The organism is Streptomyces sp. NPDC102283 (genome assembly GCF_044766265.1).
Classification (GTDB): domain Bacteria; phylum Actinomycetota; class Actinomycetes; order Streptomycetales; family Streptomycetaceae; genus Streptomyces.
Genome location: NZ_JBIWLQ010000001.1, coordinates 275,099 through 331,599, shown reverse-complemented (window position 1 = coordinate 331,599; position 56,501 = coordinate 275,099). Strand labels below are relative to the sequence as shown.

Here is a 56,501-nt window from a genome sequence, read left to right as displayed (position 1 = left end):
ACCCGAGCCGACTACGCCGCCGCCGCGGCCGCCGTGCTGACCGGCGACGGCCACCTGAACACCGCCTACGAGCTGAGCGGCGACACCGCCTGGTCGCTCGCCGAGTACGCCGCGCTGCTGTCCGAGCTGACCGGCGAGGAGATCACGTACAGGAACGTCCCGGCCGCCGCGCACCAGGAGGTCCTGGTCGGCGCGGGCCTGCCCGAGGGCTTCGCCGCGATCCTCGTGGACGTGGACGAGGCGATCGGCCGGGGACGGCTGGCGGGGACGAGCGGCGACCTCGCCCGGCTCATCGGCCGCCCGACGACGCCCCTCGCCGAGACCGTGCGCGCCGCCCTGCCCACCGCCTGAGCCTCGACACGCCCCCGCACCACCCGCCCCACCCCGTCACGCGGGAACCTGTCATGAGCGTTCCGCCCGCCATGAGCGTCCGCCTCTCATGAATGCTCCGCCTGCCGTGAGTGCTCCGCCTGTCATGAGTGTTTCCGTGAGACGGCTATGACACGCAGCCCATCCGGCGCTACCGTCATGCCGTCGGCGGATCCGCCGGCGCGGGCGGGCCGGGAGGGCACGTGGAGGGGAAGAACGAACAGCGGGCAGGCCTGCTGTACGGAATCGGCGCGTACGGGATGTGGGGCCTGGTCCCGCTGTTCTGGCCGCTGCTCAAGCCGTCCGGGGCGATCGAGATCCTCGCCCACCGGATGGTCTGGTCGCTCGGCGTCGTCGCCGTCGCCCTGCTGGTCGTACGCCGCTGGGCCTGGATCGGCGAACTGGTCCGCGACCGGCGCAAGCTGGGCCTGATATCGGTCGCGGCGGCGACCATCACGGTCAACTGGGGCCTGTACATCTGGGCCGTGAACAACGGCCAGGTCGTCGAGGCCTCGCTCGGCTACTTCATCAATCCGCTGGTCACCATCGCCATGGGCGTCCTGCTGCTGGGCGAACGGCTGCGGCCGGTCCAGTGGGCCGCGGTCGCCACCGGGCTGGTCGCCGTCCTCGTCCTGGCGATCGGGTACGGCAAGCCGCCCTGGGTCTCGCTGGTACTGGCGTTCTCCTTCGCCACGTACGGCTTGGCGAAGAAGAAGGTGAACATGGGCGGCCTGGAGTCCCTGGCCGCCGAGACCGCCGTGCTCTTCGTGCCCGCGCTCGGCTTCCTGCTCTGGCTCGCCGCCACCGGCGGGTCGACGTTCACGGCCGGGGGCGCGGGGCACGGGTTCCTGCTCGCCGCGACGGGCATCGTCACGGCGGTGCCGCTGATCTGCTTCGGCGCGGCGGCGGTCCGGGTGCCCCTGTCCACACTGGGGCTGCTCCAGTATCTGGCCCCGGTCTTCCAGTTCGGACTGGGTGTCCTGTACTTCAACGAGTCGATGCCGCCCGAGCGGTGGGCCGGGTTCGCCCTGGTCTGGCTGGCGCTGTCGCTGCTGACCTGGGACGCGCTGCGCACCGCCCGACGCAACCGGCTGCTGGCACTGAGGCTGCTGGCGACGGCGGCCGCCGCACCCGCATCCACGATCCCGGACTCCGCGGCCACGACCCCGGACCCGACGATCCCGAACCCGACGACCACGGACCCCACGACCACGACCCAGGACCCCGCACAGCAAAAGATTACCTAGTTGCTTTTCTTACTCGGTTACGTTTTCCTGATCCTGGATGGACGGGAAGCGTGACCGAAGGAGAGGCATGGGCATGACCGACGTACTCATCGTGGGCGCGGGACCCACCGGGCTGGTGCTGGCCTGCGATCTGGCCCGGCGAGGCTCGGCCGTACGGATCGTGGACCGGTCCCCCGTCCCGCCACGCACCTCGCGCGCCAAGGGGCCTAACCCCCGGTCCCTGGAGATCCTGGACGATCTCGGAGTGGCCGAGGAGGTGCTCGCCGCCGGTTCGGCCCCGCTGCCGATGCTCAAGTACCGCGACCGACGCCCGGTCGCGGAGGCCGATCCGTGGGCGGACCACGCACCGTCCCCGGATGCCCGCTACGACCGCGGATGGCTGATCGCCCAGTGGCGACTGGAGGGAATCCTCCGCGACCGGCTCGCCGGGTACGGCGTCCGCGTAGAGACGGGCCGCGAGGTCGTGGGCCTGACACAGGGCGGGGACGAGGGCGAGGGCGACAGAGGCCGCAGCGGGGAAGGCGGCGACGGGGGCCATGTCGACGTCACGTACGCCGATGGGCCGGGCGGACGGGCACGGTACGTCGTCGGTTGCGACGGAGCCCACAGCTCCGTACGGAAGCTGCTCGGGATCGGGTTCGAGGGGACCACCGACGAGGACCAGGTGATGGTCTGCGGCGACGTCGACCTGGCCGAGGACGCCCTGGACCGCACCCGCTGGCACCAGTGGTTCGACCAGGACGGCGCGGTGATGCTCTGCCCGATCCCCGGCACACGGACGGGCTGGTGGTTCCAGGCCGGGCCGGAGCGGGACGGGCGGGGGCGGCCGCTCGCGCCCACCGCCGACGGGTTCCGGCGGCTGCTCACCCGCCACACGGCTCTGCCCGGCCAGGATCTGACGCGGGCGGAGCTGCTGTCGACGTACCGGGTCAACGTACGGATGGCGGACCGCTTCCGCGCCGGGCGGGTCCTCCTCGCGGGCGACGCGGCGCACGTGCACGCCATCGCGGGCGGCCTCGGGATGAACACCGGTATCCAGGACGCGTTCAACCTGGGTTGGAAACTGGGGCTGGTGCTCGCCGGCCACGCGGACGCGGAGTTGCTGGACACCTATGAGGAGGAGCGGCTTCCGGTGGCGGCCCGGACCCTGGACCTCGCTTCGGAACGGCTGCGGGCCACCCTGGAGGCGATCCGCCGCCCCGGCGGCGGCCTGGACGCGGCGATCACCACCGACACGACCGGCCTGGGCGTCGGCTACCGCTGGAGCTCCCTGGCCACCCACCACGCGGGTGCTCCAGCGGCCTTGGCCGCCGGGGACCGCGCCCCGGACGCACCCTGCGCCGACGCCGCGACCGGGACACGGACCCGGCTGCACCGCGTCTTCGCGGGCCCCCGCACCACGGTCCTCGGCTTCGGCTCCGGGAGCGCGGCGGTCCTGCGCGAGGCGGCGGAGGCGTTCGGCGACGCCGGTGTGCGTGGCTGCCGGGTGTACGCGGCGCACGAAGACCGGGCCGGGGCGGTGGAGCCCGGAGCGGTGGTCGACCACGCGGGCCACGCGGCCGCAGCGTACGGAACCGGAGCCTCCGTTCGTACCGGCGGCGGCACCGTCGTGGTCGTCCGCCCCGACCACCACGTGGGCGTTGTCGCCCCGGCGGACGACGCCCGCTCCGTACGGGAGTATCTGCGTCGGCTCCACGGAACGGGCCGGTCCGCGGAACGGTCCCCCGGCATGGTGGACGCCGCGCGGTAAAGGCTGATTGAGTGCCCGGATGGGGACTGTCCTGGGGGCCATGAGAAACGTGCGGTGGCACGAGTTGCAGCACGCGTACGGCTCCGCGTCCCAGGTTCCCGGTGTGCTGTCGCGGATCGCCTGGGGTGACGCGCCGACCTCGGACGAGGCCCTGAGCGATCTGGAGCGCTGGATCGGCACTCCGCCCGTCTTCGACTCGACGGCGGCGACGGTGCCGTTCCTCTGGGAGCTGGCGGCGACGGACACGGTCAGGGACCGGACGGGCGTCCTGGACCTGCTCGCCACGATCCTGGCCGCCGGGAACGCCGAGCACCCGGCGTGGACCCGCGCCGCGCACGACGCGGTGGCGGCGGGCCGCGCCACGGCCGCCCGGCTGGCCGCCGCGCCCGAGGCCGGGGGCGCCGACCCGGCGCGGACCGTACGCGCGGCGGCCACGCGCCTGGTGGCCGCGATCGACCGGCACGCCTGCCCGGCCTGCGCCGGTCTCCGCCCGCGCGAGGCACGGGTGCACTGACCGGGCGTTGCCTGAACCCGTGACGGCACACCCCTCGAACCGGCCGGACGGCGGTGCATAGAGTTGGCCCCATGTCGAAACCTGACGAACTGCTTGTTGATATCGCTGCCCTGGTGGAGTCCGGGCACAGCAATCAGATGACGCTGACCGTGGTCGCCGGTGGTGCTGTCATCACCGGCCGGCTGGCTCCCGAAGCGGTCTGGAGGCAGCGGGTGTCGGAGGTCCTGGCCGACTCGGCCCGCCTGAGCGAATTCTCCGCCGTCTTCACCGCCTCCGCGCCTGTGGAGAAAGCGCCCACGCATCTGCACTTCCATGTGGCGCGAATCCTGCAGGGAACGGTGGGGATCCCGGACACGGGCGGGATGTACCGCGTGGCGATCGAGGACGTCAGCGCCTGGACCATGGGCGACTTCAGCTATTCCGACCACTGAGATACGTCACGGTGCTCTGACGGAACCCTGCCCGCGGCGGGCCCGACCCGCGCCCGCCGCTCGGGCCACACCGTTTCCTGCCGGCGGGCGCTGCCGCTCATCGACGAGCGGCACGGCGGCGAGCCGCCGGGCGGGGGTCGACGCCGCCTCAGCCTGCGGTCGTCGGGTTCTCCGGTGCGGCGGCTTTGCGGTATTCGGCGTTGATCCGCTGGGCTTCTTCGAGTTGGTCTTCGAGGATGACGATGCGGCAGGCGGCCTCGATGGGGGTGCCCTGGTCGACCAGCTCCCGAGCGCGTGCGGCGATGCGCAGCTGGTAGCGGGAGTAGCGGCGATGCCCGCCATCGGAACGCAGCGGGGTGATGAGGCGGGCTTCTCCGATAGCTCGGAGAAAACCCTGCGTGGTACCGAGCATCTCGGCGGCCCGGCCCATCGTGTAGGCGGGATAGTCGTCGTCGTCGAGACGCCCGAACGAGTCGCCTGCTGTCATTTGCACCTCTCTGTGGAGCGCGTAGAGGGGCCCGAGTGCCGTATGGCACTCGGGCCCCGAAGGAACTGCTGACACCATCCGCCGGCCCTGGTTACTGCGCCGGCCTTCTGTTTCCGCTGACCCGACCTGGAACTCGCCGGGGTCGCGGGGATCGCGGTTGCTTGACCGGAGACCACCTCACTATCGATGTCCTGCGGTACCCGGGCTCACCAATCCGCCCGGGCGATCCTGATGGCGCCTCGCTCCTCCGTTCTTCCCTCTGAAATGAATCACTTGCCTACTGCTGGATACCGCTGGGTACCGCTCCCGCGTGAAACGCGGCACTTGCCGACGGCGGCCCCTGATCACTGCGGGCCGCCCGGTGCGGCCGCCAGCCCCGTCGCCGTCCTGCAACAACCCTGGCTTCGGAACTCCGCCACCGCACCGCTCTTCGAACGGCATCTGCTTGCACTGCTGCCCGGCAGTTCATCTCTGCCGGGCCCTGCTGTCTCTTTGGGCTACGAGAAAAACAATAACCACAGCACCGCCTAATGTCTACTCTGACGAACACAGATTTTCGTGACCCCTGCACAGAGATAGTTCCCCGCCGGTCACAGGGAGCCCACAGTCCCTCTTCACTCGTCGTCGGCGACGAGACGGGCGCGGTGGGCCCGGACCTTGTGGCGGTTGCCGCAGCGCTCCATCGAGCACCAGCGGCGCCTGCCGGGGCGGGAGGTGTCGACGAACAGCAGGCGGCAGCCGTGCGCGCCGCACGCGCGGATCCGGTGGGCGTACGCCCCGGTGAACAGGTCGACCGCGTCGCGTGCGACGGTGGACAGCAGCCCGGTCCCGGTGCCCCCGGGAGCCCACTCCCGGCCCCCTCCCGGGGTCAGCCGGGCCGTCAGGGGCGGGTGCGCCGCCGCGTCGTTGAGAGTGGCGAGGTCGTCCGGACCGGGCGGCTCCCCCGCCACATGGCCCTCCGCCAGCCGCCAGAGCGCATCGCGCAACGCACGCGCGTCCGCCACCTCCGCCGCACTCACGACGAGCGCGGGGCCCGGACCTGATCCCGGACCTGATCCCGATCCGGACCCGGCCTTCGCCCCGAGCCCGTCCGGCAGCCGGCTCTCCTCCGCCCAGCGCACCAGGTCGACCGGCTCACGCAGCACCTCGAAGTACGCCAGCGGGCCCGGGCCTCCGGTCGGCAGCAACTCCAGAGACAGCGCGCCCGGATCGAACCGGAAGGAACTGCCGTCCGGATGCCGCAGCAGCAGCCCGGAAGGCCCCCGCCGTTCCGGCCGATCCGGCGTGTCCGTTGCCCTTGCACTCATGTAACCACTATAAACGGTTTCCATGACACAGACACTGTCCTGGAAGCTCGTGATCGACAGCGCCGACCCGCACGCGCAGGCTGGATTCTGGGCGGCCGTCCTGGGCTATCTCGTGGAGGACAACAGCCCGCTGGTCGAGCAGCTGCTCGCGGCCGGAGCCGTGCCGGAGGCCATCACGACCCACGCCCACGGCCGCCGCGCCTGGCTCGACCTCGCGGCGGCCCGGCATCCGGACGACCCGTACGACGAGGTCAGCGGTACGGGGCAGGGGCGGCGGCTGCTGTTCCAGCGGGTACCGGAGCCGAAGACGGTGAAGAACCGCCTCCACATCGATGTGCACTCCGCGCCGGGGCAGCGCGACGCGGAGGAGGAACGGCTGCTGGGGCTGGGCGCGCGGGCGGTCCGCACGTACGACGAGCAGGGCGGGAGCTGGATCCTCATGACGGACCCCGAGGACAACGAATTCTGCCTGAGCTGACCTGCGGTGAACGTTGCGGGCAGGCGGGCACCCGCCCGCGATGCCCGCCTGTCAGCCCCGTCAGCCCTGTCCTTCAGCCCCGTCCGTCAGCCCCGTCAGCCCCGTCAGCCCCGTCCGTCAGCCCCGTCAGCCCCGTCAGCCCCGCCCGTCAGCCCTGCCCGCAACTGCGGCAGACACCCCGGCGACGCAGGTAGTACAGGTAGGTGGCGGCGCCGAGGGCGACACCCCAGACCGCCCACAGGATCGCGGGACCCGTGATCCCCCACGAGGTCAGCTCGAAGCCCCGCACCGCCATCAGCCCGCCCGGAACGAGCGCGACCGCGACGACCCCGGCCGGAATGATGGCGGTCGCCGGATGGACCGTCCGCCCCTTCTTCCACCACACCCAGCGCGGCCACACCTCGCCCCACCTGGCGATCAGCCCGTGCATCAGCAGGCTGCCCAGCGTCGACACCACTCCCAGCGCGAGCCCCATCTCCAACATGCCGGGCGTGTCCTGCATCTCCTTCAGGAACTCGTCGGTGACGCCGAGCGGCCATCCGAAGTACCAGGCGATACGGGTGATGTCGTACGGGAGGGTCGAGAGCACGGCCAGCCAGACCGCCCGCCGCCCCCAGGTAAGCAGCCTGATGCCGTCGGTCCAGCGGCCGGGCCCGTGCGGGGACCGGCCGCAGTACACGCACTGCCCGTTGGTGCGCCGCTGGTACGCGAGCGTCGCGGCGACCCACACCAGCCCGCCGACGAAGAGGATCATCAGGTTCCCGCGGTGCCAGTACAGGATGTCGCCCATGTCCTGCGGGCCCGGCACCCCGGTAAAGACGAACACGAGCAGGGCCGGCGAGAACGCCAGCAGCCCGAGCAGCGAGTAGTCGTTGATCAGAAGGCTCAGGGCGATACCGGCCGCCCACCCGTAGACGAGGAGGGCCTTGCGGACCCGGCCGGTCCCGAGGTTCTTCAGCATTAGGACACCGGCGACCACCCCGAGGGCGCAGAACAGGGCCAGCACCGGGGCGACGACCTCGGCCCGGCTCGGCTCCAGGATCGATCCGGAGGACCGGTCCTCGTGGACCCGCTCGAAGGGGTAGCTGTCTCCGCCGAGCGCCCAGTACAGCGCCGCCGCCCCGTAGAGCGCCGACCATACGACCGCCAGGTAGCCGGACCAGACCGGCCACCCGGACCACCAGCGTCGGCGGCGGCGGTCCGCGGCGGCCTGCGGGAAGGTCCCCCCGCTGGGCGGCGTTTCGGTCACGGTGCTCGGCATGGTGGTGGGCCCCCTGGTCTCCGCCCGCACGCGGACCGGTGTCCGGTGTCGGAGGATCAAGGCTTCCGCGCGGGGCGCTTCCGCACATCTGCCGAACGGCAGATCTCCTCGCCGAACCCGGCCGGGGTGCTGGGTGGGCCGCCGCTCGGCCGTCGGCGGTTGATCGACGGGATCCGCCGACGGGTGCGGGCCGGGGCCCGTGGCGGGATCTGCCACCGAGTACGGTCCGTGGCGGACGGTTCAAGGGCTCTGGGCCTTCCGGGACGGAACACCTAGGCCCCCTCGGCCCGGGCTCCCGGCCCGCCGCCCCCGTCGCGGTCGCGCCGCACCTCTTCCCGGATCCGCTCCGCCATGAGATCGGCGAGCGGGTCCGTCACGTCCCAGGAGTGCGCGCCAGGGTGCCGGTCGTACAGCACACAGGCCTCCCCCTTCTTGACGGACAGCCGGTGGATGACGGCCGGGCACGGCAGCAGTTCCTTGAAGCGGAACTTCCGGCGCTCATCGGCGTCGGTCCAGAACATCCACAGATCCCGTCCGGCTCGGGCCGAGGCCGACCAGAGCTGGGCCGCGTGCTCGATCGCCTCCTCGTGCGCGCCGAGTTCGCAGAGCAGGAACTCGTCCAGGTCGGGCGCTTCCGGCGCCGCGCCGGGCCTGCCCTCCAGACCCATGAGCGCGACGCGCGCCCCCATCTCGGGCAGTTCGGAGAAGGCGGTGCACTGCAACATGGCGTTCATCCTTGCCGGTGAGGGGTGGCGGAAGCAGGGGAAGGGGAGAGGGGGCGCATGACGAGCCCGTACCAGGACGCGGCGTCCCGGGCGACGAACTCGTACGGCAACCCGTCCGCGAGCCGCCCCAGCGCGTAGTCGTGCTCGCGGAAACTGCCCGCCCAGGAACGGAGTTCGGCCGCTGCGTCGCGTCGGCCCCCGGCAGGGGCCGGGTTCAGCGCACCGGCCGGGACCCAGGAGGCGTACGGGTCCGGGTCGAGCGCGTCCGCGAAGCGCCGGGCCTGCCGCCGCAGCCAGCACAGGGCCAGTCGCCGCGTCGGGGCGAGGATCCCGCCGAGCCGGACGGACCGCGCCGCGTCACCACCGTGACTCTCGGCAACGTACCAAGTCGCTTGCTGGTGAAGGACGTTCACAGGACCTCGCCCCGGCTGCGGGCGTTGAGCCGTGCGGTCCTGGCCCTCAGTTGCTCTATGAGAAGCGCGGGCCGGACCCGGTGCGGCTCGGCCTCCCACTCGGCCCCGCCGCCCACGGGCCGCAGCGACCAGTAGGGGCCGGCGACCCCACGGAACTCGCCCACACGGTCACCGCGCCCGGTGTCCACCACGAGCGTGCCGAGGGCCGGGGGGTCGGGGGGTTCTGGCGGATTCGGGCAGACGTTCTCGCCGTACACCGATCGCTCCTCTCTGTAGCCGTACGACTACCGGGGCGATTCAGCGTGACCTAACGTGAGGAGCCATTCAACTTGCCTATTCGGCACGGAAGATCGGGGCTGGGGTCCGTGAACATCAAGGAGTTGAACCCGGAAAGCTCGGCGCAGGCGGCCTACGGTGCGCGTCTGCGCGGCTTACGGGAGAAGCGTGGCTGGACGCAGGAAGTTCTGGGGGACCACAACGGCTACTCCAGCACGCACATCTCGTCCGTGGAAACTGGTCGCAAACTCGCTACCTTGCGCTTTTCGCGCAGTACGGACCGGGTGCTGGGGCTCATCGGGACCGAGGCGTCGTTCGAGCGCGAGCTGGGCCAGATCAAGCACGGCAGCCTGCTGGAGGGCTTCCCGGAGTTCCTCGGTTACGAGCGCCGGGCAGCGGAGATCCGGCTGTACGAGGTCGGTGTCATGCCGGGCCTGCTCCAGACCCCGGAGTACGCCAGGGTCCTGGCCGACAGCGCCGTCAGGCGACAGGCGATCACGGCGGACCAGGCACAGGAGCGCGTCGCGCTGGTCGCGGAGCGTCAGGCGGCCCTGGTCCGGGAGAAGCCGCCGCTGGTCTTCGCGATGCTGGACGAGAGCTGCCTCCGCAGGCCGGTCGGCGGACCGGAGGTCATGAAGGCGCAGATGGACCGCCTGATCGAGTTCGCGGAACAGCCCAACACCGTGATCCAGGTGGCCTCTTTCGACATGGGCGAGCACCGCCCGTTCGACCTACCGGTCACCATCCTGACCATGCCGGACCGCTCGCTCATGTCGTACGCGGAGTCCGCGCAGCAGGGCTATCTGGAGCGTGAAAGTGGCTCGGTGGTGCCGCATCTGACGGCCTACCATCAGATGCAGGCGGTAGCGCCCTCCCAGGCGGCGTCCGTAGACATGTTCAGGCAGCTGCGAAAGGGCACCCCGTGACAACCGAGACCCCCCGCTGGTTCACGTCCTCGTACAGCAACAACGGTGGCCAGTGCGTCGAGGTCGCCACCAACCTCGCCACCCCGCACGGCATCGTCCCCGTCCGCGACTCCAAGAACACGAGCGGCCCGGTCCTCGACCTCCCCGCCACCGCGTTCACCGCCTTCGTCGCGGGCGTCCGGGCCGGCGGCTTCGGCACCGCCTGAGCCGTACCGCGAGACCGCACCGCGTCCGCACGCACCCACGCGGTGCGGCCCCGCGTCGCTCAGTCCGGCCAGGCCCACTCGATCCCGTACACGCCTGGTACGCACCGCGTCGGCACGTAGTGGGTCGTGTGGAAGTCGTCCAGGGCCGTGCGGTGGCGTTGGCTGGGGTCGGCGCCGATCCGCTCGCGGCGGTATCCCCAGCAGCGGGTGGGCACTGCACGGGGGTCGAAGCGTACGTTCAGCAGGTACGCGCGCAGCGGGACGGTGACGCGGCGCTCGTGCTGCCAGGAGACCTCCCCCTCGGCGCGCAGGGTGTAGGCGATGACCGCCGTCTCCGTACGGGCCAGTCGGCGGCCGAGCGGAATGTCGGCAGCCACGCAGCCCAGCTCCTCCAGGAAACGGATGCCCGGTGCGGGACGGCCGGGGACGGCGAGGGCGGCCGTTCCGGCCTTCGGTGAGTCGAGGAAGTGGACGACGCTGAGGTGGTCGACGCCGTCGCGCACGGCCTGGACGACGGTGGTCACCGAGGTCTCGCGGATGGCACGGCGCTCGTCCAGGCAGACCGTCTCCTGGACGGTGAGCGCACGCAGACCGGCGTTGAAGTGGGCGAACGCGTCACCGAGTGCCTGCTCCACATCGGAGTCCTCACCGAAGACTCCGCGGGCGGCGGCCGGGTCGGGCGGGCGGGCCCCGCCCCGGGGGCGGTGCGGCCCGAGCAGCGAGCGCAGAGCGCCGGTCGGCAGGTCGAGCAAGGGCTCCAGGGCATCGACGGCGCGCAGCGACTGGGCCTTCTCCGGCTGGCTGCGGCCACGTTGCCAATGGCTGAGGGTGGCGAGGCTGACGGATATCTGCTGGGCGCGCAGATGGTCGCGGACGCGTTCCAGCGGGAGCCCGCGTCTGCGCAGGGCCTGACGGAACACGGCCGCGAACGTCGCGTCGGCTCCTGGGAACTCTTCGAGTACGTCTACGTCTTCGGGGGATTCGGGGGATTCGGGGGATTCGGCGGCATCGAGAGCGTCGACGTCGGGGAAGGGATGCGGCATGGCGTCTCTCAACGGTCTGCGGGCACCGGCGGCTCGAGGGCCGCCCACCTTAGCCGGTGGACGGCCCCTGGTCAGCCCTTCTGTCCGCAGGTCAGTTGGTGTTGAGGGTCAGCCCGTAGTAGGCGAGGGTGTCATCGAGCGGCTGGAAGTAGGAGGAGCCGCGGGAGTTGACTCCGCCGGTGCAGCGCTGGTTGGTGGGGCCGCCGGAGGTCATGCCCTGGGCCTGGTTGCCGGAGATGTACGCGCCACCGCTGTCGCCGCCCTCCGTGCAGACGCTGGAGGTGGCGAGGCCGGTGACGACGGTGTCGGGCCCGCCGTTGAGGTCGACGTAGGTGACCGAGACGTTGTAGGAGCCGACCGTTCCGCAGGTCCAGCCCGTGGTGGCACCGGACTTGCAGAGCGATGCGCCGGATGCGGCCCGGCTGCTGCCCCGGACGGCGATGGGGTTGGTGTTGCCCCAGGTACCGACGCTGGTGGTGATGGAGTGGCCGGAGTTGATGGAGGCGATGCCCATGTCGACACTGCGGGTGCCGAGGGCGTAGCGGGTTTTGGTGCCCTTGGCGAAGGCGGCGCCGTCGTAGCGCAGGGTCGGGAGGTTGGCGACGCAGTGGCCGGCCGTGACCAGGTACTGGTTGCCGGACCGGTCGCGGGCGCCGTAACCGACGGAACACCAGCCGGTGGTGCTGTTGATCGTCATTTTGCTGCCGGGGTATATCGCGGCCTGGGGGGCGAGCTTCTCCTCGCCGCGCACGATGTGAACGGCGGAGCCGTGCTTCGCCGCCGCGGCGAGGAACGCCTTGGCGGGGGCCGAGCGGTCGCTGTTCACCTTGACGACGACCCGGTCGGAGGCGAGGTCCACGGACCAGGCCACCACTCCGGCGGGGGCGCTCTTCGCGGCGGCGACGTCGAGCTGGGCCTTGATCCGGTCGAGGGTTTCCTCGCCGCGAACGGGCAGCCGGGCTTCCAGCCCGGCCTGTTCGAACCGGGTGACGTCGGCGGGCTTCTCGGCGTTCACGGTCAGGTCACCGGAGGCGTCGAAGAACGCGCCGTCGTCGACCAGTCCGCTCTCGCGCAGGTCGGCGAGCCGCTTCTGCTGGGCATCCTGCCGGTCCAGCCGGTCGGTCGCCGCCTTCTCGTCCACGCCGAGCGACGCGGCGAGCGCCCGCACCATCCCGGGCTGGTAGAGCGGGGCGGACGAGTCCCCGGCGGGGGCGGCGTCCCGGGCCTGGGCGGCGGCCTGGGTTCCCATGACCACGGTGACCGAGAGCGCGGCCGCCACGAAGGCGAATCTGTACGTGCCGGAACGGCGGGAATTCTGGGGATTGCGAGAACTGCGGGAAATACGCACGCTGATTCCTTCCGGATGGCAGGCAGAACTCGCGAGGGGGGTTGTATTCGGCGATGCGTCAGCGCGCGTCGCCGGGAGTGAGTTCCGCCAGGCAGCGGGAGCAAGGCCCGTCGCGACATGAACTTTGGCCCAACGGATCAGTGCCAGCAAGGTGCCTGACGGGGGGAAGTTTTAACAGAACGCCGGGAAGACTGTAAAAGCCGCCGTTCGCAATTCACCTCCTGCCGAAGCGCGAATCCGCGCGTCCGCACCCACGCGAATCGTCATTCCGTCAGCCTTCTCAACATGGCCACGGTCGAGTGACGCCGGGGTCGCGACGGCTCATCCACGCCCGCGCGGCCGGCGTCTCCACACCGAACCGCTCGTGGAGGTGCTCCAGCGCCCGGGCGACGACCCCGGCGAGCGGGTCGGCGCCGATCTCCTCCGGTAGAGACCTGTCGAGGTAGCGCTCCCGACCGCCCGAGGGGCGGGTTGGGAGCCCGGGGGAGGCTTCGCACCGACAGCGGTGGGTACATCCGCAGACATGGACGCCGGCGCATGGATATCGCTGATAGCTACGGGGATCGTCTTGCTCATCCTGGCGGGGCTCATCTGCTACGAGCATGGGGGATCCGGCGCGAACCGGAGCCGGGAGCGTGACCTCGGTCCGGACCACACCAGCGGCGGAGGCGGAGGCGGCTGACGCCCGCGGTTTCGGCCGAACCGCCTCGGCCCGAACCTGCCGCCGATCCCAGGACCGCGCTGCGGCAGAGCCTCGAACAGCGGCCTGGATCCCGTCGGACTCCCATCGCGACAGATCGGCGCCTCGGGTTCAGCATTGCCGCTCCAGGGTGGGGACGGCTGGAGCGATTGACGACCTTCGATTCGGCATGCACCGGGCATTGCGGGCACGCGAACCGCCGCCTGCCCCCGACCCGCCCCCGACCCCGCCCATGAGGAGCCCGCGATGTCCCTTGACGACTTCGAGCGTTACCCCCTGCTGTTCGGGCCCAGCCCGGTGCACCCGCTGGACCGGCTCAGCGACCACCTCGGCGGCGCGCGCGTCTGGGCCAAGCGCGAGGACTGCAACTCCGGTCTCGCCTACGGCGGCAACAAGACCCGCAAGCTGGAGTACCTGCTCCCCGACGCCCTCCGGCAGGGTGCGGACACACTCGTCAGCATCGGAGGCGTGCAGTCGAACCACACGCGGCAGGTGGCGGCCGCCGCCGCCCGGGCCGGCCTGAAGGCGGTCCTGATCCAGGAGAGCTGGGTGGACTGGCCCGACGCGGTCAACGACAAGGTCGGCAACATCCTGCTGTCCCGCATCATGGGCGCCGAAGTGCGGCTGGTGCAGGCGGGCTTCGGCATCGGCGTCAAGGACAGCTGGAACCGGGCACTGGACGACGTACGGGCCGCGGGCGGCACACCGTACGCCATTCCGGCGGGAGGATCGGACCATCCGCTCGGCGGCCTCGGCTTCGCGAACTGGGCGCGTGAAGTGCGTCAGCAGGAAAAGGAGCTGGGTGTCTTCTTCGACACCGTCGTGGTGTGCAGCGTCACGGGCAGCACCCAGGCCGGCATGATCGCCGGGTTCGCGGGCCAGGACCGGCCGCGGCGGATCCTGGGCATCGACGCGTCGGCGAAGCTCACCGAGACCCGCGCCCAGGTGGCGAGGATCGCTCGCGACACCGCCGAACTCATTGGCCTGGGGCGGGAGTTGACGGACGACGAGATCACCGTCCTGGAAGGCTGGGCCGGAGACCTCTACGGCATACCTGTGGCGTCCACGGTGGACGCCATCAAGCTCACCGGCCGGCTCGAAGGCATGATCATCGACCCGGTGTACGAGGGCAAGTCCATGGCGGGGCTGATCGATCTGGTGCGCGGCGGCGAGATCCCCGAGGGGTCCAACGTCCTGTACGCGCACCTCGGCGGCCAGCCCGCACTCAACGCCTACAGCGGCATCTTCCGCTGACGTCACACCGTGCGGGCCCGGCACGGGGCGCTCACGCCGCCCCGTGCCGGGCCCGCATACCCGATCCGCCCCTGGCGGGCAAGCGGCCGTTCGAGCCCTTCTAGGCTGGGGTCCATGCCCACGCCACCCGCATACGCCCCCGGCACCACCCGCGCCTATGCCCTCGTCGCCACGGACCTGGACGGCACCCTTCTGCGTCCGGACGACACCGTGAGCGCCCGGTCCCGGGCCGCGCTCGCCCTCGCCGCCTCCGCCGGCGCCCGGCACCTGGTCGTCACCGGGCGGCCCGTGCCCGGGATACGGGCGTTGCTCGCGGACCTGGCGTACACCGGGCTCGTCGTCTGCGGGCAGGGCACCCAGCTGTACGAGGCCGTGGCGGGCGGCGGGCGGCTGCTGCGGTCCGCCGCCCTGGACCGGGAGGCCGCCGACACCGCGCTCGGGAAGATCGAGGCGGAGGTCGGGGCCGTGTTCGCCGCCGTGGACCAGGACGGCGTGGACGGGGTGACCCTGATCGAGGCCGGGTACCGGATGCCGAACCCGACGCTTCCCGCCCAACGTGTCAGCTCCCGGACCGCGTTGTGGGAGCGGCCCGTGATCAAGGTGCTGGTGCGCCATCCCGACCTGGGCGACGACGCGCTGGCCGCGGCGGCGCGCGGGGCCGTGGGTGATCTGGCGACGGTGACCATGGCGGGCCCCGGCACGGTGGAGCTGGCCCCGCGCGGGGTGGACAAGGGCACGGGGCTGACGGTGGCCGCGGAGCTGCTGGGAATAGGGGCGGAGCGGATCGTCGCGTTCGGGGACATGCCCAACGACCTGCCGATGTTCGCCGGTTCGGGCCACCGGGTGGCCATGGGCAACGCGCATCCGGAGCTGCGAGCGGCGGCCGACGAGGTGACCCTTTCGAACGCGCAGGACGGGGTCGCGGTGGTCCTGGAGCGCCTGTTCGGCACCACCGACGCCCGGTGGCGGGGCACAGAGATCGCACCCGGGCACTAGCTTGGTCTAGACCAAGCGGGGTACGCTTCCGTCGCTACCCGCGACAGCCCCACCGTCACGGCGTAGCTGCTTGACATGCGCATGCCTGACCCGTCTTCGCGCGGGCGGGCACGGACCCCCACAGAGGAGTTGTCATGAAAAGCAAGAGGCTCTTAGCCGTCGCCATCGGCGCGGGAATCGCCCCGCTCCTGGCCGTCACGCTGCCCGCGGGCAGCGCGAGCGCGCACGGCTACATCTCGTCACCCCCCAGCCGACAGGCCCAGTGCGCCGCCGGAACGGTCTCCTGCGGCGCCATCAAGTACGAGCCGCAGAGCGTCGAGGGCCCCAAGGGGCTGTCGAGTTGCAGCGGAGGGAACGCCGGCTTCGCCGAGCTCAACAATGACAGCAAGGGCTGGAAGGTCACCCCGGTCGGCCGGACGACCAGCTTCAACTGGCGGCTGACGGCACGGCACGCCACCAGCACCTGGCAGTACTACGCGGGCGGCCGCAAGATCGCGGAGTTCAACGACGGCGGGGCCCGGCCCGGCGAGACCGTCACCCACCAGGTCAGCTTCGGCGGCCTGTCCGGCAAGCAGAAGGTGCTGGCCGTGTGGAACATCGCCGACACGTCCAACGCCTTCTACGCCTGCGTGGACGTGAACGTGAGCTGAAGCGGCACCGCTTGAAGGTGAGTTGACGCGGCCGCCGCGTGAACGTGAGTTGACGTGGCGCCGCACCCGCCCGGCCCCGCCGGGACGAACAGAGCCTGTCCGGGGTACCGGAGCGCGCCGGTCGTGGTCGTGAGGAAGCCGCCCTCGCGACCGCGGTCGCCGGTACCCCGGGCAGGCCCGCCGCCTCGCCGTCACCCCCGGGCAGGCCCCTGCCAGCAGGCCGACCCACCGGCCGCCCCATCGAGATGAGGTCCCATGAACCGACACCGACTCACCGCCCGCGCGGCCGCCGTGGCCCTGCTCGCCACCGGCCTCGCCGCCTCCCCGGCGCTCGCCGCCCCCACCGGCACCGTGGCGAAGGCCCGCGTCGGCGCCGACTGGGCGAAGCAGTCGATCACCTTCACCGCGGGCGCGGGACAGGTGAACGACCTGCACGTGGTGCCCATGGACCGGGGCGACGGAGTCCGGCGGATCGGCTTCCGCGACGCGGTCCCGCTCGTACCGGGCGACCACTGCACCTACCTCACCCCCGGGGACGAGACCTACGTCGTCTGCGAACTGCCCACCGACAGCTCCCGGCCGGACCGGATCGACGTCTTCCTCGGCGACGGCGACGACGAGATCGCCACCAGCGACCCCGGGGTCGCGACCGTCAGCGGCGGCTCCGGCGACGACATGCTGCACGCCCACACCGCGCACACGGTGCGGGGCGACGCGGGGAACGACATGGTCATGGGGCGCGTGGTCCTGGACGGCGGCGACGGCATGGACCACCTGATGGCCGTCGACGGCGACCAGCGGCTGTGGGGCGGTCGGGGCGACGACATGATCGAGGCGTACGACGGCGACGACGTCGTGTACGCGGGCCCGGGCGACGACCACGTCATGGGCGGGGAGGGCGACGACATCCTGCTCGGCGGCTCCGGCGACGACATGATCCACGGCGAGGACGGCGACGACCTGATCGTCGGCGGCGCGGGCAAGGACAGCGTCGACGGCGGCCCGGGCCGGAACATCGTTCTCCGGTAGGCGGCGCCAGGGCTGAGGGACGTGGGGCGCCCGTGGCCCTCAGCCCTGGGGCGGGTTGAGCTTGCGGAAGTAGGTCCAGCTGGTCTCGTTCGGCTCGCTCCACTCCTCCGGGGCACGGGCGAACTCCGGATGGTGGGCGGCGATGTAGGCGCGGGTGCGCTCGGGCACCTCGGCGTACGCGCCGAGCTTGCGGCCCCGGCAGTGGAAGGTGAGGCCGCCGGGCCGCTGCCCCCGGGCCATCCACGGGAGCCACGGGGACATCCGGCTCCACGACATGGTGGCCGGGACGCTGGGCGACGGGCCCGCCAGGTCGGCGCGGCGGGCGAAGAACTGGAAGAGCTCCAGGGCCTTGTACGTGTCCCCCGCCGAGTGCGCCGGGTACTCGGCCACCGGCAGCGGCGACGGGTAGGCGAGCGGGATCTCCAGGCTGAAGCAGACCTGGTCCCCGAGGTCGGTCGTCGGGATCGGGAAAGGACGCCACTTCTGGTTCGCCGGGTCGTTCCAGACGTGCACCACCGGCAGGTCCTGCCAGGTCTCCAGGATCTCGCGGCTGACGGGGTCCAGATAGAACGCGGCCTCGCGGGTGAGCAGTTGGTAGGCGTCCGGCCCGGCCTCCGCTTCCTGGACCAGGCGGGAGACGTTGAGGCCCTCGAAACCGAAGATCCGCCGGTAGGGCTCGTCGGGAGCCCAGGAGTACACGTCTCCGGACCACCAGTACGTGACCTCCTCGCCGTCGAGGGAAGCACGGGTACGGGCGAAGGAGCGCAGCAGTTCCGCGGGATTCGTCATACGGACCACTCTGCGCGATACGGACCACTCCGCGCGATCGCCGTGCCCCGCCGGGCGGAGTCAGCTCGGCGCGGGCGAGGGAGAGGGCGGGGGCGAGGGAGAGGGCGGGACCGCTCCGGGATCGGAGTCGCCGCTCGGCAGATCCTGCTCGGTCCACAGCACCTTGCCGTCCGGCCCGAGGCGGGCTCCCCAGTGGGAGGCGAGCCGGGAGACGATGAACAGGCCCCGGCCGCCCTCGTCGACGGTCCGGGCGTGCCGCAGGTGCGGGGAGGCCGTGGAGCCGTCGTGGACCTCGCAGGTCAGCGTGGAGTCCAGCAGGAGGCGCAGCCGCAGCGGCGGGGTGCCGTAGCGGACGGCGTTGGTGACCAGCTCGCTGACGATCAGCTCCGTCGCCTCGGCGGTGTCCTCGTCCAGCCCCCAGCCCTGGAGCCGGTCGCGTACGAGCACCCGGGCCGTGGCGGGCGTCGTGCGGTCCTGGGCCAGGTCCCAGGTGGCGACCAGGTGGTCGGAGACCGTACCCGTACGCGCCAGGAGCAGGGCCGCACCGGCGGAGCGGATGTCGTCCGGCAGCGCGTACACGATGTCGTCGCCCAGTTGCTGGAGGCTTCGGCCCGGCCGGGCGAGGGTCTCGGTGATGCGTTCGGCGGCGTGGTCGCCGGAGAGCAGGTCGGCGGTGCAGAACGCGAGGAGGCTGCCCACCTCCAGGGTGACGGTGGCGGGGGCGAAGAGAGCGCTGTCGGTGGAGAAGAGTCCGGGCCCCTCCGGCACGTCGAGGGCCACCGCCCGTCCGTCGGGGCCGACGATCAGCGGCGCGGGGTGCCCGGCGCGCGCGACGGTGCAGGTGCGGGTGAACGGGTCGTAGACCCCGTACACGCAGCCCGCGCTGAGGGGTTCGCTCAGGAGGGCGTCGGCCGGCGGCAGGGAGGCGCGTTCGTGGGCGAGGCGGTCGGCGGTGTCCTTGAGCCGGGCGAGGACCTCCTCCGGCTCCAGGTCGAGACCCGCCAGCGCCTGGATGACCGTACGCAACTGGCCCATGGCGATGGCCGACTGGAGGCCCTCGCCCGCGACGCCGCCCACGACGAGCGCGGTGCGGGCGCCGGACAGGGCGATGGTGTCGAACCAGCAGCCGCTGTCCCGGCCGGGCAGCAGGACGTGCGCGGTGTCGACGGCGGCCTGCTGCCGTTCGGCCTGTGGCAGCAGCCTCCGCTGGACCGTCGAGGCGATGACGTGCTCGCGCTCGTAGCGGCGGGCGTTGTCGATGCCGAGGGCCGCCCGGGTGGCCGCCGCGACAGCGAGGGAGAGGTCGTCGTCGTCGAAGGGCTCGGCCGCTCCGCAGCGGTAGAGGCTGACCAGCCCGAGCACCGCGCCCCGCAGGGTCAGGGGCACCACGATCAGGGAGTGCGCGCCGGTCTCCGCGACGGCGCGCGCCCCGTCCGGGTCGGTGGCCGGCCACGGGGTGGTGCCGGGCCCGAGCGGGACGAGCCGGGCCCGCAGGTCGGTGGTGGCGAGCGCGTACGGCGTACGGGCGGGAAGGTGGCGGGTCACCCCCGCCGAACGCTTCCGGCCCCCGCCCTCCCCCTCGCCCTCCGCCGTGTCCCGGAGGGCGTCGCACCGGCCGCTCGCGGCGCGGCGCAGCGGGGTGCCGGGCGGCAGCGGGCCCACCGGCGGGTCGGCGCCGCGCAGGACGTCGTCCACCACCTCGACGACGGCGAGGTCGGCGAATCCGGGCACCAGGGCGTCGGCGAAGGCGCGGCAGGTCGTGGCGACGTCGAGGGAACCGCCGACCGCCTCCCGCACGGCGGCGAGCGCGGTGTCCCGGGCTCGGGCCCGTTGGCGCTCGGTGACGTCGACGACCGCGGTCAGCAGGCCGAGGGCGGGTGCGGCGGAGCCGCCGGGGCCGTCGAGGCGGTAGGAGGAGACCAGGAACTCCCGGTCGCCGGGGACCCCGCGCAGCCGGCCGCGCACGAGGCGGTCGCGCACCGGGCCTTCGCCGGCGAGCACCCGCTTCATGAGCTGCTCGGAGCCGTCCGGGTCGTCGAGCCGGAAGGCCTCGGTGAACCGGCGGCCGATGTATTTGCCCGTGTCCGCGCCGTCGACGAGCGAGTTGGCCCGTACGAGACGGAGCTGCGGGTCGAGCACGACCAGGCCGACGGCTGACTGGGTGAACAGGGTCGCCAGCAGTGCCGGGTCCAGCAGTGCCGCGGCCAGCTGGTCCGGAACGCCCCGGGGCGTTCCGGGCCCGGCCGGGGTCTCGGCGTCCGCCACGGCTCCACCCGCCCTCCGGCTCCGGCGCACCGATGCACCGGAGCCGGCACGCGCCGGACCAGCATCACCCGCCGGCCCGGGCCCGGCCACCGGTGACGAGCAGAGGCGTGAACGACGGGTCCGGCGGCAGGGACGGCGGACCGGTGGAGCCTCTTGCGTCTCGCCTCTTGCGCCTCGCCGACCGGCTCGGGTTCAGGCCGGCTCCCCCAGGCACGCCAGAGCTTGGCGGAAGTCGTCGAGGGCCGGGCCGAAAGCGTGGGTGACGGCGTGCAGGGTCGACCGGTCGATCAGTATTCCGGCCAGCGCTCGCGGGCCCCTTGCCGGGTCGTGCCGAGCCAGCCGACGGGCCAGGTCCACTCCCTCGTCGTACAGGGGACGCATGTCGTCCGCGATCAGACGCACGCGCGTCTCCTGGAAGACGGCGGTGCGGAGGGTGAGGCCCCGATGCAGGCGGACCAGATCGGCCAGGTGCCGGTCCGGGTCCTCGGCGGCGCGTGGAACGAGGGCGTCCACCTGGGCCCGCAGGGCCTGCCGGCTGTCGACGTCGTGCCACCGGGCTCGGGGCGACCCTCGCATCGGCTCCGTCCCCGAAGGCGGACGCGGTTCATCGGGCGCGGGCGACCGGTCGCTGTAGGCACCGGAGAGGGTCACCAGCGCCGCCCAGAAGCTCCGTTGGTAACCGCTCCAGGTCTTCCGCTCACCGGTGTCGGCCAACTCCGTCAGCACGGCGAGTGCTTCTTGCCGTGCCAGGGCCGCGCGCTCGTCCCGACCGTGGGTGTCGAGCAGCCGGGCGTACCCGATGAGCGCGTAGAGGTGACAGACCATCGGGCCGCGGTCCGCCGCTGCTTCGGCCGCCTCCATGGTGACGGCTGCCTCGAACGCGGCGAGCCCGTCGTCGATGCGGCCGGCGTCGAGGAGAGCGGCGATCCGGTCCAGGAGCGTCCAGGCGAGGGCACCGCTGCGGGGCCCCTGGGGCAGGAGCGCCGCGACCAACTCGTCCATGGCGTCGGCGGCCTCGGCGTACCGGCCTTCCTGGGCGAGTCCGGCAGCCCACTCGTCGAGCCCCTTGGCCACCGGAGCGCCGGCCGACGCGGCCTGGGCGCGGCTGATGTCGAGCATCTCGGCGCACAGGGCAAGGCCTTCCGTGCGCCGACCCAGGCGGTACAGCTCCCTGCGGTGGCTGTTGAGTGCCTGGTAGAGGACATCCGCGCGGCCGGGTTCGGCCGGATCGATGCGCCGTGCCACGGCCACCGCCTCCTCGCACAGCTCCGGGGCGGACGCGTGCCAGGTGCCGGACCCGGAGTCGTAGCAGAGACGTTGAAGCGCCCCGGCCAGGAGAGGGAGATACGAGGCGGGGCTGACCTGGGCGAGCACCCGGTAGGCGTCGACCTCCTCGCCCGGAGTGCGGCGTCCCGACGCGAGCAGCACGTTCCGCGCTCGGACGATGTCGTCCTGATCGACTTTCCGCGAGTGATTCATAGCGGGAATTGTGGGCGCCCCGGCGGGGCCCGACAAGGCTGTGCAGCTGTGCCGTTACTCCTACGGAAATGCCCTCTGACCTGTCATGATGGAGGTGACATCACACTTCCGGGGCGGGGCCGGTACGGGCCCGTACCGGGACTCGTACCGGCCCCGGTGTTCTTCCGGCCTCAGTACCCCGGCGCGCGCAGCGAGCGCAGTACGTGGTCGACCAGGGTGGCGATCATCTCCTCGTCCTGGACGGGCTTGCGCAGCACATGGCGGTAGTAGACGGGCCCGTACAGCATCTCCACGGCCAGCGGGAGGTCCGCGCCCGGCGGGATCTGGCCCTGCTCCTGGGCGCTGCGCAGCCGGCCGATCGCTTCCTCGACGCGCGGGTCGACCAGCTCCTCCCGCAGCTGTTGGGCCAGCAGGTCGTCGTGGTGCAGCTCGGAGAGGATGCCCGCGTAGGCGGGGCCGAACGGCGGGACCGAGAGCAGTCTCACCGCGCCGGCGACATGGGCGCGCAGGTCGGCGCCGATGTCGCCGGTGTCCACGAACGGCGTGGCGTCGATCAGGGCGTCCGTGAACGCCTCCAGCAGCACCGCGCCCTTCGACGGCCACCAGCGGTAGATCGTCTTCTTGCTGACCCCGGCATCCGCCGCGATGGCCTCTATCGTGACGTGCCCGTACCCCCGCTCCGTACAGAGATCGAGAGCGGACCGCAGGATCGCGCGGCGTGACCTTTCGCTGCGGCGCACACTGCTCGGCGATGTGATCATTCGGTGAGCATAGGGGGGTTCCAGCCAATCTCTTGTTGACATCTCGTCGCCAAAGACCGAACAATACCCAGGCGGAAACGGAACGTACCGTGTCGTGTCGTTCCTGTCTCCGCACCGTTCGTGCCGTTCGTGCCGCGACGAGCCGATCGGGGGACGGCTCGCCCGGCCGACGGCGCGGACGGCCTCCCGCCGATCCGATCCAGCCAGGAGACGCGCTCTCCCGGACCGTCTCTCAGGCCGTGATGTCCTTGGCCGTGAAGCGCGCCCAGGCCGCCGAGCCGAACACCGCGACGTACAGCCCCTGTAGTTGGAAGTTCTGGATCAGGTCGTCCCAGTGGACGGGTTCGCGCAGGACGTCCGCGAAGGACATCCAGTAGTGCGTGAACAGGTACGGGTGCACGCCGCTCAGCTGCGGAACACTGTCCAGGATCTGCACCGTGACCAGCAGCCCGACCGTGGCCGCCATCGCCCCGATCCCGCTGCCGGTGAGCGTCGAGACGAACAGCCCCAGTGCGGCGAACCCGATCAGGGAAACCGCGACGACCAGCGCCGTCAGTGCCGCCCGCACCAGCCCCTCGCCGAAGCTGATCCGGGTCCCGGAGATCGTGGTGACCTCGCCCACCGGAAACAGCAGCGCACCCACCGCCAGCGCCGACGCCGCCACGACCAGGGTCGCGACCAGGCAGAAGGCGAGGACGGAGGCGTACTTCACGAGCAGCAGCCGGGTACGGCCCGCCGGGGCGACCAGTAGATAGCGCAGGGTGCCGCTGCTCGCCTCGCCCGCGATCGCGTCGCCCGCGACGACGCCGACGGCCATCGGCAGGAAGACCGGCAGCGTCGCGGCGAGTGCGGCGAAGACGAGGAAGAGGCCGTTGTTGGTGACCTGGGCGAGGAACGCAGGGCCCGCCCCGCCGTCCGGGCCGCCCGACCCGCCACCGCCGCCGCCCGTCTCGATCCGGACCGCGATCCCGATGAGTACGGGTACGGCGGCGAGCACGCCGAGCAGGGCGAAGGTCCGGTGGCGGCGGAGCAGCGTGGTGATCTCGGACCGGAGGAGGCCCAGCGTCCACAACGGGCTGCGGGGACGCACCGGATCGCGGGGACGCACCGGATCACGACGGCCCGCCGGATCGCCGGATCCCGCCGGATCGCTGGGTTCCGCCGGCCCGGCCTGCGGTGCTGTCCCGGCCTGCGGCAGTGTCTCAGCCTGCGGCGGTGTCTCAGCCTGCGACATCGAATCCCTCTCCCGTGAGTGCGACGAAGGCGTCCTCCAATGAGCCCCGCTCGACGCCGAAGAACCGCACCCGCACCCCGCCGGACACCAGCGCCGCGTTGAGGTCGGCGAGGTCCACGGCGGCGGGCGGGGCGTCGGCGGTCAGCCGGTCGCCGTCGGCGCTCAGACCGGTGAGCCCGTGTTCCCGGAGGATGCGGGCGGCGTCCCCGGGGTCGGGGGTGGTGACGGCGAGCCGGCCGCGGGCGCCCGCGGCGAGGTCGGCGACCGGGCCCTGGACGATCAGCCGGCCCCGGGCCATCACCGCTGCGTGCGTGCAGACCTGCTCGATCTCGTCCAGCAGATGGGAGGAGAGGAACACCGTGGTGCCCTCGGCGGCCAGCTCCCGGACCAGGGAACGGATCTCGCGCATGCCCTGCGGGTCGAGGCCGTTGGTCGGCTCGTCCAGGACCAGCAGCCGACGCGGCCGGAGCAGGGCGGCGGCGAGCCCGAGGCGCTGCTTCATGCCGAGGGAGTACGCCTTGGCCTTCTTCCCGGAGGCGGCGGCGAGCCCGACCCGCTCCAGGGCCTCGTCGACGCGGGCCCGGCGGCTGCGCGGGTCTGCGGTGGGGTCGGCCCGGTCGTAGCGCAGGAGGTTGTCCCGGCCGTTCAGGAAGCCGTACAGCGCGGGTCCCTCGATCAGCGCGCCGACCTCCGGCAGCACCGTACGGGCGGCGCCCGGCATCGGGCGGCCGAGCACCTCGGCGGTGCCGGACGTCGGGTCGATGAGGCCCATCAGCATCCGGATCGTGGTGGTCTTCCCCGACCCGTTGGGCCCGAGGAAGCCGAAGACGCTGCCGCCGGGCACGGTCAGGTCGAGGCCGTCCACGGCGAGCTGGCCGCCCCGGTAGCGCTTGGTCAGGCCACGGGTGCGAATGACCGGACCGGCCTCCTCCGCATCCGGTGCCCCCGGACCGGCCGATGCGCGCGCCGCACCCGCGGCGCCAGACGTACCCGATGTGCCCGACGTGCCCGACGTACCCGGCGCGTCCGACACGGCTTCCGCGCCCGACCCGGCCGAACCGGTCGCTCCGCCGGTGCCCGTCCCCGTCCCCGCGCCCGTCCCCGTCATCCCGGTCGCGCCTCTCCCGTCCGCACGGCTGGCAGCGCCCCTGCGGCGCTGCCGCCCCGCCGCACGGTGTGCGACGGGGCGGGGTGTCCGGCGCCGGTCGTCCGGCACGGCGGGCGCCGGAAGTGTCCTACTTGGCGGCGTCGGCGGCGCGGACCAGCGCGTCCTTCGTCACCGCTCCGACGTACACCCTGCCGTCGTCCGTCAGCAGGGCGTTGACCAGGCGCGTCTTGAAGACCGTGCCCGAACCGAACTTCCCGGTGACCTTGTCGCCGACCGCGTCGAGGAAGCCCTGCGCCTCGGCCGGGAGGTCGCCCGAGCCGGCCGTCGGAAGTCCCGTGCCGCCGGGGGTCCGGATCTCGGCGATCGAGGTCCAGCCCTTGCCGATGACGTTGAGGCCCTCGAAGCCGTCCAGCTCGGCCAGCTGCCCGGGAAGGGCCTTCTGCGCCGCGCCGTGCTCGTCCTTGCCGGTCTCCAGCTCGTCGGCCTCCGTCACCTCGGCGCCCTTGGGCGGCGTGAAGTCGAAGGTGGACGCGGCGGGCTCGGAGAAGTCGACCTTGGTGAACCCGGCGTCGACCACGGCCTTGCCGCCGCTCGCCGCCGAGAGGGTGAACTTCAGCGGTACGCCGTTCTCGGCGTCCACGGCGATGCGGACGGAGCCGATCGTCGAACCGGACTGCTTCGGCTTGATCAGCAGCTGGTACGCGTCCCGCCCGGCGACCTGCGCCGTGCCGTCCACGGTGACCGAGGTGGTGTCCCCGGCCGCCGCGAGCGCCTGCTCGGCGAAGTCCTTCGGGGTGGCCGAGGCGCCCTTGCGGTCCTTCGGGGCCTTCTCCGCGAGCTTGCCGCCGTCCCGGCCCTCGGGAGCCTCGGCGTGGTAGACCTCGTTCGACGTGCTGTCGTACGCCCAGACCTCGCCCTGGTTGTGGATGACGCTGTACTCGGACGCGTCCCCGAGGATGGAGAGCTTCTGCCGCTCCGGGCCGTCGGCGGCCACCCGCAGCGTGTGCGTGCCGGACGTCAGCTCCATGAGCTTGTCCTGCGGGGCCGCCGCGCCACCGTCCTCGTCCCCGCCCGCGCCGCCCGGTGCGAACGAGCCCGCGAGGCCGTCGAGGGGCAGGCCCAGGTCGGTGCTGATCTTGAACGTGCCGGAGAGCTGCTCCTCGTCGGAAGCGGCGATCTTCTCGATGAGCTGCTGTGCGGTGATCTTCGGCAGATCCGGGTCGCCGGTGCTGGCGAGCGCCGGGACGAGCCCGATGGTCGCGGCCGCCACCCCCGCGACCGCGACGGGGACGATGTAGCGCGCCGCCTTTCGGCGGCCCACGACAGTGCTCGTGGCCTCGCCGGTGGTCTCTGCGCTGTCGTTCGGTGCCATGGTGTGCCCTACCTCCGTGGTCGGCGGCTTCCGTTGTCAACCATCTGACCAAATCAGGCGGCCCGAAGCGTCAGACCGGGGAATCAACTCGGCGTACTGCTCCGGTATGACAACCAGGAGGGGCGGGTGCGTCATCCAGTAGGGGTACGCCCCACCGGATGACGCGCCGTCAGCGGCCCCGCACACCGCGGCGATGACTCCTCGGCCGCCCCGGCGGGGGCCTCCGAGCGGGCCACCGGGGCAAGGCTGTCAGCCCGCGCGGTGCACCACGGCGTCGCACAGCTCTTCCAGCGCGGACTTCGCGTACCCCTCGGGCAGCGGTGCGAGCGTGGCCCGCGCCGCCTGGGCGTAGTGCACGGTGTCCTGGCGGGCCTGTTCCAGAGCCGGGTGGGCGCGCAGCCGGCGCAGCACCTCGTTCAGGGCGTCGTCGTCGCCGAGATCGCCGTCGAGCAGCTCGACGAGCTCCAGGTCGTCGGGCTTGCCGTCGGCCGCTGCCTGGGCTCGCAGCCGCAGGACCGGGAGCGTCGGGATGCCCTCGCGCAGGTCGGTGCCGGGGGTCTTGCCGGACTCGTGGGAGTCGGAGGCGATGTCGAGGACGTCGTCGGCGAGCTGGAAGGCGATGCCGAGCCGCTCCCCGTACTGGGTGAGGACGTCCACGGTGCGCTCGTCGGCGCCGGACATCATCGCGCCGAAGCGGCCGGACACGGCGACCAGCGAGCCGGTCTTGCCGCTGAGCACGTCCAGGTAGTGGTCGACCGGGTCGCGGCCGTCGCGCGGGCCCGCGGTCTCCAGGATCTGGCCGGTGACGAGCCGTTCGAAGGCCTCCGCCTGGATGCGGACCGCCTCGGGGCCGAGGTCGGCCAGGATGTGGGAGGCGCGGGCGAAGAGGAAGTCGCCGGTGAGGACGGCGACGGAGTTGCCCCAGCGGGTGTTGGCGCTGGGGACGCCGCGCCGCACGTCGGCCTCGTCCATCACGTCGTCGTGGTACAGCGTCGCCAGGTGGGTCAGTTCGACGACGACGGCGGCGGGGACGACGCCCGGCGCGTCCGGATCGCCGAATTGTGACGCGAGCATGACCAGCAAGGGGCGGAACCGCTTGCCCCCGGCCCGCACCAGATGCTGGGCGGCATCCGTGATGAAGGGGACATCGCTCTTGGTGGCTTCGAGCAGCCCCGCCTCGACAGCGGCCAGGCCCGACTGGACATCGGCCTCAAGAGCCTGGTCCCGCACGTGCAGTCCGAACGGCCCGACGACGGTCACGAGGGCATCTCCTGTCTGCTGACGATCACACGCAATGTCGATGTGTCGCTGTCTCTCCTAGCGACTTCAGCGTATCCGGTCCGCAATGGATCACCGTGGGCGGCTTCCCATGACCGCCGGTATGTTCGGGATCAGCTCATACGATCAGGAGTCCCCGTTTTGTCCCACAGCACCGCCGGCACCGAGCCGGCCAAGCACCCGCCCGAGGACGACCACGCCTTCTTCGGGCAGCCACGAGGTCTGATGACCCTGTCCGGCCTGGAGGTCTGGGAGCGGTTCTCGTTCCTGGGCATGCAGGCCATCCTGGTGCTGTTCTTCGCCGACACCGTGGCGAGCGGCGGCATGGACATGGACCCCGGAACCGCCGCCTCCGTCTCCGCCGCCTACGGGACGTTGGTCTATCTGGTCTCCGTGGCGGGCGGCTGGCTGGCCGACCGGATCCTCGGCTCGTACCGGGCCGTGCTCTACGGCGGCATCCTCATCGCCTGTGGCCACTACTGCATGGCCGTTCCCACCGACGCCATGACCTGGGTGGGCCTCGGCCTGATCAGCGCCGGAACGGGCCTGCTCAAGCCCAACGTGGCCTCCATGGTCGGCAAGCTCTACCGCACCGACGACGAGCGGCGCGACGCCGGCTTCGCCCTCTACTACATGGGCATCAACATCGGCGCCTTCGCCGGACCGCTGATCACCGGCTGGCTCGGCGACAACGTCAGCTGGCACTGGGGCTTCTCGGCCGCCGCGGTCGGCATGACCTTCGGTCTGATCCAGTACGTGGCGGGCCGCCGTCACCTGGCCGGGCGTAAGCACGCCGCCGAATTCGCGCTGGCCCCCGACGCGATGCGCCGCGCGATCCGGCTGATCATCGGCGGTGCCGTCGTGGTCGCCGCGGTGGCCACCGCGCTGGCCCTGGCGGGCTGGCTGACGATGGACCGGTTCGTCGACGTCCTCACCGTCATCTCGGTGATCGCGCCGATCGTCTACTTCGTGGTGATGTTCCGCTCCCCCCGGGTCACCGCCGAGGAGCGCGGCAGGCTCCGCCCGTACGTCGTCCTCTTCCTCGGGTCCGTCGTCTTCAACTTCATCCTCTTCCAGGCGTACTCGACGATGATGCTGCTCGCGTCGACGAACGCCCGGACCGAGATCCTCGGCTTCACCTTCCCGGCCAGCTGGTACGCCTCCGCGCTCGGCGCCTTCGAGGTCGCGCTCGCCCCGGTCGTCGCCGCGGTCTGGGCGAAGATGGGCCCCCGCCAGCCGCACGCCTCCAACAAGATCGCCTTCGGGGTGATCCTCGGCGGGCTCTCCTTCCTGCTGATGGTCCTGCCGACCTCCGGGCACGCCGACGACACGTACCGCATGGCGGCCTGGTGGATCGTCGGCTCGTACCTGCTGCTCGGGCTCGGCGACATCCTGCTGGAGACCTCCGGCATGTCCGCCACCACCAAGCTCGCCCCGAAGGCGTTCGCCAGCCAGACGATGGCCCTGTGGTTCCTCTCGCTCGCCCTGGCCAACGGCATCCAGGCCCAGATCGTGAAGCTGTACGGCGAGGTCTCCAACCCCGCCTACTTCGGCGTCAACGGCGCGATCGCCGTCGCGGCGGGTGTGGCGATGATCGCCGCCGCCCCGTGGCTGAAACGCACCATGCACCCCGTCCACTGAACGCGCCTTCGCGCCCCGTCGTCGTACATCGAGGTGACCCATGAACATCACGACCGAGTTCCCGTACGAGACCACCCGCGAGGACGTCTCCATCCCGCTGTCCGACGGCACCCGGCTCTACGCCCGGATCTGGCGGCCGCTGACCGACGAACCGGTCCCGGCCCTGCTGGAGTACCTGCCCTACCGGCTCAGCGACTGGACCGCGCCCCGCGACTGGCAGCGCCACCCCTGGTACGCGGGCCACGGCTACGCCTCCGTACGGGTCGACGTCCGCGGCCACGGCAACAGCGAGGGCCTGCCGGGCGACGAGTACGACGCGCAGGAGCTTCAGGACGGGGTCGCCGTCATCCACTGGCTGGCCCAGCAGGAGTGGTGCTCCGGCCGGGTGGGGATGTTCGGCATCTCCTGGGGCGGCTTCAACTCGCTCCAGATCGCCGCGCTCGCCCCCGAGCCGCTGAAGGCGATCGTCACCGTCTGCTCGGCCGACGACCGCTACGACAACGACGTCCACTACATGGGCGGCTCCGTCCTCGCCGTGGACATGCACGCCTGGGCCGCCACCATGCTCGCCTTCGTCTGCCGCCCGCCGGACCCGGCGCAGGTCGGCGAGGACTGGAAGGAGATGTGGCTGAAGCGGCTGGAGGCCGTCGACCCCTTCATCCACACCTGGCTGGCCCACCAGAGCCGCGACGACTACTGGAAGCACGGCAGCGTCTGCGAGGACTACGGCGCGATCAAGGCGAAGGTCCTCGCGGTCGGCGGCTGGCACGACCCGTACCGGGACACCGTGCTGCGGCTCGTGGAGCACCTGGACCCGGAGCAGGTGCGCGGGCTGATCGGCCCCTGGTCGCACCAGTACCCCGACCGGGGGCTGCCGCCGGGGCCCGCGATCGGCTTCCTCCAGGAGACGCTGCGCTGGTGGGACCAGCACCTCAAGGGCCAGGAGACGGGCGTGATGCGGGAGCCGCTGCTGCGGTCCTGGATCAGCGGCTCGCACCCTCCCGCCACGGTGTACGAGACGCTGCCGGGCCGCTGGGTCGGGGACGCGAGCTGGCCCTCGGAGAACGTCTCCCCGGTGGCGTACGCCCTCCAGGGCGGCGAGCGGATCGTCGCCTCGCCGCAGCAGACCGGCGTGGACGCGGGCCGCTTCTTCCCGTTCGGCAACGACGCGGACCTGCCTCCGGACCAGCGGGACGAGGACGCGAAGTCGGTGTCGTTCGAATTCCCCGTCGAGGACGCGCCGATCGAGATCCTCGGCCGCCCCCGGGTGAAACTCCGCATCCGGATGGACGTGCCGCGCGGCCAGGCCATCGCCCGCCTCTGCGACGTCGCGCCCGACGGCTCCTCCACCCTGGTCACCCGGGGCGTCCTCAACCTCGCGGCCCGGCACGGCCGCGACCGCACCGACGACTGGCCCCCGGGCGAGACCGAGGACGTGGTCTTCGACCTCAACGGCATCGGGCACACCTTCCCGCCCGGCCACCGCATCCGGCTCGCCGTCTCCTCCTCGTACTGGCCCTGGATCTGGCCGCAGGCCGGCTCGGCGGGCTTCACCCTGGACGCGGACGGCAGCTTCGTCGAGCTCCCGGTACGCCGCCACACCGAGGACCCGGCGATCACCTTCGGGGAGCCCGAGCAGTCCGAACCGCTCGGCGTGGTCTACCCGGTCACCCTGGAGGAGCCGCGCCCCGAACGCCTCGTCGTCCGCGATGTCGCCAAGGGCGAATGGCGCATGGAGGTCGACCCCCGCTACGGCGGTACGCGGGTCTACCCCGACGGCCTCGAATTCACCGAGGACGCCCTGGAGACGTACACGATCCAGCAGGACGACCCGCTCTCCGCGCGGACCCGCTCCGACTGGCGGATCCGGCTGCACCGCCCGGAGACGGCCTGGGACGTGGAGATCGAGACCCGCTCCGAGATCGCCGCCGACGACCAGGACTTCATCACCTCCAACGAGGTGATCTGCAAGGAGGGCGAGGAGATCGTCTTCCACCGCACCTGGGAGAAGCGCGTCCCGCGCACGGCGGGGTGAGCGGCCTCCCCATCCCGCCCTCGGGTCCCCCGGATTTCCGGGGGGCCCGACGAACTTTCCGGGCAATACGCACAGTTGGGAACAGTCAGGGCACTGCCGCTGGGTAGGAGCCCCGACGTAACGTGTCCTCAACGCGACCTGGAAAGCGAGGCAGCACCACATGCCCGAGCAGAGCAGTCCGCTCGATCTGGCCGAGGGCGACCCCTTCGGCCCGCACAACCTTCCGTACGGTGTGTTCTCCACCCCCGACCACCCCGACGACCGCCGGGTCGGCGTCCGCATCGGCAACCACGTCCTGGACGCCGGGGCCGCCGCCCACGCGCTGGGCTCCCCCTACGCGGGGCTGCTCGCGCAGCCGAGCCTGACGCCGCTGCTCGCGGCGGGCCGCACCGCCTGGCGGGACGTGCGCCGCGCGCTCACCGCCTGGCTGACGGTCCCCGCCCACCGCGCGGACATCGAGCCGCTGCTGCACCCGGTGGACGCGGTGACCCTGCACCTGCCGTACGAGGTCGCGGACTACGTCGACTTCTACGCCAGCGAGCACCACGCCACCAACGTCGGCCGGATCTTCCGGCCGGACGGCGACGCGCTCACCCCCAACTGGAAGCACCTGCCGATCGGCTACCACGGCCGCTCCGGCACCGTCGTGGTCTCCGGCACCGACGTGGTACGCCCCAGCGGCCAGCGCAAGGCCCCCGCCGACCCGGCCCCCGTCTTCGGACCCTCGGTGAAGCTCGACATCGAGGCCGAGGTCGGCTTCGTCGTCGGCGTCCCCTCCGCGCACGGCACGCCGGTGCCGCTGGCCGACTTCCGCGAGCACGTCTTCGGCCTCTCACTCCTCAACGACTGGTCCGCCCGCGACCTCCAGGCCTGGGAGTACGTGCCGCTCGGCCCGTTCCTCGGCAAGTCCTTCGCCACCTCCGTCTCCGCCTGGGTCACCCCGCTGGAGGCCCTGGACGCGGCCCGCACCGCACCCCCGGCCCGCGACTTCCCGCTCCTGCCCTATCTCGACGACGCCGAGGACGAGGAGCCGGGCGGCTTCGACATCCGCATCACCGTCGAGATCAACGGCCGGGTCGTCGCCGAACCGCCGTTCGCCTCGATGTACTGGACGGCCGCCCAGCAGCTCGCCCATATGACGGTGAACGGCGCGTCGCTGCGCACCGGCGACCTGTACGGCTCCGGTACTGTCAGCGGCCCCGAGCCCGCCCAGCGCGGCTCGCTCCTGGAGCTGACCTGGAACGGCCGCGACGCGCTCGAACTCCCCGAGGGCAAGCGGACGTTCCTGGAGGACGGCGACACGGTCACGCTGACCGCCTGGGCCCCCGGTCCGCACGGCACCCGCGTGGGCCTCGGCGACGTGACCGGAAGGATCGTCACCGCACGATGACGCATGACGCCCCCGCGCTGACGCTGCCCGAGGAGTTGATCCTGCTCGCCCTGGATCCGGACCGGGGGAAGCCGACGTGCAACGCCCGCGATCTGGCGTACGGGACCGCCGGGGCCGTTCTCGCGGAGCTGGAGATCCAGGGCCGGATTCGGGAGGAGGGCGGCCGGGTCCAGGTGGTGAACCCGCTGGACCCGGCCGACCCTCTCCTCGCCGCCATGCTCCGGACCCTGGACCCTCCGGCCAAGGGCCGCCGCCGCCCGGGGATCCGCGCCCGGCGCTGGGTGGGCGACTACGACCGGTACGTACAGGAGAAGTACCTGGACTCCCTGGTCGAGCGCTCCGTCCTGTCCCGGAGGACCCACCGCTTCCTCGGCGTCATCTCGTACCACCGCCACTTCCCGGGCGTGCCGGACCTCTCGCGGGGCGTCCTCGACCGCTTCGCGGCGGCCGAGGCGGCAGGGTACCCGGACCACCGCGACCGGGTGCTGGCCTCCCTGGCCTCCGCCATCGGCCTGGCCGGCGACCTGACCCGCCTCGGCCGCACGGGCCGGACGGTCATGAAGGTCATGCGGCGCTCCGAGTGGACCGCCGTGGCCGTCCGTTACAACGTGAAGCAGAACGAGACCGGCAACGGCTGGAGCGGCTACAGCGGAGGGGGCGGCGGGAGCGGCGGGGACGGGGACTAGGAGAGCGGGCCGGTCAGCGGTGCGCGAGGCGTTCACACGCTCGGGGGAGCCTCGTTCGGTTCCCGGCGGATACGCTGGTCGGGCCCGCGAGACTCCTCCCCATGGGAGCAATGATGAGCATCGAACCCGAGGCCTCCGAGCCGCGGTGGGCGGTCCCGCCCGAGGGCGGCTGGACCGCCGATGACCTGGACACACTCCCGAATCTGCCTCCGCACACGGAGCTGATCGACGGGAGCCTCGTTTTCGTGAGTCCGCAGACCCTTTTCCATTCGCGAGCGGTCAGCTTCTTCGAGTGGCAGCTGCAGTCCTTGGCTCCGCCCGAGCTGGAGGTCGTGCGCGAGTTCACCATCGACATCGACCGCTACAACCGGCCCGAGCCCGATGTGATCGTCATCGACGGTGACATCATCCAGGACCCGAACCAGACCCGGTTCCCCGCCGAGTCGGTGCGCCTGGCCATCGAGGTCGTCTCGCCCGAGTCCCGGTCGCGGGACCGGGAAACCAAGCCCGTGAAGTACGCCCGCGCGAGGATCCCCCATTACTGGCGGGTGGAGAACCACGACGGGCGTGCCGTGGTGTACGTCTTCGAGCGTGAGCCGGCCACCGGCGCGTACACCTCGACGGGGATCTTCCACGACCGGATGAAGGTGTCGGTGCCCTTCCCCGTCGACCTGGACCTCACGGCGATCACGCCCCGCCGCCGGGCGGCGGACCTGGGATAGGTCCCGCCGCCCTGCCTCACCGCCCGGTACGCCTCACTCGTACTCGGGCGGCTCCTCGTCCCAGCCGAACTCGGGGTCGCCGTGCTGCGGGGCGGGGGCTTGCGTACGGGCCGGGGGCGAGGCTTGCGTACGGGCCTGGGCCTTCGTGCGAGCCGGGGCCGCAGGCGCCGCCGCAGGGCGCGACGCGGGCACGGGAGCCGCGGGAGCGGCTGCGGGAGCCGGGTCCGCCGGGGCGGGAGTCTCCGCCGCCCCCGGGGACGTCTGCGCCAGGACCTCCAGCACACCCTCCCCGTAGGTCGCGAGCTTCTTCTCGCCCAGGCCGCTGACGCCGCCCAGCTCCGCGAGAGAGCTCGGGTGCAGCGTCGCGATCTCCCTCAGCGTGGCGTCGTGGAAGATGACGTACGCCGGGACGCCCTGCTCCTTCGCCGTCGCCCCGCGCCAGGCGCGCAGCGCCTCGAAGACCGGGACGGCGGACTCGGGGAGATCGGCGGCGGCCGCCTTGCCCTTGGCTCCCTTGGCTCCGCCGACCGAGGACGACGACCGGGTCGTCGGCTTCTTCGGCTCCTTGCGGAGCAGCACGTCCCGCTCCCGGCCGAGGACTGTCGCGCTCTCGTCGGTCAGGACCAGCGTGCCGTACTCCCCCTCGACCGCGAGCAGCCCCTGCGCCAGCAGCTGGCGCACCACCCCGCGCCACTCCGCCTCCGCCAGCTCCTCGCCGATGCCGAAGACGGAGAGCTGGTCGTGGTCGAACTGGATGACCTTGGCGGTCTTGCGGCCCAGCAGGATGTCGATGATCTGGCCCGCGCCGAACTTCTGGTTCCGTTCGCGCTTCAGCCGCACCACCGTGGAGAGCAGCTTCTGCGAGACGACCGTGCCGTCCCAGGTCTCCGGCGGGGTCAGGCAGGTGTCGCAGTTGCCGCAGGCGGGGGCCGTGGGTTCCTGGCCGAAGTAGGTCAGCAGCTGGGCCCGCCGGCACTGGACCGTCTCGCACAGGGCCAGCATCGAGTCCAGATGGGAGGCGGCCCGGCGGCGGAACGCCTCGTCGCCCTCGCCGCCCTGGATGAGCTTGCGCTGCTGGACGACGTCCTGGAGCCCGTACGCCATCCAGGCCGTCGACGGCTCCCCGTCACGGCCCGCGCGGCCGGTCTCCTGGTAGTACCCCTCGACGGACTTGGGGAGGTCGACATGGGCGACGAAGCGGACGTCCGGCTTGTCGATGCCCATGCCGAACGCGATCGTCGCGACGACGACGAGCCCCTCCTCGCGGAGGAAGCGCGCCTGGTGGGTGGCGCGCGTGGAGGCGTCCAGGCCCGCGTGGTAGGGCACGGCCTCCACGCCGTTGCGGCAGAGGTACTCCGCGATCTTCTCCGTGGAGTTGCGCGAGAGGCAGTAGACGATGCCCGCGTCCCCGGCGTGCTCCTCCTTGAGGAAGGAGAGCAGCTGCTTCTTGGGCTCGGACTTCGGCACGATCCGGTACTGGATGTTCGGCCGGTCGAAGCTCGCGACGAAGTGCTTCGCGTCCGGCATGCCGAGGCGGCGGGTGATCTCCTCGTGCGTGGCGTGGGTCGCGGTCGCCGTCAGGGCGATGCGCGGCACGTCCGGCCAGCGCTCGCCGAGCACGGACAGGGCCAGATAGTCGGGGCGGAAGTCGTGGCCCCACTGGGCGACGCAGTGCGCCTCGTCGATCGCGAAGACGGAGATCTCGCCCCGGGCCAGCAGGGAGAGGGTGGAGTCCAGGCGCAGCCGCTCCGGCGCCAGGTAGAGCACGTCCAGCTCGCCCGCGAGGAACTGCGCCTCCATCGAGCGGCGCTCGTCGAAGTCCTGCGTGGAGTTCATGAAGCCGGCCCGGACGCCGAGCGCCCGCAGGGCGTCGACCTGGTCCTGCATGAGGGCGATCAGCGGGGAGACGACGACGCCGGTGCCCCGCCTGACCAGGGACGGGATCTGGTAGCAGAGGGACTTTCCACCGCCGGTGGGCATGAGCACGACCGCGTCGCCGCCCGCCACCACATGCTCGATGACCGCGCCCTGCTCGCCGCGGAACGACTCGTACCCGAAGACGCGGTGCAGTGTCCGCCGCGCCTCGCTCTCGCCGCCCGCGTCGGTGTCGGTTCCGGTCACCGTCCCGGTGGTCTCATCCATGGTCACGCCCAATGCTCTGTCCCTCGCGGGTCCGCACGCCCGGCCCTGTCCGTCCTGCTCGTCCCCGTCCACGATAGGCGGAGGCAACGACAACGCCGGACGGTCTGTGGATAACCGACCGTCCGGCGCTGCTGACCCGCGTACTGCGCGGGCTACCGCACGAACACTCCCGCCTGGCTCGCCAGGTCCAGGAAGTACTGCGGGGCCAGGCCCAGCACCAGGGTGACGGCGACGCCGACCGCGATCGTCGTCATGGTCAGCGGGGACGGGACGGCGACCGTGGGGCCGTCCGCCTTCGGCTCGCTGAAGAACATCAGGACGATCACGCGGATGTAGAAGAACGCCGCGACGGCCGAGGAGAGCACACCGACGACGACCAGCGCGCCGGCCCCGCCCTCGGCGGCCGCCTTGAACACCGCGAACTTCCCGGAGAACCCGGAGGTCAGCGGGATGCCCGCGAAGGCCAGCAGGAACACCGCGAAGACCGCGGCGACCAGCGGCGAGCGGCGGCCGAGCCCGGCCCACTTCGACAGGTGGGTGGCCTCGCCGCCCGCGTCCCGCACCAGGGTGACGACGGCGAACGCGCCGACCGTCACGAAGGAGTAGGCCAGCAGGTAGAAGAGGACCGAGGAGATGCCCTCCGGGCTGGCCGCGATGACACCCGCGAGGATGAAGCCCGCGTGCGCGATCGAGGAGTAGGCCAGCAGCCGCTTGATGTCGGTCTGGGTGATCGCGACGATCGCGCCGCCCAGCATCGTGACGATGGCCACCGCCCACATGACCGGCCGCAGGTCCCAGGCGAGGCCCGGCAGCGCCACGTACAGCAGGCGCAGCAGAGCGCCGAACGCGGCGACCTTCGTCGCGGCGGCCATGAAGCCGGTCACCGGGGTCGGGGCGCCCTGGTAGACGTCCGGGGTCCACATGTGGAACGGGACCGCGCCGACCTTGAAGAGCAGGCCGGTCAGGATCATCGCGCCGCCGATGAGCAGCAGTGCGTCGTTGCCCATGGTGTCGGCGAGGGCCGGGTCGATCTCCAGGACCGAACCGTCGACGACGTTGGCGATCTCCGCGTACCCGAGGGAGCCGGAGTAGCCGTAGAGGAGGGCGATCCCGAAGAGCAGGAACGCCGAGGAGAACGCCCCGAGCAGGAAGTACTTCACGGCCGCCTCCTGCGACATCAGCCGCTTGCGGCGGGCGACGGCGCACAGGAGGTAGAGCGGGAGCGAGAAGACTTCCAGCGCGATGAAGAGGGTCAGCAGGTCGTTGGCGGCCGGGAAGACCAGCAGCCCCGCCACCGAGAAGAGCAGGAGCGGGAAGACCTCGGTGGTGGTGAACCCGGCCCGCACCGCGGCCTTCTCGCCCTCGCCGCCCGGTACGGAACCGGCCTGCGCGGCGAACGAGTCGACCCGGTTGCCGTTGCTGCCGGGGTCGAGCCGGCGTTCGGCGAAGGTGAACACCGCCACCATCGCGACCAGGAGAATGGTGCCCTGGAGGAACAGGGTGGGGCCGTCGATCGCGATGGCGCCCATGGCCACGATCCCGGCGTCCGTGGTGCCGTATCCGCCGGCCGCGAGGCCGACGATCGCGGCGAACGAGGCGGCGACCGCCACCACGGTGAGGAAGAGCTGGGCGTGGTAGCGGGCCCGGCGCGGCACGAAGGCCTCCACCAGGATGCCCAGGACGGCGGCGACCACGATGATCAGGACCGGCATCAGCTGGGTGTACTCGATCTTCGGCGCCGTGAACGAGTTGCCCGGTGCCGCCGATGTCACCCCGCTCGCCGTCGTCCACAGGCTGTGGACAGCTGTTGCGCTCACTTGGCGGCCTCCACCTCGGGCTGGGGGTCCTTCTTCTGTACGTCGGACATGGTGTGCTCCACCGCCGGGTTGACGACCTCGGTGAGCGGCTTCGGGAAGACGCCCAGGAAGATCAGCACGGCGATCAGCGGAAGCGCGACCGCCAGCTCCCGGGCCTTGAGGTCCGGCATGGACCGGACCGATTCCTTCACCGGGCCGGTCATCGTGCGCTGGTAGAGGACCAGGACGTAGAGCGCGGCGAGCACGATGCCGGAGGTGGCGATGATGCCGGCCACCGGATACGCGCTGAACGTGCCGACGAGGACCAGGAACTCACTGACGAACGGGGCGAGTCCGGGCAGCGACAGGGTGGCGAGCCCGCCGATGAGGAACGTCCCGGCCAGCACGGGGGCGACCTTCTGCACCCCGCCGTAGTCCGCGATGAGCCGTGATCCGCGCCGGGTGATGAGGAATCCGGCGACCAGCAGCAGCGCGGCCGTCGAGATCCCGTGGTTGACCATGTAGAGCGTGGCGCCCGACTGGCCCTGGCTGGTCATCGCGAAGATGCCCAGGATGATGAAGCCGAAGTGCGAGATCGAGGCGTAGGCGATGAGCCGCTTGATGTCGCGCTGGCCGACCGCGAGCAACGCCCCGTAGACGATGGAGACGAGCGCCAGGGTGATGACCACCGGCGTCGCCCACTTGCTGGCCTCCGGGAAGAGCCCGAGGCAGAAGCGGAGCATCGCGAAGGTGCCGACCTTGTCGACGATCGCGGTGATCAGCACGGCGACCGGGGCGGTGGCCTCGCCCATCGCGTTGGGCAGCCAGGTGTGCAGCGGCCACAGCGGGGCCTTCACCGCGAAGGCGAAGAAGAATCCGAGGAACAGCCACCGCTCGGTGCTGGTCGCCATCTCCAGGGAGCCGTTGGCACGGGCCTCGGCGATCTCGGAGAGCGAGAAGCTGCCCGCGACCACGTACAGCCCGATGACGGCGGCCAGCATGATCAGCCCGCCGGCCAGGTTGTAGAGGAGGAACTTGACCGCCGCGTACGAACGCTGGGTCGCGGCGTTCTCGTCGGTGCCCGCGTGCGCCCGGTCGCCGAAGCCTCCGATGAGGAAGTACATCGGGATGAGCATGGCTTCGAACAGGATGTAGAAGAGGAAGACGTCGGTCGCGGTGAACGACAGGATCACCATGGCCTCGACCATGAGGATCAGGGCGAAGAAGCCCTGCGTCGGACGCCAGCGCGAGGACTTCGTCTCCAGAGGATCGGCGTCGTTCCAGCCGGCCACGATGACGAACGGGATCAGCAGCGCGGTGAGGCCGAGGAGCGCCACCCCGATGCCGTCCACGCCCAGTTCGTAGCGGACGCCGAAGTCGGCGATCCAGGCCCGGGACTCGGTGAGCTGGTAGCGGTCGCCGCCCGGTTCGAAGCGGAGGAAGACGACGGCCGCCAGAACGAGCGTGCCGAGCGAGAAGAGCAGCGCGAGCCATTTGGCCGCGGTGCGCCGCGCGGCGGGGACGGCGGCGGTGGCGATGGCACCGATCGCCGGGAGCGCCGCCGTCGCGGTCAGGAGGGGAAAGGACATGTGATCAGACCGCCCTCATCAGCAGGGTCGCGGCGATGACGACCGCCGTACCGCCGAACATCGAGACCGCGTAGGTGCGGGCGTAGCCGTTCTGCAGCTTGCGCAGCCGGCCGGAGAGTCCGCCGACCGAGGCGGCTGTGCCGTTGACGACGCCGTCGACCAGGGAGTGGTCCACGTAGACCAGCGAGCGGGTGAGGTGCTCGCCGCCGCGGACCAGGACCACGTGGTTGAAGTCGTCCTGGAGGAGATCGCGGCGGGCGGCCCGGGTGAGGACCGAGCCGCGCGGGGCGACCAGCGGAACCGGCTTGCGGCCGTACATCGCCCAGGCGATGCCGACGCCGACGACCAGGGCCACCACGGTGGCTCCGGTGACCGTCGCCGCGCTCAGCGGGGAGTGCCCGTGGTCGTAACCGGTGACGGGCTCCAGCCAGTTGACGAACCGGTCGCCGATCGCGAAGAACCCGCCGGCGAAGACCGAGCCGAAGGCCAGCACGATCATCGGGATCGTCATCGACTTCGGGGACTCGTGCGGGTGCGGCTCATGGCCTTCCGCGTCCGGCTGCCAGCGCTTCTCGCCGAAGAAGGTCATCAGCATCACGCGCGTCATGTAGAACGCGGTGATCGCGGCGCCCAGCAGGGCAACGGAGCCGAGGATCCATCCCTCGGTGCCGCCCTTGGCGAAGGCCGCCTCGATGATCTTGTCCTTGGAGAAGAAGCCGGACAGGCCGGGGAAACCGATGATCGCCAGATAGCCGAGGCCGAAGGTGACGAAGGTGACCGGCATGTACTTCCGCAGGCCGCCGTACTTGCGCATGTCGACCTCGTCGTTCATGCCGTGCATGACGGAGCCCGCGCCGAGGAAGAGCCCGGCCTTGAAGAAGCCGTGCGTCACCAGGTGCATGATCGCGAAGATGTAGCCGATGGGGCCGAGGCCCGCGGCCAGGATCATGTAGCCGATCTGCGACATCGTCGAGCCGGCGAGGGCCTTCTTGATGTCGTCCTTCGCGCAACCGACGATCGCACCGAAGATCAGCGTGACCGCGCCGACGATGACGACGACCATCTGCGCGTCCGGGGCGGCGTTGAAGATCGCGCCGGAGCGGACGATCAGATAGACGCCCGCGGTGACCATGGTCGCGGCGTGGATGAGGGCGGAGACCGGGGTCGGGCCCTCCATCGCGTCGCCGAGCCAGGACTGCAGCGGCACCTGGGCCGACTTGCCGCAGGCGGCCAGCAGCAGCATCAGCCCGATGGCGGTCAGCTTGCCCTGGCTCGTCTCGCCCGCCGACTCCAGCACCGGCCCGAAGGCGAAGGTGCCGAAGGTGGTGAACATCAGCATGATGGCGATCGACAGGCCCATGTCACCGACCCGGTTGACCAGGAAGGCCTTCTTCGCGGCGGTGGCCGCGGTGGGCTTGTGCTGCCAGAAGCCGATGAGCAGGAACGACGCCAGACCGACGCCCTCCCACCCGACGTACAGCAGGAGGTAGTTGTCGGCGATGACCAGGATGAGCATCGCCGCGAGGAACAGGTTGAGATAGCCGAAGAAGCGGCGCCTGCGCTCGTCGTGCTCCATGTAACCGATGGAGTAGATGTGGATCAGCGTGCCCACACCGGTGATGAGCAGGACGAACGTCATCGACAACTGGTCGAGCTGGAAGGCGATGTCGGCCTGGAAGCCTTCCACCGGAATCCAGCTGAACAGGTGCTGGTGCAGGGCCCGGTCCTCGGCGTCCTTCCCCAGCATGTCGGTGAACAGGATCAGTCCGACGACGAACGAGGCTCCGGCGAGGACGGTGCCGAGCCAGTGGCCGGTCTTGTCCAGCCGGCGTCCGCCGCAGAGCAGGACCGCCGCTCCGAGCAGGGGCGCCGCGACGAGCAGCGCAATCAGGTTCTCCACGTTTCCGACCCCTTACAGCTTCATCAGGCTGGCGTCGTCGACCGAGGCCGAGTGGCGGGAGCGGAACAACGACACGATGATCGCGAGTCCGACGACGACTTCCGCGGCGGCGACGACCATCGTGAAGAACGCGACGATCTGCCCGTCGAGGTTGCCGTGCATCCGGGAGAATGTGACGAGCGCCAGATTGCAGGCGTTGAGCATCAGCTCGACGCACATGAACACCACGATCGCGTTCCGCCGGACCAGCACCCCGGAGGCGCCGATCGCGAACAGCAGGGCCGCGAGGTAGAGGTAGTTGACCGGGTTCACTTGGCGGCCTCCGAATTCTCCGCCGCGGACGAGGGGTTGGCTTCGCGTGCCGCGGCGTCCGCGTCCTCGCGTCCGAGCCGCTCCCCGGAGCGCTGTTCCAGTGCCTTGAGATCGGCGAGGGACTGCTGTGAGACGTCACGGATCTGGCCGCGTCGGCGCAGCGTCTGCATGACGGTCAGCTCGGACGGCGTGCCGTCGGGGAGCAGGCCGGGGATGTCCACCGCGTTGTGCCGGGCGTAGACGCCGGGTGCGGGGAGCGGCGGGAGGTGCTTGCCGCGCACGCGCTCCTCGGACATCTCCCGCTGGGTCTTGGCCCGTTCGGTGCGCTCGCGGTGCGTGAGCACCATCGCGCCGACCGTCGCGGTGATCAGCAGGGCGCCGGTGATCTCGAAGGCGAAGACGTACTTGGTGAAGATGAGGTTGGCGAGCCCCTCGATGTTGCCGCCGTGCGCGGCGTTGGCGGCGCCGAGCCCGTTGAACGTGGACAGCGAGGCGTTGCCGATGCCCGCGATCAGCAGGATGCCGAATCCGAGGGAGCACCCGAGGGCCAGCCAGCGCTGGCCCTTGAGGGTCTCCTTGAGGGAGTCGGCGGCGGTGACGCCGACGAGCATGACGACGAAGAGGAACAGCATCATGATCGCGCCGGTGTAGACGACGATCTGGACGATGCCGAGGAAATACGCCCCGTTGGCGAGGTAGAACACCGCCAGGACGATCATGGTGCCGGCGAGCGAGAGCGCACTGTGCACGGCCCGCTTCAGCAGGACCGTGGAGAGCGCGCCGATCACGGCGACGGTGCCGAGGATCCAGAACTGGATGGCCTCGCCGGTCGAGGTGGTGGTGGCTGCGGCCAGCGCGTTCACGCCCCCACCCCCTTGTCCTGCCGGGCGTCGGCGGCGTGCGTGGACTCGATGGGGTCCTCGTCGGGCTTGTCGCCCTCGCCCTTGGACACGGCCGTCTGACGGACCGTGCCGGGCGCCGCCTCGGTGACTACTCCCCGGTAGTAGTCCTGCTCGTCCGTGCCGGGGAAGATCGAGTGCGGGCTGTCGACCATGCCTTCCTCCAGGCCCGCGAGCAGCTCGTCCTTGGTGTAGATGAGGCTCTCGCGGGTGGTGTTGGCCAGCTCGAACTCGTTCGTCATCGTCAGCGCCCGGGTGGGGCAGGCCTCGATGCAGAGTCCGCACAGGATGCAGCGCGCGTAGTTGATCTGGTAGACGCGGCCGTAGCGCTCTCCCGGGGAGTAGCGCTCCTCCTCGGTGTTGTCCGCGCCCTCCACGTAGATCGCGTCGGCCGGACAGGCCCAGGCGCACAGCTCGCAGCCGACGCACTTCTCCAGGCCGTCCGGGTGGCGGTTGAGCTGGTGGCGGCCGTGGAAGCGGGGCGCCGTCACCTTCGGCGTCTCGGGATACTGCTCGGTGAGCCGCTTCTTGAACATGGCCTTGAAGGTCACGCCGAAGCCGGCCACGGGGTTCTGGAACTTGTCCCCCGACTCCCCCGCCCGGCCCGAGGACCCAGCGGATCCCGATGAGCCCGTGAGCTCTGGTTTCTCAGACACCGCCGGCCTCCTTTCCGTCACTCGCGTTTCCGTCACTCTGAGTATCCGGTCCACCACTGACAACGAGCTCGCGCTCCCGTCGTGGTGTGCGCCTGGGCACCGGCGGCAGGGTCTGTCCGGGCAGCGGTGGCACCGGGAACCCGCCCGCCATCGGGTCGAAGGCGGGCTCCGGTCCGGCCGCTTCCTCCTCGGTCCGGTTCCTGCGATCGCGGAACATGTCGACGACGAACGAGATCAGCAGGATCGCGATCACCGCCGCACCGACGTACAGCACGATCCGGGAGAAGTCGTAGCCCTCGTTGCGCAGGGCGCGGACGGTGGCGACGAGCATCAGCCAGACCACGGAGACCGGGATGAGGACCTTCCAGCCGAGCTTCATCAGCTGGTCGTAGCGGACCCGGGGCAGGGTGCCGCGCAGCCAGATGAAGAAGAACAGCAGCAGTTGGACCTTGAGGACGAACCAGAGCATCGGCCACCAGCCCTGGTTCGCGCCCTCCCAGAAGGTGCTGATCGGGTAAGGAGCCCGCCAGCCGCCCAGGAAGAGGGTCACGGAGACCGCGGAGACGGTGACCATGTTGACGTACTCGGCGAGCATGAACATCGCGAACTTGATCGAGGAGTACTCGGTGTTGAACCCTCCGACGAGGTCGCCCTCGGACTCCGGCATGTCGAACGGCGCCCGGTTCGTCTCCCCGACCATCGTGATGATGTAGATGATGAAGGAGACCGGCAACAGGATGACGAACCACCGGTCCGCCTGCGCCTCCACGATCGCCGAGGTCGACATCGACCCGGAGTAGAGGAACACCGAGGCGAACGCGGCGCCCATCGCGATCTCGTAGCTGATCATCTGGGCGCAGGAGCGCAGACCGCCGAGCAGCGGGTAGGTCGATCCGGAGGACCAGCCCGCCAGCACGAGGCCGTAGATGCCGACCGAGGCGACCGCGAGGATGTAGAGCATCGCGATCGGGAGGTCGGTCAGCTGCATCGTCGTGCGGTGCCCGAAGATCGACACCTGGTTGTCGGCGGGGCCGAACGGGATGACCGCGATCGCCATGAACGCCGGGATCGCGGCGATGATCGGAGCCAGGATGTAGACGACCTTGTCGGCCCGCTTGACGATGACGTCTTCCTTCAGCATGAGCTTCATGCCGTCGGCGAGCGACTGGAGCATGCCCCAGGGGCCGTTGCGGTTGGGGCCGATGCGCAGCTGCATCCAGGCGACGACCTTGCGCTCCCACACGATGGAGAACAGCACGGTCAGCATCAGGAACGCGAAGCAGAAGACCGCCTTGATGACGACGAGCCACCAGGGGTCGGTGCCGAACATCGAGAGATCCTCGGCGGCGAGGACGACGCCCTCGGGCGCCGTCGTGAGTGCGGCGAGGCCAGTCACGCTCGTACCTCCGATGGTTCGACGGGAGCACCCGGAGCGGCGGCGGGGCCGATCCGCACCAGGCCGCCGGGGTTCGCGCCGGTGTCGGCGGGGATGCCGCGCCCCACCGAGTTCAGCGGCACCCAGACCACCCGGTCCGGCATGTCGGTGACCGCGAGGGGCAGTTCGACGGTGCCCGCGGGGCCGGTGACGGCGAGCAGGTCGCCGTCCTTGACGCCGGATTCGGCGGCGGTGACCGCCGAGAGCCGGGCGACGGCCGCGTGCCGGGTCCCGGCGAGCGCGGTGTCGCCGTCCTGGAGCCGACCGAGGTCGAGCAGCATCCGGTGGCCCGCGAGGACCGCCTCGCCGTCGCCGGGCCGGGGCAGCGGCTGCGCGCTCTCGCGCGGGTCCTGGGCGTGGCCGCCCTCCCAGCCGCCGAGCCGGTCCAGCTCGCGGCGGGCGGCGGTCAGGTCCGGCAGGGCGAAGTGCACGTCCATGGCGTCGGCCAGCATGTGCAGCACCCGGGAGTCCGTCGGCGCCAGCGTCCGGGGCATCTGCTCCGGCTTCAGCGCCGCCTGGAACATCCGGGCCCGGCCCTCCCAGTTGAGGAAGGTGCCGGACTTCTCCGCGACGGCGGCGACCGGGAAGACCACGTCCGCCCGGGCGGAGACCGCGCTCGGCCGCAGCTCCAGGGAGACCAGGAAGCCGACCTCGTTCAGCGCCTGGATGGCGCGGTTCGGGTCGGGCAGGTCCTCGACGCCGACCCCGGCGACGAGCAGCGCGCCCAGTTCGCCGGTGGCCGCGGCCTCGACGATCTGGCCGGTGTCGCGGCCGTGGCGGGTGGGCAGTTCGGCCACGCGCCACAGCTCCGCGACCTCCTCGCGGGCCCGCGGGTCGGTGGCCGGGCGGCCGCCGGGCAGCAGGGTGGGGAGCGCGCCCGCCTCCACCGCGCCCCGGTCGCCCGCCCGGCGCGGGATCCACACCAGGCGTGCGCCGGTGGCGGTGGCGGTACGGACGGCCGCGGACAGCGCACCGGGCACCCCGGCGAGCCGTTCGCCGACGATGATCAGGGAGTGCTCACCGCGGAGCGCCTCGGCCGCGGCGGCCCCTTCGGCTTCCAGGCCGACGCCGCCCGCGAGCGCGTCCAGCCACTCGGTCTCGGTGCCGGGCGCGGCGGGCAGCAGCGTGCCGCCCGCCTTCACCAGGCCCCGGGTGGCGTGCGAGGCGAGGGCGAAGGTCTTCTGGCCGCTCTTGCGGTGGGCCTTGCGCAGCCGCAGGAAGACGCCGGGCGCCTCCTCCTCGGACTCGAACCCGACGAGCAGGACCGACGGGGCCTTCTCCAGCGCGGTGTACGTGACCCCCTCGCCGTCCAGGTCCCGGCCGCGTCCGGCGACCCGGGCGGCCAGGAAGTCGGCCTCCTCGGCGCTGTGGACCCGGGAGCGGAAGTCGACGTCGTTGGTGTCGAGGGCGACCCGGGCGAACTTGCTGTACGCGTAGGCGTCCTCGACGGTCAGCCGTCCGCCGGTCAGGACGCCGGTACGGCCGCGGGCGGCGAGGAGTCCGGCCGCCGCGGCTTCCAGGGCCTCGGGCCAGCTCGCCGGTTCCAGGACGCCCTCGGCGTTGCGGACCAGCGGGGTGGTGAGCCGGTCGCGCTGCTGGGCGTAACGGAAGCCGAACCGCCCCTTGTCGCAGATCCACTCCTCGTTGACCTCGGGCTCGTTGGCCGCGAGGCGACGCATGACCTTGCCGCGCCGGTGGTCGGTGCGGGTCGAGCAGCCGCCCGAGCACTGCTCGCACACCGAGGGCGTGGAGACGAGGTCGAAGGGGCGGGAGCGGAATCGGTACGCCGCCGAGGTCAGCGCGCCGACCGGGCAGATCTGGATGGTGTTGCCGGAGAAGTACGACTCGAAGGGGTCGCCCACGCCGGTGCCGACCTGCTGGAGGGCGCCACGCTCGATCAGCTCGATCATCGGGTCGCCCGCCACCTGGTTGGAGAACCGGGTGCAGCGCGCGCAGAGCACGCACCGCTCACGGTCCAGCAGCACCTGGGTGGAGATCGGGACGGGCTTCTCGAAGGTCCGCTTCTTGCCCTCGAAGCGGGAGTCGGCGCCGCCGTGCGACATCGCCTGGTTCTGGAGCGGGCACTCGCCGCCCTTGTCGCAGACGGGGCAGTCCAGCGGGTGGTTGATCAGCAGCAGCTCCATCACGCCCTTCTGCGCCTTCTCGGCGACAGGAGAGGTGATCTGCGACTTGACGACCATGCCGTCGGTGCAGGTGATGGTGCAGGAGGCCATCGGCTTGCGCTGGCCCTCGACCTCGACGATGCACTGGCGGCAGGCGCCGGCGGGGTCGAGGAGCGGGTGGTCGCAGAAGCGCGGGATCTCGATGCCGAGGAGCTCGGCGGCCCGGATGACCAGGGTCCCCTTGGGGACGCTGATCTCGATGCCGTCGATGGTCAGCGTGACCAGGTCCTCGGGCGGGATCGCCGCCTCGCCGCCCCCGGAGGGCGCACTCGTGGTGACTGTCATGCGTTCACCCCCCGGTGAGCGTTCTTGCCGTCGGTGTTCTTGTCGTCGGCCCAGGCCGTGGACCGGGCGGGATCGAAGGGGCAGCCCTTGCCCGTGATGTGCTGCTCGTACTCCTCGCGGAAGTACTTGAGCGAGGAGAAGATCGGCGAGGCCGCGCCGTCGCCGAGCGCGCAGAACGACTTGCCGTTGATGTTGTCGGCGATGTCGTTGAGCTTGTCGAGGTCGGCCATCTCGCCCTTGCCGGCCTCGATGTCGCGGAGCAACTGGACGAGCCAGTAGGTGCCTTCGCGGCAGGGTGTGCACTTGCCGCAGGACTCGTGGGCGTAGAACTCGGTCCAGCGGGTGACGGCCCGCACGACGCAGGTCGTCTCGTCGAAGCACTGGAGCGCCTTGGTGCCGAGCATGGACCCGGCGGCGCCGACGCCCTCGTAGTCGAGGGGGACGTCGAGGTGCTCCTCGGTGAACATCGGGGTGGAGGAGCCGCCCGGTGTCCAGAACTTCAGGCGGTGACCGGCCCGGATGCCGCCGCTCATGTCGAGGAGCTGGCGCAGCGTGATGCCGAGCGGGGCCTCGTACTGGCCGGGGCTGGTGACGTGGCCGCTGAGCGAGTAGAGCGTGAAGCCCGGGGACTTCTCGCTGCCCATCGACTTGAACCAGTCCTTGCCCTTGTTCAGGATCGCGGGAACCGAGGCGATGGACTCGACGTTGTTCACCACAGTGGGGCAGGCGTACAGACCGGCGACCGCGGGGAAGGGGGGCCGCAGCCGGGGCTGGCCACGCCGTCCTTCGAGAGAGTCGAGCAGCGCGGTTTCCTCACCACAGATGTACGCACCGGCGCCCGCGTGCACCGTGAGTTCCAGATCGAGTCCTGAACCCAGGATGTTCGTCCCCAGATAACCCGCCTCGTACGCCTCTCGCACGGCCTCGTGCAGTCGTCGCAGCACGGGGACGACCTCACCGCGCAGATAGATGAACGCGTGCGACGAACGGATCGCGTAACAGGCGATCACCATGCCCTCGATGAGGCTGTGCGGGTTGGCGAAGAGGAGAGGGATGTCCTTGCAGGTCCCCGGCTCCGACTCGTCGGCGTTGACCACCAGATAGTGCGGTTTGCCGTCGCCCTGTGGGATGAACTGCCACTTCATCCCGGTGGGGAAGCCCGCGCCGCCGCGTCCGCGCAGACCGGAGTCCTTGACGTACGCGATGAGGTCGTCGGGCGTCATGGCGAGTGCCTTGCGCAGCCCTTCGTAGCCCTCGTGGCGGCGGTAGGTGTCCAGGGTCCAGGATTCGGGCTGGTCCCAGAAGGCGGAGAGGACCGGTGCGAGCAGCTTCTCGGGGCTCGTCCCGTTGTGGTCGATCTCGGCGGCCAAGGTCATCACTCCCCCTCCTCGGCTGCGGGCCCGGCCGGGTGCTCCGGGTCGGAGGCCGAGGTCTGCTGCGGTGCGTCGTGCGAGCTGAGGTGCTCGGTCGGCGAAGGGTCGTGCGGCTGTGCGTCCTGCGGCTGTGCGTCCTGGGGCTTCGCGTCCTGCGGCTTCGCGTCCTCGGGCTGTCCGACGCGCGGGGAGACCACGCGCGCCTGCGGGAGCGCCTCGCCCTTCGCGAGCTTCAGCCCGACGAGGGAGGCGGGGCCCGCGCCGCCGGTCGCCTCGACGGCGCCGGGCCGCTCGTCGGGGAAGCCGGCCAGGATGCGGGCCGTCTCCTTGTACGAGCAGATCGGCGCGCCGCGGGTGGGCTCGACGGTCCGGCCGGCGATCAGGTCGTCGACGAGCTGCGTGGCGCTCTGGGGCGTCTGGTTGTCGAAGAACTCCCAGTTGACCATCACGACGGGCGCGAAGTCGCAGGCGGCGTTGCACTCGATGTGTTCGAGGGTGACCTTGCCGTCCTCGGTGGTCTCGTTGTTGCCGAGGTCGAGGTGCTCCTTGAGCGTGTCGAAGATGGCGTCGCCGCCCATGACCGCGCACAGGGTGTTGGTGCAGACGCCGACCTGGTAGTCGCCGCTGGGCCTGCGCCGGTACATGGAGTAGAAGGTCGCGACGGCGGTGACCTCGGCGGTGGTGAGGTCCAGCGTCTCGGCGCAGAAGGCCATGCCCGTACGGGAGACGTATCCCTCCTCCGACTGCACGAGGTGCAGCAGCGGCAGCAGGGCGGAGCGGCTGCCGGGGTAGCGGGCGAGCACCTCCTTCGCGTCCGCGTCGAGCCGGGCGCGCACCTCGGCCGGGTAGGGGGTGGCGGGGAGCTGCGGCATCCCCAGACTGACGTCTTGGCGTGATGTGGTCACCGGTCGACGCCTCCCATCACGGGGTCGATGGACGCGACGGCGACGATGACGTCGGCGACCTGGCCGCCTTCGCACATCGCCGCCATGGCCTGGAGGTTGGTGAAGGACGGGTCGCGGAAGTGGACCCGGTAGGGGCGGGTGCCGCCGTCGGAGACGACGTGCACGCCGAGTTCGCCCTTGGGGGACTCGACGGCGGTGTACACCTGACCGGCCGGGACCCGGAAGCCCTCGGTCACCAGCTTGAAGTGGTGGATCAGGGCTTCCATCGAGGTGCCCATGATGTTCCGGATGTGGTCGAGCGAGTTGCCGAGTCCGTCCGGGCCGAGGGCGAGCTGGGCGGGCCAGGCGATCTTCTTGTCGGCGACCATGACCGGCCCGGGCTCCAGGCGGTCGATGCACTGCTCGATGATGCGCAGCGACTGGCGCATCTCCTCCAGGCGGATGAGGAAGCGCCCGTAGGAGTCGCAGGTGTCGGCGGTCGGGACCTCGAAGTCGTAGGTCTCGTAGCCGCAGTACGGGTCGCTCTTGCGCAGGTCGTGCGGGAGTCCGGCGGAGCGCAGCACCGGGCCGGTGGCGCCGAGCGCCATGCAGCCGGTCAGGTCGAGATAACCGACGTCCTGCATACGGGCCTTGAAGATCGGGTTGCCGGTGGCGAGCTTGTCGTACTCCGGCAGATTCTTCTTCATGGTCTTGATGAACTCGCGCAGCCGGTCGACCGCGCCCGGGGGCAGGTCCTGGGCGAGGCCGCCGGGGCGGACGAACGCGTGGTTCATCCGCAGGCCGGTGAACAGCTCGAAGAGGTCGAGAACCAGTTCACGATCGCGGAAGCCGTAGATCATGATCGTGGTCGCGCCGAGCTCCATGCCGCCGGTGGCGATGCACACCAGGTGCGAGGAGAGCCTGTTGAGCTCCATCAGCAGCACGCGCAGGACGGTGGCCCGGTCGGGGATCTGGTCCTCGATGCCGAGGAGTTTCTCGACGCCCAGGCAGTACGCCGTCTCGTTGAAGAACGGCGTCAGGTAGTCCATCCGCGTGACGAAGGTGGTGCCCTGCGTCCAGTTGCGGAATTCGAGGTTCTTCTCGATGCCGGTGTGGAGGTAGCCGATGCCGCAGCGGGCCTCGGTGACGGTCTCGCCGTCGATCTCCAGGATGAGGCGCAGCACACCGTGCGTGGACGGGTGCTGGGGGCCCATGTTGACGATGATGCGCTCGTCGTCGGACTTCACCGCGGATTCGACGACCTCGTCCCAGTCGCCGCCGGTGACCGTATATACAGTCCCCTCGGTGGTCGCTCGGGGTGTCGCGTGGGGAGTGGTCATCAGGAGTACGACCTCCGCTGGTCCGGAGCCGGGATCTGGGCGCCCTTGTACTCGACGGCGATGCCGCCGAGGGGGTAGTCCTTGCGCTGCGGGAAGCCCTGCCAGTCGTCCGGCATCATGATCCGGGTCAGGGCCGGGTGCCCGTCGAAGACGAGCCCGAAGAAGTCGTACGCCTCGCGCTCGTGCCAGTCGTTGGTCGGGTAGATCTCGACGAGCGACGGGATGTGCGGGTCGCTGTCCGGGGCGGACACCTCCAGCCGGATCAGCCGGCCGTGGGTGAGGGACCGCAGGTGGTAGACGGCGTGCAGCTCGCGGCCCTTGTCGCCCAGGAAGTGGACGCCGCTCACGCCCGTACAGAGTTCGAAGCGCAGGGCGGGGTCGTCGCGCAGGGTGCGGGCGACCTGGACCAGGTGTTCGCGGGCGATGTGGAAGGTCAGCTCGTCGCGGTCGACGACCGTCTTCTCGATGGCGTTGGAGGGGAGCAGGTCCTGTTCCTCCAGGGCCCCTTCCAGCTCGTCGGCCACCTCGTCGAACCAGCCGCCGTACGGCCGGGAGGCGGCTCCCGGCAGGGTGACGGTGCGGACGAGGCCGCCGTAGCCGGAGGTGTCGCCGCCGTTGTTCGCGCCGAACATGCCCTTGCGGACGCGGATGACCTCGCCGCCGGTGTCGCGCGGGGCGGGTACGGCGTTGCCGTTCCGCTCGCCGTTCGCGTCGGAGTTCTCGGTCACCGCAGCAGCCCCTTCATCTCGATCAGGGGCAGTGCCTTGAGGGCCGCTTCCTCCGCCTCGCGGGCGGCCTCCTCCGCGTTGACCCCGAGCTTGGAGGTCTGGATCTTCTCGTGGAGCTTGAGGATGGCGTCCAGCAGCATCTCGGGGCGTGGCGGACAACCCGGCAAATAGATATCGACCGGGACAATGTGATCAACACCCTGCACAATGGCGTAATTGTTGAACATTCCCCCTGATGACGCACAAACCCCCATGGAAATGACCCACTTGGGATTCGGCATCTGGTCGTAGACCTGCCGCAGGACGGGCGCCATCTTCTGGCTCACCCGTCCCGCGACGATCATCAGGTCCGCCTGCCGCGGCGATCCGCGGAAGACCTCCATCCCGAACCGGGCCAGGTCGTAGCGGCCCGCACCGGTCGTCATCATCTCGATGGCGCAGCAGGCCAGTCCGAACGTGGCCGGGAAGACGGACGACTTCCGCACCCAGCCCGCGGCCTGCTCGACCGTGGTCAGAACGAAGCCGCTCGGCAGTTTCTCTTCGAGTCCCATGGTGTGCCCCTCAGCCCCTCAGTCCCATTCCAGGCCGCCGCGACGCCACACATACGCATAGGCGACGAAGACGGTGAGCACGAAGAGCAGCATCTCCACGAGCCCGAAGATCCCCAGGGCGTCGAAGGAGACCGCCCAGGGATAGAGGAAGACGATCTCGATGTCGAAGACGATGAAAAGCATCGCCGTCAGGTAGTACTTGATCGGAAAGCGGCCGCCTCCGGCGGGAGTCGGGGTGGGTTCGATGCCGCACTCGTACGCTTCGAGCTTTGCCCGGTTGTACCGCTTGGGGCCGATAAGCGTGGCCATGACCACGGAGAAGATCGCAAACCCTGCCCCGAGGGCGCCGAGCACGAGGATGGGCGCGTAGGCATTCACGCTCCTCGCTCCTTCCAGTCGTCCTTGACCTGTGGACCGCATCGGGCGACCGGCTCACTGCCTCACCAAGATCGTGTACATGTGAGGCAGTTCACAAGCCCGACTGCCCCGCATCCTATGCCCGCCCCCCTGTGATCTGCGACACGGGGTACGACAACGGCTTTGTGATCTCCACCACCTGACGAACGATCATGAAGTCGTATGAGCGGTGATCTTCGTACGCGAAGCGGCCGAGTGATCACGAGACGTGACATTCGATGGTGTTACCGCTGGTCAAAGGCGTGCCGCGCTATCAATCGACGGCCTGTACAAGCAAATTGGCGATGGAATGCCCTGGGGTGATAAAGGCCTCGACCGAGATCGACGACCGCCCGCACGAGGGGCGGCGAGGACCGATGCGGACATGTGCACGCATTCACGAACTTCCGGATCACGCATCCGGAGAGCGCCCGTCCGCCGGTCCGCTCGTCCGGTCATCGGCTCGCCGGCCGCGGACGCCCACGCGGATGACGGGCGCGAGGGTTGCCCGTCCCGGTGGAGCCGCTCTGTGACCTGCACCACTCGCCCCCGCCCCCCGGAAAGCCGGGCTTGGCCATCGGTGTGAACGGATGGTAAGCGACGGGCAATTCGGGCGTATTACCGAAAGGCAGTGATCACGGGCCTAACGACGGGCGCCCGATTTGCCCGTTACGGCGTCAATAAGGGTGCCCAGAAAGCGGATTCACAGATTCCGAACGTAACTGTGTCGCAACACACGTTTCTTGATGGGACCCCTACAGCCCTGATAGCGCTAGTACCCATGTCCCACACCGCTCACATACCCAGCCACCGGAAGCCCCGTCAGCGCGCCTCGAAGTCGGCACTGCGAGCCGGAGTTGCCGGTGGCGTCCTCAGCACCATCGCGGTCGCGGGTGCCGCCGGTCCGGCCCAGGCCGAGCCGGTGACCCAGACGATCGAGATGCCCACGATCACGTCCGGCTTCTCCACCGCTGTGGCCGCCTCCGCCCAGGCCACACAGCAGGTCGCCCTCGACCTGGAGACGCAGGCCGACGAGGACGCCGCGGCCGAGAAGGCCGCGAAGACGGCCAAGAAGGCCCACGCCGAGGCCGTCCGCAAGGCCGAGGCCGAGAAGAAGGCCGAAGCCGCCGCCAAGGCGAAGGCCGAGGCAGAGGCCAAGGAGCGCGCCGAGCGCGCCTCCCGGACCTCCGAGCGCACGACGCTCAGCGCCTCCTCGGGCTCCTCGGACTCCTCGGACTCGGGCAGCTCCGCCTCCGCGCCCTCCTCCTCCTCGAACTCCTCCTCCTCGAACGTGAGCGGCTCCGCCGCCTCCATCGTGGCGTTCGCCAAGGCGCAGGTCGGCGACGCCTACGTGTCCGGCGGCACCGGCCCCAACGCGTGGGACTGCTCCGGTCTGGTCCAGGCCGCCTACCGCACGGCGGGCATCGACCTGCCGCGCGTCTCGCAGTCCCAGTCGACCGCCGGCACCCAGGTCTCCCTGGACAGCCTCCAGCCCGGCGACATCCTTTACTGGGGTGGCGCGGGCAGCGCGTACCACGTCGCGATCTACATCGGTGGCGGCGAGTTCGTCGGTGCGCAGAACTCCAGCACCGGTACGGTGCAGCGCTCCATGGACTACGACCGGCCGACCGGCGCGGTCCGCGTTCTCTGATTCACAAGCGCCCGTCGGCGCTCAGGTCGACAGCCTCCAAGGGCCGCCGCTCCCCCGCTCGGGGGCGGCGGCCCTTCGCCGTCGTCGCGGCGACGAGCAGGGCCAGGACCATCAGCAGAGCGCTCACCCAGACCGGAGCCCGGTAGCCGAAACCGGCGTCCAGGGCCAGGCCGCCCGCCCACGGGCCCACCGTCGCCCCCAGGTTGAACGCGGTCGTCGAGCCCGCGCCGGCCAGCGTCGGGGCCCCTGACGCGAGGCCCAGGACCCGGGTGATCAGGGCGGTGCCCGTGCCGAAGGCGAGCATGCCGAGCAGCGGGATCAGTGCCAGGGCGAGCACCGGGCTGCCCGCCGCGAGGGCGAGTGCCGCCCAGCCGAGAGGGAGGGCGGCCATGCCCGTGGCGACGACGGCGACCGGGCGGGCGTCGGCGAAGCGGCCCGCCACCGTGACCCCGGCGAACGAGCCCGCCCCGAAGAGCGCGAGGGACACCGGCACCCAGCCCGCGCCCAGGCCGGTCTCCCTGGTGAGGAGCGGCTCCAGGTAGGAGAACGTGCAGAAGGTCGCGCCCTGCACCAGGGCCATCGTGAGCAGGACCGGCCGCAGCCGGGGGCCGGTCAGCGCGCGCAGTTCGTCCCGTACGGGTACGGGAGCGCCGGTGTCCGTGGCCCGGCCGCCCGGGATGGAGCGCAGGACCGCGAGGACGGCGGGCAGCGAGACGATCGCGACCGCCCAGAAGGCCGACCGCCACCCCCAGTGCTCCCCGAGCAACGCGCCGGCCGGTACGCCCACCACGCAGGCGACCGTCACGCCGCCGACCACCACGGCGGTGGCCCGGCCCTTCAGCCGGTCGGGGACCATCGAGACGGCCGTGGTCAGCGCGACCGCCCAGAAGCCCGCGTTGGCGAGGGCGCCGACGAAGCGGGTCGCGAGGAGCACTCCGTAGCTCGGGGTGAGAGCACCGACGACATGGACGGCGACGAACACCGCGAGGAAGAGGAGCAGGGCGCGACGACGGGGCCAGGCGCGGCTGGAGAGCGCCATCAGGGGCGCGCCGACCACCATCCCGACGGCGAAGGCGGAGGTGAGGAGGCCGGCGGCGGCGAGGGAGACGTCGAGGTCGGCGGCGATGCCCGAGACGAGCCCGGACAGCATGAACTCGGAGGTGCCCTGGGCGAAGACCGCGAGCCCGAGGACGTAGACAGCGATTGGCATGGGTGGAAAGCCCCTTGGACGGAACCGTCGGGTGGACAGACAGACCGGGATGCGGGGATACGGGCGCGCGGACGCCCGCCGGTGGTCCGGCGGGGCGGCGCGGAGGAGTGCCCGGCGGTGATCGCCCGGCGGCACGAACTCCGCGTACGGCGCTGCTTCGGCGCGTACGCGAGAGGGAACGGCCCGTACCCGCGGTGAGCCGGGGGGGGCGTGGAACCGTGACGAAGGGGCCGGTGACCCGTGGGTCAGCCGGCGACGCTCAGCACGAACACGGCCACCGGCGCACCGGTGGCCGGAGTCTGTCGGACTCGGGGCTGGTCATGACGAGGAGGCTACCTGCCGGACGGCGGGGCCTCCAGCGGATTTCCGGGCCGGAGGGCCGCCGTCCGGAGGGCCTCCGGCCGGAGGGCCGCCGCCCGGATCAGCGGCGGCGGGGGCGGCGGTTGGTCCGCTCCGGCTCCTTGGCCGAGGTGGTGGGCGCGGGCGGCGCGTCGTACGGGGCGTCGAAGTCCTCGTCCTCGTCCGTCGCGGTCGGGTCCACGGCGAAGCGGGGCTCCAGGAAGAGCCCGTGGTGCTGGGGCAGGGAGGCGGTGGTCATGGCTGTCTGTCCTTGGGGTCGAGCAGCGCTGTATCGGCTTGTTCCGTACCCCGCTGGCCTGCGTTCGGTGTGAGCGTGCGTCAAGAAGAGTGGCACGCACCGCGTGCCGCCACTGCGGGCGGGGGCGGGCGGGCGCCGTCCGGTCCGGTACTGCCGACGACCGGGGGCGCGCAAATCATCGCACACGATCACCTGGGGAGTTGGGGATTAACCGCCGACGTGAGGCGGAGTGCCGGAATCCGAAGGCCTCAGGGGACGACGCGGAAGTGCGTGGTCAGCCGCCGGTCCTCGCCCAGGACGTGGAACGCCAGCCCCGGCGGCTGGTCCCGGTCCGCCGGGCGGTCTCCCTCCCAGGGCATGCGCAGGGTCCAGGTGACGGCGGGGCCGACGATCAGGGGGCGGC

Annotated in this window: 52 protein-coding genes and 1 pseudogene (2 of these 53 running past the window's edge); 18 read left to right on the top strand and 35 right to left on the bottom strand. The window is 71.2% G+C overall.

Going from position 1 to position 56,501, the window contains the following annotated elements:
- The 5 genes from ACIRJT_RS01625 to ACIRJT_RS01605 all read left to right on the top strand — a co-directional run.
- Positions 1-351, top strand: partial view of an SDR family oxidoreductase gene (locus tag ACIRJT_RS01625; protein ID WP_403903139.1) — the 3' end only. Its footprint begins 510 nt before the window's first position; 351 of the gene's 861 nt are visible here — the last part of the coding sequence; its start codon lies off the left edge, out of view; its stop codon occupies positions 349-351.
- 221 nt (positions 352-572) lie between these two features.
- Positions 573-1,616, top strand: coding sequence for an EamA family transporter RarD (gene rarD / locus ACIRJT_RS01620; RefSeq protein WP_403903137.1), 1,044 nt, complete (start codon positions 573-575; stop codon positions 1,614-1,616).
- A 67-nt stretch (positions 1,617-1,683) separates the two neighbouring features.
- A complete protein-coding gene (locus ACIRJT_RS01615; RefSeq protein ID WP_403903134.1) occupies positions 1,684-3,366 on the top strand; it encodes an FAD-dependent monooxygenase in 1,683 nt (560 codons plus the stop codon).
- A gap of 19 nt (positions 3,367-3,385) precedes the next feature.
- Complete coding sequence (locus tag ACIRJT_RS01610) at positions 3,386-3,880, top strand: hypothetical protein (protein WP_403903131.1); 495 nt, start codon at positions 3,386-3,388, stop codon at positions 3,878-3,880.
- 71 nt (positions 3,881-3,951) lie between these two features.
- The gene (locus ACIRJT_RS01605) at positions 3,952-4,311 is read left to right on the top strand and encodes a hypothetical protein (protein ID WP_403903128.1); all 360 of its coding nucleotides are present in this window, start codon (positions 3,952-3,954) and stop codon (positions 4,309-4,311) included.
- 148 nt (positions 4,312-4,459) lie between these two features.
- Here ACIRJT_RS01605 and ACIRJT_RS01600 read toward each other — a convergent pair whose 3' ends face one another.
- Together ACIRJT_RS01600 and ACIRJT_RS01595 are read right to left on the bottom strand one after the other, a co-directional pair.
- Positions 4,460-4,798, bottom strand: a complete 339-nt coding sequence (locus ACIRJT_RS01600; protein ID WP_403903126.1) for a MerR family transcriptional regulator — start codon at positions 4,796-4,798, stop codon at positions 4,460-4,462.
- Positions 4,799-5,412: 614 nt separating this feature from the next.
- Complete coding sequence (locus tag ACIRJT_RS01595) at positions 5,413-6,105, bottom strand: CGNR zinc finger domain-containing protein (protein WP_403903124.1); 693 nt, start codon at positions 6,103-6,105, stop codon at positions 5,413-5,415.
- Positions 6,106-6,127: 22 nt separating this feature from the next.
- On the opposite strand from ACIRJT_RS01595, the gene ACIRJT_RS01590 reads away from it, so the two are divergent.
- Positions 6,128-6,583 carry a VOC family protein gene (locus ACIRJT_RS01590; RefSeq protein ID WP_403903122.1) on the top strand — a complete coding sequence of 152 codons (456 nt, stop codon included), beginning with the start codon at positions 6,128-6,130 and terminating at the stop codon, positions 6,581-6,583.
- Between the two features lie 148 nt (positions 6,584-6,731).
- On the opposite strand, the gene ACIRJT_RS01585 is transcribed toward ACIRJT_RS01590, so the two are convergent.
- The 4 genes from ACIRJT_RS01585 to ACIRJT_RS01570 all read right to left on the bottom strand — a co-directional run bounded on the left by ACIRJT_RS01585 (position 6,732) and on the right by ACIRJT_RS01570 (position 9,239).
- Positions 6,732-7,844: an NYN domain-containing protein gene (locus ACIRJT_RS01585; protein ID WP_403903120.1), complete on the bottom strand. Its 1,113-nt coding sequence runs from the start codon at positions 7,842-7,844 to the stop codon at positions 6,732-6,734.
- A 272-nt stretch (positions 7,845-8,116) separates the two neighbouring features.
- Positions 8,117-8,569, bottom strand: coding sequence for a hypothetical protein (locus ACIRJT_RS01580; protein ID WP_403903118.1), 453 nt, complete (start codon positions 8,567-8,569; stop codon positions 8,117-8,119).
- A gap of 5 nt (positions 8,570-8,574) precedes the next feature.
- A complete protein-coding gene (locus ACIRJT_RS01575) occupies positions 8,575-8,982 on the bottom strand; it encodes a hypothetical protein (protein ID WP_403903116.1) in 408 nt (135 codons plus the stop codon).
- Positions 8,979-9,239 (bottom strand): hypothetical protein, encoded by a 261-nt coding sequence (locus ACIRJT_RS01570; protein ID WP_403903113.1) that lies wholly within the window; start codon positions 9,237-9,239, stop codon positions 8,979-8,981. The genes ACIRJT_RS01575 and ACIRJT_RS01570 overlap by 4 nt, the downstream gene beginning before the upstream one ends.
- 108 nt (positions 9,240-9,347) lie before the next feature.
- Here ACIRJT_RS01570 and ACIRJT_RS01565 point away from each other — a divergent pair, with 108 nt between their 5' ends.
- Together ACIRJT_RS01565 and ACIRJT_RS01560 are read left to right on the top strand one after the other, a co-directional pair.
- Positions 9,348-10,184 (top strand): Scr1 family TA system antitoxin-like transcriptional regulator, encoded by an 837-nt coding sequence (locus ACIRJT_RS01565; RefSeq protein ID WP_403904403.1) that lies wholly within the window; start codon positions 9,348-9,350, stop codon positions 10,182-10,184.
- On the top strand, positions 10,181-10,390 hold the full coding sequence (locus ACIRJT_RS01560) for a DUF397 domain-containing protein (RefSeq protein ID WP_403903111.1): 210 nt from the start codon (positions 10,181-10,183) through the stop codon (positions 10,388-10,390). Before ACIRJT_RS01565 ends, ACIRJT_RS01560 begins: the two co-directional genes overlap by 4 nt.
- A gap of 59 nt (positions 10,391-10,449) precedes the next feature.
- On the opposite strand, the gene ACIRJT_RS01555 is transcribed toward ACIRJT_RS01560, so the two are convergent.
- The 3 genes and pseudogenes from ACIRJT_RS01555 to ACIRJT_RS01545 all read right to left on the bottom strand — a co-directional run.
- On the bottom strand, positions 10,450-11,433 hold the full coding sequence (locus ACIRJT_RS01555) for a hypothetical protein (RefSeq protein ID WP_403903108.1): 984 nt from the start codon (positions 11,431-11,433) through the stop codon (positions 10,450-10,452).
- A 91-nt stretch (positions 11,434-11,524) separates the two neighbouring features.
- Positions 11,525-12,682, bottom strand: coding sequence for a S1 family peptidase (locus ACIRJT_RS01550; RefSeq protein WP_403904401.1), 1,158 nt, complete (start codon positions 12,680-12,682; stop codon positions 11,525-11,527).
- Between the two features lie 412 nt (positions 12,683-13,094).
- Positions 13,095-13,259 (bottom strand): annotated as a pseudogene (locus ACIRJT_RS01545) (AraC family transcriptional regulator); the annotation flags it as partial.
- A gap of 468 nt (positions 13,260-13,727) precedes the next feature.
- Between ACIRJT_RS01545 and ACIRJT_RS01540 the strand changes: the two are divergent.
- The 4 genes from ACIRJT_RS01540 (at position 13,728) to ACIRJT_RS01525 (ending at position 17,410) form a co-directional block, all read left to right on the top strand.
- The gene (locus ACIRJT_RS01540) at positions 13,728-14,735 is read left to right on the top strand and encodes a 1-aminocyclopropane-1-carboxylate deaminase (protein ID WP_403903106.1); all 1,008 of its coding nucleotides are present in this window, start codon (positions 13,728-13,730) and stop codon (positions 14,733-14,735) included.
- A 114-nt stretch (positions 14,736-14,849) separates the two neighbouring features.
- Positions 14,850-15,731, top strand: coding sequence for an HAD family hydrolase (locus tag ACIRJT_RS01535; protein WP_403903104.1), 882 nt, complete (start codon positions 14,850-14,852; stop codon positions 15,729-15,731).
- Positions 15,732-15,865: 134 nt separating this feature from the next.
- The gene (locus ACIRJT_RS01530; RefSeq protein ID WP_403903101.1) at positions 15,866-16,381 is read left to right on the top strand and encodes a lytic polysaccharide monooxygenase auxiliary activity family 9 protein; all 516 of its coding nucleotides are present in this window, start codon (positions 15,866-15,868) and stop codon (positions 16,379-16,381) included.
- Between the two features lie 255 nt (positions 16,382-16,636).
- On the top strand, positions 16,637-17,410 hold the full coding sequence (locus ACIRJT_RS01525) for a calcium-binding protein (RefSeq protein ID WP_403903099.1): 774 nt from the start codon (positions 16,637-16,639) through the stop codon (positions 17,408-17,410).
- Positions 17,411-17,449: 39 nt separating this feature from the next.
- Here the strand turns inward: ACIRJT_RS01525 and ACIRJT_RS01520 are convergent, their stop codons facing one another.
- The 8 genes from ACIRJT_RS01520 to ACIRJT_RS01485 form a co-directional block, all read right to left on the bottom strand.
- A complete protein-coding gene (locus ACIRJT_RS01520; RefSeq protein ID WP_403903096.1) occupies positions 17,450-18,199 on the bottom strand; it encodes a DUF1838 family protein in 750 nt (249 codons plus the stop codon).
- A 60-nt stretch (positions 18,200-18,259) separates the two neighbouring features.
- The gene (locus tag ACIRJT_RS01515; protein ID WP_403903093.1) at positions 18,260-20,464 is read right to left on the bottom strand and encodes a SpoIIE family protein phosphatase; all 2,205 of its coding nucleotides are present in this window, start codon (positions 20,462-20,464) and stop codon (positions 18,260-18,262) included.
- 192 nt (positions 20,465-20,656) lie between these two features.
- Complete coding sequence (locus ACIRJT_RS01510) at positions 20,657-21,943, bottom strand: hypothetical protein (protein WP_403903090.1); 1,287 nt, start codon at positions 21,941-21,943, stop codon at positions 20,657-20,659.
- 170 nt (positions 21,944-22,113) lie between these two features.
- The gene (locus tag ACIRJT_RS01505) at positions 22,114-22,704 is read right to left on the bottom strand and encodes a TetR/AcrR family transcriptional regulator (protein ID WP_402096169.1); all 591 of its coding nucleotides are present in this window, start codon (positions 22,702-22,704) and stop codon (positions 22,114-22,116) included.
- Positions 22,705-22,936: 232 nt separating this feature from the next.
- Positions 22,937-23,938 (bottom strand): ABC transporter permease, encoded by a 1,002-nt coding sequence (locus ACIRJT_RS01500; RefSeq protein ID WP_403903087.1) that lies wholly within the window; start codon positions 23,936-23,938, stop codon positions 22,937-22,939.
- Entirely contained in the window at positions 23,925-25,046 is a 1,122-nt protein-coding gene (locus ACIRJT_RS01495) for an ABC transporter ATP-binding protein (RefSeq protein WP_403903083.1), read from the bottom strand. The genes ACIRJT_RS01500 and ACIRJT_RS01495 overlap by 14 nt, the downstream gene beginning before the upstream one ends.
- A 127-nt stretch (positions 25,047-25,173) precedes the next feature.
- Positions 25,174-26,418, bottom strand: coding sequence for an outer membrane lipoprotein carrier protein LolA (locus ACIRJT_RS01490; RefSeq protein ID WP_403903080.1), 1,245 nt, complete (start codon positions 26,416-26,418; stop codon positions 25,174-25,176).
- Positions 26,419-26,667: 249 nt separating this feature from the next.
- Positions 26,668-27,678, bottom strand: coding sequence for a polyprenyl synthetase family protein (locus tag ACIRJT_RS01485; RefSeq protein WP_403903077.1), 1,011 nt, complete (start codon positions 27,676-27,678; stop codon positions 26,668-26,670).
- 159 nt (positions 27,679-27,837) lie between these two features.
- Here ACIRJT_RS01485 and ACIRJT_RS01480 point away from each other — a divergent pair, with 159 nt between their 5' ends.
- From ACIRJT_RS01480 to ACIRJT_RS01460, 5 genes are all read left to right on the top strand, one after another.
- Positions 27,838-29,337, top strand: a complete 1,500-nt coding sequence (locus ACIRJT_RS01480; RefSeq protein WP_403903074.1) for a peptide MFS transporter — start codon at positions 27,838-27,840, stop codon at positions 29,335-29,337.
- Positions 29,338-29,377: 40 nt separating this feature from the next.
- The gene (locus ACIRJT_RS01475) at positions 29,378-31,372 is read left to right on the top strand and encodes a CocE/NonD family hydrolase (RefSeq protein WP_403903072.1); all 1,995 of its coding nucleotides are present in this window, start codon (positions 29,378-29,380) and stop codon (positions 31,370-31,372) included.
- A gap of 160 nt (positions 31,373-31,532) precedes the next feature.
- Positions 31,533-32,762: a fumarylacetoacetase gene (gene fahA / locus ACIRJT_RS01470; protein ID WP_403903069.1), complete on the top strand. Its 1,230-nt coding sequence runs from the start codon at positions 31,533-31,535 to the stop codon at positions 32,760-32,762.
- Entirely contained in the window at positions 32,759-33,448 is a 690-nt protein-coding gene (locus ACIRJT_RS01465; RefSeq protein WP_403903067.1) for a GPP34 family phosphoprotein, read from the top strand. The genes fahA and ACIRJT_RS01465 overlap by 4 nt, the downstream gene beginning before the upstream one ends.
- A 113-nt stretch (positions 33,449-33,561) precedes the next feature.
- The gene (locus ACIRJT_RS01460) at positions 33,562-34,170 is read left to right on the top strand and encodes a Uma2 family endonuclease (protein WP_403903064.1); all 609 of its coding nucleotides are present in this window, start codon (positions 33,562-33,564) and stop codon (positions 34,168-34,170) included.
- A 33-nt stretch (positions 34,171-34,203) separates the two neighbouring features.
- On the opposite strand, the gene recQ is transcribed toward ACIRJT_RS01460, so the two are convergent.
- The 15 genes from recQ to ACIRJT_RS01385 form a co-directional block, all read right to left on the bottom strand.
- Complete coding sequence (gene recQ / locus ACIRJT_RS01455; RefSeq protein WP_403904399.1) at positions 34,204-36,312, bottom strand: DNA helicase RecQ; 2,109 nt, start codon at positions 36,310-36,312, stop codon at positions 34,204-34,206.
- 152 nt (positions 36,313-36,464) lie between these two features.
- Positions 36,465-38,129, bottom strand: a complete 1,665-nt coding sequence (gene nuoN, locus ACIRJT_RS01450; protein WP_403903061.1) for an NADH-quinone oxidoreductase subunit NuoN — start codon at positions 38,127-38,129, stop codon at positions 36,465-36,467.
- Entirely contained in the window at positions 38,126-39,697 is a 1,572-nt protein-coding gene (locus ACIRJT_RS01445) for an NADH-quinone oxidoreductase subunit M (RefSeq protein WP_403903059.1), read from the bottom strand. Before ACIRJT_RS01445 ends, nuoN begins: the two co-directional genes overlap by 4 nt.
- A gap of 4 nt (positions 39,698-39,701) precedes the next feature.
- Entirely contained in the window at positions 39,702-41,597 is a 1,896-nt protein-coding gene (nuoL, locus tag ACIRJT_RS01440) for an NADH-quinone oxidoreductase subunit L (protein WP_403903056.1), read from the bottom strand.
- Between the two features lie 12 nt (positions 41,598-41,609).
- The gene (gene nuoK / locus ACIRJT_RS01435) at positions 41,610-41,909 is read right to left on the bottom strand and encodes an NADH-quinone oxidoreductase subunit NuoK (RefSeq protein ID WP_003967074.1); all 300 of its coding nucleotides are present in this window, start codon (positions 41,907-41,909) and stop codon (positions 41,610-41,612) included.
- A complete protein-coding gene (locus ACIRJT_RS01430; protein ID WP_403903053.1) occupies positions 41,906-42,772 on the bottom strand; it encodes an NADH-quinone oxidoreductase subunit J in 867 nt (288 codons plus the stop codon). The genes nuoK and ACIRJT_RS01430 overlap by 4 nt, the downstream gene beginning before the upstream one ends.
- Positions 42,769-43,464 (bottom strand): NADH-quinone oxidoreductase subunit NuoI, encoded by a 696-nt coding sequence (gene nuoI / locus ACIRJT_RS01425; protein WP_403903050.1) that lies wholly within the window; start codon positions 43,462-43,464, stop codon positions 42,769-42,771. Before nuoI ends, ACIRJT_RS01430 begins: the two co-directional genes overlap by 4 nt.
- Entirely contained in the window at positions 43,457-44,860 is a 1,404-nt protein-coding gene (nuoH, locus tag ACIRJT_RS01420) for an NADH-quinone oxidoreductase subunit NuoH (RefSeq protein WP_403903047.1), read from the bottom strand. The genes nuoI and nuoH overlap by 8 nt, the downstream gene beginning before the upstream one ends.
- Positions 44,857-47,367, bottom strand: coding sequence for an NADH-quinone oxidoreductase subunit G (locus tag ACIRJT_RS01415; protein WP_403903044.1), 2,511 nt, complete (start codon positions 47,365-47,367; stop codon positions 44,857-44,859). Before ACIRJT_RS01415 ends, nuoH begins: the two co-directional genes overlap by 4 nt.
- The gene (gene nuoF, locus ACIRJT_RS01410) at positions 47,364-48,746 is read right to left on the bottom strand and encodes an NADH-quinone oxidoreductase subunit NuoF (protein ID WP_371625239.1); all 1,383 of its coding nucleotides are present in this window, start codon (positions 48,744-48,746) and stop codon (positions 47,364-47,366) included. The genes ACIRJT_RS01415 and nuoF overlap by 4 nt, the downstream gene beginning before the upstream one ends.
- A complete protein-coding gene (gene nuoE, locus ACIRJT_RS01405) occupies positions 48,743-49,612 on the bottom strand; it encodes an NADH-quinone oxidoreductase subunit NuoE (protein ID WP_403903041.1) in 870 nt (289 codons plus the stop codon). Before nuoE ends, nuoF begins: the two co-directional genes overlap by 4 nt.
- A gap of 29 nt (positions 49,613-49,641) precedes the next feature.
- Positions 49,642-50,964 (bottom strand): NADH-quinone oxidoreductase subunit D, encoded by a 1,323-nt coding sequence (locus tag ACIRJT_RS01400; RefSeq protein ID WP_371625238.1) that lies wholly within the window; start codon positions 50,962-50,964, stop codon positions 49,642-49,644.
- Complete coding sequence (locus tag ACIRJT_RS01395; protein ID WP_403903038.1) at positions 50,964-51,692, bottom strand: NADH-quinone oxidoreductase subunit C; 729 nt, start codon at positions 51,690-51,692, stop codon at positions 50,964-50,966. The genes ACIRJT_RS01400 and ACIRJT_RS01395 overlap by 1 nt, the downstream gene beginning before the upstream one ends.
- The gene (locus tag ACIRJT_RS01390) at positions 51,689-52,243 is read right to left on the bottom strand and encodes an NADH-quinone oxidoreductase subunit B family protein (protein WP_371625236.1); all 555 of its coding nucleotides are present in this window, start codon (positions 52,241-52,243) and stop codon (positions 51,689-51,691) included. Before ACIRJT_RS01390 ends, ACIRJT_RS01395 begins: the two co-directional genes overlap by 4 nt.
- 18 nt (positions 52,244-52,261) lie before the next feature.
- Positions 52,262-52,621: an NADH-quinone oxidoreductase subunit A gene (locus ACIRJT_RS01385; protein ID WP_003967084.1), complete on the bottom strand. Its 360-nt coding sequence runs from the start codon at positions 52,619-52,621 to the stop codon at positions 52,262-52,264.
- Between the two features lie 799 nt (positions 52,622-53,420).
- Here ACIRJT_RS01385 and ACIRJT_RS01380 point away from each other — a divergent pair.
- Positions 53,421-54,290 carry a C40 family peptidase gene (locus ACIRJT_RS01380; RefSeq protein ID WP_403903035.1) on the top strand — a complete coding sequence of 290 codons (870 nt, stop codon included), beginning with the start codon at positions 53,421-53,423 and terminating at the stop codon, positions 54,288-54,290.
- A 1-nt stretch (position 54,291) separates the two neighbouring features.
- Here the strand turns inward: ACIRJT_RS01380 and ACIRJT_RS01375 are convergent, their stop codons facing one another.
- The 3 genes from ACIRJT_RS01375 to ACIRJT_RS01365 form a co-directional block, all read right to left on the bottom strand.
- Entirely contained in the window at positions 54,292-55,500 is a 1,209-nt protein-coding gene (locus tag ACIRJT_RS01375; protein ID WP_403903032.1) for a Cmx/CmrA family chloramphenicol efflux MFS transporter, read from the bottom strand.
- A gap of 421 nt (positions 55,501-55,921) precedes the next feature.
- Positions 55,922-56,098 carry a hypothetical protein gene (locus ACIRJT_RS01370; protein WP_203685532.1) on the bottom strand — a complete coding sequence of 59 codons (177 nt, stop codon included), beginning with the start codon at positions 56,096-56,098 and terminating at the stop codon, positions 55,922-55,924.
- 248 nt (positions 56,099-56,346) lie between these two features.
- A protein-coding gene (locus ACIRJT_RS01365) for a metallophosphoesterase (protein WP_403903029.1) crosses the window boundary here: on the bottom strand, positions 56,347-56,501 show its final stretch. Its footprint extends 583 nt past the window's final position; 155 of the gene's 738 nt are visible here — the last part of the coding sequence; its start codon lies beyond the right edge, outside the window; the stop codon is at positions 56,347-56,349.

Excerpts from the sequence above, each read along its gene's own strand:
- ACIRJT_RS01535 (WP_403903104.1), top strand. The coding sequence starts at position 14,850 with ATGCCCACGCCACCCGCATACGCCCCCGGCACCACCCGCGCCTATGCC.
- ACIRJT_RS01475 (WP_403903072.1), top strand. The coding sequence starts at position 29,378 with ATGAACATCACGACCGAGTTCCCGTACGAGACCACCCGCGAGGACGTC.
- ACIRJT_RS01605 (WP_403903128.1), top strand. The coding sequence starts at position 3,952 with ATGTCGAAACCTGACGAACTGCTTGTTGATATCGCTGCCCTGGTGGAG.
- fahA (WP_403903069.1), top strand. The coding sequence starts at position 31,533 with ATGCCCGAGCAGAGCAGTCCGCTCGATCTGGCCGAGGGCGACCCCTTC.
- ACIRJT_RS01615 (WP_403903134.1), top strand. The coding sequence starts at position 1,684 with ATGGGCATGACCGACGTACTCATCGTGGGCGCGGGACCCACCGGGCTG.
- ACIRJT_RS01555 (WP_403903108.1), bottom strand. The coding sequence starts at position 11,433 with ATGCCGCATCCCTTCCCCGACGTCGACGCTCTCGATGCCGCCGAATCC.
- nuoE (WP_403903041.1), bottom strand. The coding sequence starts at position 49,612 with ATGCCGCAGCTCCCCGCCACCCCCTACCCGGCCGAGGTGCGCGCCCGG.
- ACIRJT_RS01415 (WP_403903044.1), bottom strand. The coding sequence starts at position 47,367 with ATGACAGTCACCACGAGTGCGCCCTCCGGGGGCGGCGAGGCGGCGATC.
- ACIRJT_RS01465 (WP_403903067.1), top strand. The coding sequence starts at position 32,759 with ATGACGCATGACGCCCCCGCGCTGACGCTGCCCGAGGAGTTGATCCTG.
- ACIRJT_RS01390 (WP_371625236.1), bottom strand. The coding sequence starts at position 52,243 with ATGGGACTCGAAGAGAAACTGCCGAGCGGCTTCGTTCTGACCACGGTC.
- ACIRJT_RS01510 (WP_403903090.1), bottom strand. The coding sequence starts at position 21,943 with ATGAATCACTCGCGGAAAGTCGATCAGGACGACATCGTCCGAGCGCGG.
- ACIRJT_RS01380 (WP_403903035.1), top strand. The coding sequence starts at position 53,421 with ATGTCCCACACCGCTCACATACCCAGCCACCGGAAGCCCCGTCAGCGC.
- ACIRJT_RS01610 (WP_403903131.1), top strand. The coding sequence starts at position 3,386 with ATGGGGACTGTCCTGGGGGCCATGAGAAACGTGCGGTGGCACGAGTTG.
- ACIRJT_RS01505 (WP_402096169.1), bottom strand. The coding sequence starts at position 22,704 with ATGATCACATCGCCGAGCAGTGTGCGCCGCAGCGAAAGGTCACGCCGC.
- ACIRJT_RS01540 (WP_403903106.1), top strand. The coding sequence starts at position 13,728 with ATGTCCCTTGACGACTTCGAGCGTTACCCCCTGCTGTTCGGGCCCAGC.
- ACIRJT_RS01490 (WP_403903080.1), bottom strand. The coding sequence starts at position 26,418 with ATGGCACCGAACGACAGCGCAGAGACCACCGGCGAGGCCACGAGCACT.
- ACIRJT_RS01495 (WP_403903083.1), bottom strand. The coding sequence starts at position 25,046 with ATGACGGGGACGGGCGCGGGGACGGGGACGGGCACCGGCGGAGCGACC.
- ACIRJT_RS01375 (WP_403903032.1), bottom strand. The coding sequence starts at position 55,500 with ATGCCAATCGCTGTCTACGTCCTCGGGCTCGCGGTCTTCGCCCAGGGC.
- ACIRJT_RS01550 (WP_403904401.1), bottom strand. The coding sequence starts at position 12,682 with ATGGGAACCCAGGCCGCCGCCCAGGCCCGGGACGCCGCCCCCGCCGGG.
- ACIRJT_RS01460 (WP_403903064.1), top strand. The coding sequence starts at position 33,562 with ATGAGCATCGAACCCGAGGCCTCCGAGCCGCGGTGGGCGGTCCCGCCC.
- ACIRJT_RS01590 (WP_403903122.1), top strand. The coding sequence starts at position 6,128 with ATGACACAGACACTGTCCTGGAAGCTCGTGATCGACAGCGCCGACCCG.
- ACIRJT_RS01500 (WP_403903087.1), bottom strand. The coding sequence starts at position 23,938 with ATGTCGCAGGCTGAGACACCGCCGCAGGCTGAGACACTGCCGCAGGCC.
- ACIRJT_RS01530 (WP_403903101.1), top strand. The coding sequence starts at position 15,866 with ATGAAAAGCAAGAGGCTCTTAGCCGTCGCCATCGGCGCGGGAATCGCC.
- ACIRJT_RS01600 (WP_403903126.1), bottom strand. The coding sequence starts at position 4,798 with ATGACAGCAGGCGACTCGTTCGGGCGTCTCGACGACGACGACTATCCC.
- ACIRJT_RS01370 (WP_203685532.1), bottom strand. The coding sequence starts at position 56,098 with ATGACCACCGCCTCCCTGCCCCAGCACCACGGGCTCTTCCTGGAGCCC.
- ACIRJT_RS01585 (WP_403903120.1), bottom strand. The coding sequence starts at position 7,844 with ATGCCGAGCACCGTGACCGAAACGCCGCCCAGCGGGGGGACCTTCCCG.
- ACIRJT_RS01445 (WP_403903059.1), bottom strand. The coding sequence starts at position 39,697 with ATGTCCTTTCCCCTCCTGACCGCGACGGCGGCGCTCCCGGCGATCGGT.
- ACIRJT_RS01400 (WP_371625238.1), bottom strand. The coding sequence starts at position 50,964 with ATGACCACTCCCCACGCGACACCCCGAGCGACCACCGAGGGGACTGTA.
- ACIRJT_RS01580 (WP_403903118.1), bottom strand. The coding sequence starts at position 8,569 with ATGTTGCAGTGCACCGCCTTCTCCGAACTGCCCGAGATGGGGGCGCGC.
- ACIRJT_RS01520 (WP_403903096.1), bottom strand. The coding sequence starts at position 18,199 with ATGACGAATCCCGCGGAACTGCTGCGCTCCTTCGCCCGTACCCGTGCT.
- recQ (WP_403904399.1), bottom strand. The coding sequence starts at position 36,312 with ATGGATGAGACCACCGGGACGGTGACCGGAACCGACACCGACGCGGGC.
- ACIRJT_RS01525 (WP_403903099.1), top strand. The coding sequence starts at position 16,637 with ATGAACCGACACCGACTCACCGCCCGCGCGGCCGCCGTGGCCCTGCTC.
- ACIRJT_RS01595 (WP_403903124.1), bottom strand. The coding sequence starts at position 6,105 with ATGAGTGCAAGGGCAACGGACACGCCGGATCGGCCGGAACGGCGGGGG.